We start from the raw sequence: 54,876 nt of genomic DNA on the forward strand, positions 1-54,876 counted from the left end.
GGTCGGCACGCGCGGCAGTTTCGGCGCGGACGGCGACGCCATCGCGCGGGCGATGGCCCACGATCTAGGGCTGGGCGTGGCGGGGGCGGCATGGCACACCGACCGCGCGCCGCTGGCCGAGCTGGGCGGCTGGCTGTCGATGGTCTCGGGCAGCCTTGGCAAGATGGGTCACGATATCGCGCTGATGGCGCAGCAGGGGGTGGGCGCGGCACGCCTGCGGTCTGGGGGCAGCTCCTCGGCGATGGCGCACAAGGTCAACCCCGTCCGGGCGGAGCTGCTGGTCACGCTGGCGCGGTTCAACGCCGTGCAGTTGCCGGGGCTGCACCTCGCCCTCGATCACGAGCAGGAACGCTCGGGCATGTCGTGGACGCTGGAATGGCTGATCCTGCCCCGCATGTGCGAGTCGACGGGCGCGGGGCTGACGCTCGCCGCCGCGCTGGCGGAGGAGATCGAGGCCCTTGGCGACTCGGCCGGTCCCGGCGGCTGATGCAGCGTCGCCGACTCGCCGCCGGCCGGGGGGGCGCGACCGTAAACCGCCGGAAAACCGGTGGTTTCAGGGCCATTTCCGGCTTTTGTCACCGGGGATCACGGCGCGGTGTGTTCATTACGTCACAACTCGGGCAACAACGGTTGGGCGGGGGGGCGCCGCGTTGACACTCCGGCCTCATTTGGAGCATTCCATCCTCAAGCCGCGTCCAACATCTGGTGCGGTGGAAATGGAAATCCTGCTTGACTAGGAGGGACAACCTTGAAAAAGCAACTTCTCTGCACCAGCGCGATCGCTCTCGGCGTCGCAGCTGCGCCCGCAGCAGCCCAGGAGTGGAACCTGGACTGGGGCGGCTTCATGAGCCAGCACGTCGGCTTCGGCGACATCTCCGGCACCGCTATCCCGGCCGGCGTTGACCCCGAGGGCGACGGCGTCGATATCCACTCGACCTCGGAAATCATCTTCTCGCCGAGCGTCACGCTCGACAACGGGATGACCTTCGGCATCAACGTCCAGCTCGAAGGCGAGCAGACCGCCGCCGACATCGACGAAACCTACATGTCGATCAGCTCCGACACGTTCGGCCGCGTTGACATCGGTTCGGAAAACTCGGCCGGTTACAAGTCGATGGTTGGCGCCCCCGGCGTGACCTCGATGTACATCAACTCGCCGTCGACCTCGACCTTCATCCCCTGGACCGGCACCGGCACCGCGATCGGCTTCCGCCAGGCGGCCCTGTCGAGCTACACCGAAGTCGCGGGCAACAACGACGTTCAGCGCATCAGCTACTACACGCCGGACTTCAACGGCCTGACCGTTGGTGTGTCCTACGCGCCGACCGGCGCCGTGAACGCCGCCAACAGCTTCAGCGTCAACAAGAACGCCGTGCTGTCGGACATCTTCGACATCGGCATGAACTACTCCAACTCCTTCGGCGCCACCGACATCACGCTGTCGGCACGCTGGGGCACGGGTGACACGCCGGTTGCCGGTTTCTCCGATCCGGAAACCTGGGGCCTGGGCTTCCAGGTGGGCTTCAACAACATCACCGTTGGCGGCAGCTACACCGAGAACGACAACGGCGCGCCCGCGGGTACCGCCGACCAGGAAGGCTGGAGCTTCGGCGCCACCTACGATGCCGCCGGTCCGTGGTCCTTCGAAGCCCTGACCTACCAGGGTGAGGTTGATCTCGGCGGTGCAGCATCGCTCGACCGCGAAGCCTATCGTATCGGCGCAAGCCGGACGCTTGGCCCGGGCGTTGACTGGGACATCTACCTTCTGCAGGAAGAGCGTGACTTCAACGTCACTGCAGGCACCGATGCCGAAGGTACCGTTCTGGGCACCGCGATCAACCTGAGCTTCTAAGTTCGGGCACAGATCCAGAGAGGCGGGGGGTGACATTTCCCCCCGCCTTTTCTATTGGATGGCCGGACCACCACGCATGGAGCACGGGACGCCCATCCAATGAAGAAAAGCATCGTCTGGCTCTCCTCCTACCCCAAGTCGGGCAATACCTGGGTGCGGATGTTCCTTGCGAACTATCTGGAGAACGGCGATGCGCCGCTACCCATCAACCGCATCAACAAGTATGGCTTCGCCGATCACGTGGCGGACCACTACCGCAAGGCCGCCGGGCCGGCGGCGGATCTTTCCGATCCCCGGCAGGTTGTCGCGCTGCGGCCGCGGGTGTTGAACGCCCTCAACACCAACGGGGCGACGATCAATTTCGTCAAGACCCACAACGCGATCACGCAGGCCTTCGGCGTGCCGCTGATTCCGCCCGAGCTGACGCAGGCGGCCATCTACATCGTCCGCAACCCGCTGGACGTGGCATTGTCCTACGCGCGGCACTTTTCCGTGACGCACGAAGAGGCGGTCGACCGTATGTCCAGCAGCTCCAACGTCACGACCCCGAATGATCGCTACGTGGCGCATTACCTCGGGTCATGGTCCGATCACGTGCAGAGCTGGCGGATGGTCAACGGGTTCGCGGTGCATGTCGTCCGCTACGAGGATTTGCTGGAAACCCCCGAAAGGAGTTTCGGCGGCATCCTCAGGGCGGCAGGGCTGCCGGTGGATCCGCCGCGCGTGGAAAAAGCGGTGCGGTTTTCCACCTTCGACGAGGCGGCGCGGCAGGAAGAGGCGACAGGTTTCGTTGAAAAGACGGACAGGGCAGAGCGTTTCTTTTCGGTCGGCGGCAGCGGCCAGTGGAAAACGGACCTCGCCCCGGAGCTGGCCCGTCGCCTGCGCAAGGCGCACAGGCGTGACATGAAGAAACTCGGCTACCTGGAGTGAGCATGAAGAAAAGCATCGTCTGGCTCGCCTCTTACCCGAAATCCGGCAACACGTGGACGCGGATATTCCTTGCCAACTACCTGATGAACCGCGACGCGCCGGTGCCCATCAACGAGGTGCACAGGTTCGGCATGGGCGACTCGATCGCGCGGACATACCGCATGGTCGCGGGCCGTCCGATCGACGTGAGCGACATAAACCTCACCCTGTCCCTGCGCGACAAGGTGTTGCGCGGCATCGTCGCCAACAACGCGGACGTGAATTTCGTCAAGACCCACAACATCAGGGCGCAGGCATACGGCGTGACGCTCATACCCGACGCCTATTCGCGCTCGGCCGTCTACATCCTGCGCAACCCGCTGGACATGCTGCTGTCCTACGCGCGGCACTACGGGATGAGCCATGCCGATACGGCCACGGCGATCTCGCGCAGCGACAACTCCAACGCGGCGGAGGAAAACACCGTCACCCAGTTCCTTGGAAGCTGGTCGGAACATGTCGAGAGCTGGACGCAGAAGCGCAGCTTTCCCACGCTGGTGCTGCGCTACGAGGACCTGCTGGAAAAACCCGAGCGCAACTTCGCCCTGCTTCTGAACCATATCGGCATGCCCGTGGACGAGCAGCGCCTTGCCAAGGCGATCCGGTTTTCCAGCTTCGACGAGGTTGCCAAGCAGGAAGAGAGCGCCGGCTTCGTCGAGGGCTCGCCCAATGCCGAGCGGTTTTTTTCCAAGGGCCGCAGCGGCTACTGGCAGGACGAGCTGGACCCCGAGATCGCCGAGCGCGTCAAGCACGACCACCGCAAGGTGATGAAGAAATACGGGTATCTCGATGAGTGACCTGCGCCGCATCATCTGGCTCGCCTCCTACCCGAAATCCGGCAACACGTGGATGCGCAGCCTTCTGGCGCATTATTTCATGCCGCCGGGGCAGGCGCCCGATATCAACAACCTGCGCCGCTTCACCACTGCCGACGTGCGGCAGGATTTCTTCGACGCGGCCAATGGCGGGCCGTTCGCGGGGCGGGGGCTGGAGGACTGGCTGCGCGTGCGGCCACAGGCGCTGCGCCTGATTGCCGGGTCCAAGCGGGGAACGCATTTCGTCAAGACGCATTGCCAGGCGGTGCGCTTCATGGGGGTGGACCTGATCCCGCCCGAGGTGACGGCGGGGGCGGTGTATATCCTGCGCAACCCGTTCGACCTGGCCCCGTCCTTCGCCCGGCACCAGAGCGCCGACATCGACACCGCGATCGGGCGCATGATGAACCCCGACACCATCATGGGCACCGAAACCGGCATCTACGACGCCATGGGCCGGTGGGACGATCACCTGCGCGCATGGACCGAGGCGCCGGGACTGCCGCGCCATGTGGTGCGCTACGAGGATCTGCTCGACAAGCCGGCCAAGGCGATGCGCGGCCTGCTGGATTTCCTGAGCGTGAAGCCCGACAGCGCAAAGCTTGCCAAGGCCATCAACGCGACCACCTTCGAGGCGATGAAGAAACAGGAAGAGACGCATGGCTTCCTTGAGCGGCCGGCCGGGATGCAGGCGTTCTTTGCCCGCGGGCAGGCGGGCGTCTGGCGCGAGGATCTGACACCGGCACAAGTGGCCCGCATCCGCGAGGCGTTCATGCCCGCGCTGGAAAAGTGGTATCCCGAGATGCTGGAGGAAACGGCGGCCTTTGCCGGGGCGGGCTGACCCGCGCGCCTGCCGCCGTCACTCTGCCGCGCGCAGCGGCTTGCCCCCCGAACGGTGGCGCAGCACGCGCTCCAGGTCGTCGAGGCTTGGCGCCGTGCCGCCGGACTCGTCGATATAGCCGTCGTCGCCGCGTTCCTCCTCCCACAGGATTTCCGGCGCCTTCAGCCGTTTGGCCTCCACGTTCAGTGCCCAGTCCCGCGCCGCGCGGCTCCCCCGCCCGAGCGACAGCCGCGCCAGGGCCCGTGCCGTCCAGCGCAGGTAGGTGACCGCCCATGCCTGCAGCGCCAGCATCGCCGGGGTGAAGATCAGCGTCAGCACCGTGGCGATCCCGAGGCCGAAGACAACGGCGGTGGCCAGCTGTTTCCACCAAAGGGCCGTGGGGCTGTTGACGCTGTACCCGCCGTCGATGAAATCGAGGCTCACCCCGAACATCATGGGTGCAAGGCCGGCCATGGTGGTGACGGTGGTCAGCAGGACGGGCCGTATGCGCGCCTCGGCGGTGCGGGTGATCGCCTCGATCCGGGGCATGTAGCGGCTGTATTCCTGATAGGTGTCGATCAGCACGATGTTGTTGTTCACAACGATGCCCGCCAGCGCCACGATGCCGGTGCCGGTCATGATGATCGAGAAGGGCTGGTTCATCACCAGCATCCCGATCAGCACGCCTGTCGTCGACAAAACCACCGCCAGCAGAACGAGCGCCGCGTTGTAGAAGCTGTTGAACTGGGCCAGCAGGATGATGAACATCAGCCCGAGGGCCCCGGCAAATGCCTTTTGCAGGAACTGGCCCGATTCCTGCTGGTCCTCCTGGTCGCCGGTCCATTCATACTCGATGCCCGCGGGCACCACCCCGCTCTCCAGCCAATCGGTGAGCACGCCGATCCGTTCATTGGCGGTGATCGGCACCTCGGCCGTGGTCCCGTCCTCGCCCGTGACGGTCTTGGTCAGTCCCTCGACGACGCCGGCCTTCACGTCGAAGAAGCGCGTCTGGTTGATACGGTCGATCTGGGCCAGCTTCTCGACCGGGGTGCGGGTGGTGAAGTTCGACAGCGGCACCAGCCCGTCCTCGGTGCGCACCTTGAGCGTATCGAGCGTGGATAGAACGCGGTCCTCTTCGGGCAGGCGCACGCGGATCTCGATTTCATCGTCCGAGCTTGGCACGCGCATGGTGTCCAGCAGGATGCCGCGCGTCACCAGCTGCACCATCGCGCCGACGGTGGCCACGTCGGCGCCGTAGCGGCCGGCCTTCTCGACATCCACGTTCACCTGCCAGTCGATGCCCGGCAGGGGCAGGGTATCCTCGATCAGCTTCAGCCCGCGCGTCTGTTCGAACCTTTCGCGCGCCGTCTGGGTAAACGACAGCAGCGCCGGCCAGTCGTCGCTCTTGATTCGCAGGTGAACCGGCTTGGCCGAGGACGGGCCGCGCTCCAGCGCGAGGATCTCGAACTTGATGCCCGGAATCTCGCGCAAACGCGCGGTCAGTTCGTTGATCGTGCGGTCCCCGTCATAGGCAGGATCCATCACCTCGCGCGTTACCGGGATGTCGACAATGGGCAGGGTGAACCACGTTTCGATCACCCTCGGGCGGTCCTCCCATTTCAGCATCTCGAACTGGACCTGCCCGATCGTGTCGCGCGGCGGCTGCGCGCCGCCGGTGTTGTTGTTCAGCCCGCCGTCCCCGGCAAAGGCAAACGCGCTGCGGACATTGGGGTGCTCCAGCACGATGTCCTCGGCGCGCTCCACGATCTCGTCCTTCTGGTCGATCGACAGGTTGCCGCGCGCGCGCACGTAGACGATGGCGTTCTCGGGCTCCGACTCGACGAAGAACTCGGTGCCATTGTTGTTGTTCATGTAGAACATGAACACCGACCCCACGAAGACGAAGACCGCGCCGAATGCCAGCAGCGGCGCGACGGGGTTGCCGGCGATGAGGTGGATGACCGCGCCGAACGCAGACCGGCGATAGCCCGCCGAAACCTGTGCCGGCCGCCGGGGCAGGGCAAGGTTGCGCAGCGCGCGCATGCCGTACTTGACCCGCCGTACCAGCGCCATCAGACCCAGCAGCACCGCGACGACACCGGCGATGGCCGCGCCCGCCAGCGCGACCACCCCCAGCAGGAGCACGAAGACGGTGGCCAGCGTCGGCACTACCGATCCCAGGATATCGCCGCCGTCCATGGCCGCGAACCGCGCGGCGACCGTTTCCAGCAGCACCGGGGCGGCCGCCCCCGCGGCCGAGACCGCGCCGAACGCCAGCGGGAACAGCGCCAGATGCCACAGCCAGAATCCGCGTGCGATCTGGCGGATGCGGGTGTTCAGCCACCGCTCGGCCCGCCCTGTCACGCCACCCATCACCGGCAGGTAGACCAGCGCCACCAGTAGCGACGCCGACAGCACGAAGATCAGCGTAACCGGCAGCATCCCCATGAACTGCCCCGGCACGCCGGGCCAGAACAGCATGGGCAGGAAGGCACACAGCGTCGTCGCGGTGGAACTGACCACCGGCCAGAACATCCGCTTGGCCGCGGCGACATAGGCGTGCATCGGGCCTTCGCCCTCGGAGATGCGCTTGTCGGCGTATTCCACCACCACGATGGCACCGTCCACCAGCATCCCCACGGCGAGGATCAGCCCGAACATCACGATGTTGGACACCGCCACGCCCATCACCGCCAGCAACGCGAAGCACAGAAGGAAAGAGGTGGGGATGGCGAAGCCCACCAGCAACGCCGGCCGGATACCAAGCGCGGCCAGCGTGACGATCATGACCAGCGCGATCGCCGTCAGGACCGAGCTTTCCAGCTGCTTGACCATGGATTCCACGTTGCGCGACTGGTCGTTGGACGTGCCGACCGCGACCGCGGTGCGCAATTCCTCCGGCCATGTCTGCTCGGCCTCGTCCACGGTCCGCCGCACGAGGTCCGCCGTCTCGATGATGTTGAAGCCCTTGCGCTTGACCACCTGCAGCGCGACGGTTTTCTCGCCGTTGAACTCGGCGGTGCCCTGCCGGTCCTCGAAGGTGAGGTTGATCGTGGCCAGGTCGCCAAGCGTCACCACCCGGTCGCCGTTGGTCTTGATCGGCAGGTCGTAGATATCCCGCGTTTCGTCGAAGGAGGACGGGATCTTGACCGAGAACGCGCCCTCGGCCGTTTCCACCTCGCCCGCCGGGATGAGCTGGTTGTTGTTCTGCACCACGTTGACGAGCTCGGCGGCGGTGATGTTGTACGACTCCAGCCGCAGCGGGTCGATCACCACCTCCACCATCTCGTCGCGGTTGCCTGCGATACCGGCTTCGAGGATGGGTTCCAGCCCCTCGAGCCGGTCCTGCAGATCCTTGGCGCGCCGCGCCATCGTGCGCTCGGGGACATCGCCGGTCAGGTTCACGATGATGATCGGGAACTCGCTGAAATTGATCTCCTCGATCTTGTATTTCTCGGCGCCCTCGGGGAATTCGGCCTCGGCCGCGTTCATCGCGTCGCGGACATCGGCCATGATCTTGGTCTTGTCCCAGCCGAACTCGAATTCCAGCGCCACGCCGGCGTAGTTCTCGGCGGCGGTGCCGGTCATCTTGTCCAGCCCGTCGAGGTCCGACAGCTCCGTCTCCATCGGCTTGACGAGCAGCTTCTCGCTGTCCTCGGCGGAAATGCCGGGAAACTGGACCGACACGAAGAGCGCCGGGATCTCGATATCCGGCTCGCCCTCCTTGGGCAGGCCGACATAGGACAGCGCCCCGGCAAGGATGGACAGCACGATGAACGCGATCACCATCCGTGCCCGGCGCGAGGCCCAGTCGACGATCCCCGTCATTGGCCGAGCTCCCGGTAGGTCGGCTCGACGCGCACGCCCTCGGCAACGTATTCCTGCCCGATGATGATGACGTCGGACGTCTCCGGCAGGCCGGTCAGCCACACGCCCGTGGGCGTGTCACGCACCAAGGTGACCGCCCGGAATGCCACCCGGCCGTCCGTGTCCACAGTGCGCACGCCCAGCTTGCCCTCGTCGTTGAGGGTCAGCGCCGATTGCGGCAACAGGTGCGCCTGGGTGCCATCGGCCGATACCGATATCTCGACCGTCTGCCCGTCGCGCAGCGCCAGATCCGGGTTGGGCACCTCTATTTCCACGCGGAAGGTTCGCGTGGCCGGATCCGCCGCGCGCGAGATGAAGACGACCTCGCCCTGCACCTCCTCGCCCGAGGCCAGCCTCGCATCGGCCCGGGCGCCGGTCTCGATCCGCGAGACCTGCGTCTCGGGCACGAACCCGACCAGCATCATAGGGTCCAGCCGGATCACCGTGGCACACAGGCTGCCGGGCTGCAGCAGGCTGCCCAGCTCGGCACTGTCGCTTTCCAGCAGCCCGCCGAACGGCGCGGTGATGGTCAGTCGCTCGATCTCTCGGCTGGCGGCGGCCACCGCGGCCTGTGCGCTCTCCACCCCGGCCTTGGCCGATTCGATCCCGGCGGTGACGGATTCGCGGTTGGACTCCGCGGCCTTGAGCGCCGCGCGTGCCGTCTGGATGGCTGCCTCGGCCCCGCGCACGGCCGCCTCCGTTGCCGCGACGCGGGTCTGAGAGGCGAAGCCGTCCTCGCTCAGCCGCTTGGCGGCGTTGGCGTTGATCTTTGCCTCGTTGAGGCGTGATTTCGCCTCCTCCAGTTGTGCCCGGGCCTGCGCGACCCGCGCCTCGGCCTCGGGAACCCGCGCACGCGCCTCGGGCACGCGGGCCCGGGCCTCGTTCAGGCGTGCGCGCGCCTCGGCCAGCGCGGATTGCCGCGTGCCCGGGTCGAGCTCGCACAGCACGTCGCCCGCCTCGACGAAGCTGCCCTTGCGCAGCGGGTCCGATACGATCTGGCCCGATGTCTCGGCGCGCAGGTCCACCTGCCGGTCCGCCTCGGTCCGGCCGCGCAGGATCACCGCCTCGTCGATGCGCCGTGCGACGGATTTCACCGCGACGACGCTGATCGGTGCGTCATCGGGACGGGCTGCGCCAGAATTCCGCGCGTCCTGCGCATCCGCGCCGTCAAGCTGCGCCTGCTGTGCCGTCGGCCCGGGCAGAAGCGCGCGAATCCGCTCACGCTCGAACACGAACGCGTATATGCCCGCGACCACCACGATTGCAGCCAGGATGGGAAACAGTCGCATCGTCCAACTTTCTGCGCAAACTCTGTCGTTGCAGGGTCACATGGGGTGGTGGATGACCATTACAACGGGCGTATACTCTGAACTGACCAGTTTAGATTAGTCTTTTTCTCCCAGGGGCTCAAGGCGGGTCCGACTGGGCCCTTGATGCAACACCCGTGCGCCTCTTGGCAGCGCGTGGCCGAGCCTGTAAGAGGGGGCGAACGGCCAAGGGGACGAGCGGCGTGAGCGAAACCGACAGTTTCATCGAGGAAGTGAGCGAGGAGGTCCGGCGCGACCGCCTGTACCGTTACGTGCGCCGCTATGGCTGGATCGCGGTGCTTGCCGTGGTATTGCTTGTCGCGGCGGCCGGGTGGAACGAGTGGCGCAAGGCGCAGGACCGGGCAGAGGCGCAGGCCTTCGGTGACGCGATCCTCGCCGCGCTCGAGGCGCCGGACCGCGCCGCCCGTGCCGAAGCGCTGGCGGGGGTGGAGCCCCCCACCGATGGCGGGCGCGCTGTGCTGACACTTCTCACGGCCGCAGAGCAAGGGGGCGTCGACCCCCAGGGCGCCGCGCAGCGCCTTTTGTCGCTTGCCGACAGCCCAGACGTGCCGCAGGTCTACCGCCAGCTGGCGACCCTCAAGGCGGTGACGATCCCGGATGGCGGCCTCGACATCCGCGAACGCCGGCAACGGATGGAAAGCCTGACGCGCACCGGCGGTCTTTTGCGGCTTCTTGCCGAGGAACAGCTGGCCCTGATCGAGATCGAGACGGGCGAGACGCAGGCGGCGCTGGATCGCCTGCAGCGCATCGTCGAGGATGCCGAGGCGACGGCGGGGCTGCGTCAGCGCGCGCGGCAGGTGATCGTCGCGCTCGGCGAAGAGCCGGCCGCGTGACCGGCCGGGCATGCAACCTCCGGCCGGGCCTTCCCGGCGGGACACGCACCGTAGTTTGGGGGCGAAAGTGTTGAAACAGTTTGCGATGTCACTCGGTCTGGCGGGCGCTGTCCTGCTGGCGGCCTGCGACAAGAACGAGCGGGTGCTGACCGGCGAGCGCGAGAGCATACGCGCCGCGACCGCGGCCAGCGCCACGGAAATATCGCGCACCGCCCCGGCAGAGGCGCCGCCGCTGTCGCTGCCGGCGGCGCGGGCCAATACCCAGTGGCCCCAGAGCATCGCCACCCCGACGACACGCACGGCGCATCCCGCGCTGGGCCGGTCGCTGAGCCTGGCCTGGTCGGTCGACATCGGCGCGGGCGATGGCAAGCGCAACCGCATCACCGCCGACCCCGTGGTGGCCGGCGGTCGCATCTTCACGCTGGACTCCGAGGCCCGCGTTTCGGCGGTGTCCTCTCAGGGCAGGGTGATCTGGACGCGCGACCTCGTGCCGCCGGGCGAATCCGGCAGCGACGCCAGCGGCGGCGGGCTGGCCTACGGCGATGGCAAGCTGTTCGTATCCTCCGGTTTCGGCGTGCTGACCGCGCTCGATGCAGCGACCGGAGAGGAACTCTGGCAGCAGGACCTGCGCACCACCAGCACCGGCAGCCCCACCGTCTATGGCGATCTTGTCTACCTCGTGTCGGGAGACGAGGTCGGCTGGGCGGTCGACGTGGAGACCGGCCGTATCAAGTGGCAGCTCACGGGCACGCCGAACAAGAACAACGTGCTTGGTGCGCCGGCCCCGGCCCTGTCGTCCAAGTACGCGGTTTTCGCCTTCGGCTCGGGCGAGGTGCAGACGGCCTTTCGCAAGGGCGGGCTCCGCCGCTGGGGCGCGCAGGTGGCCGGCCGGCGCACGGGCTTTTCCACCGCTCGGGTGCTCGACATCACGTCGGACCCGGTGATCGATGGGCGCAGGATCTATGTCGGCACCCATGCCGGCCGTACTGTGGCGCTGGAACTCGATAGCGGCGACCGTCTCTGGACGGCGGCGGACGGGCCGCTCAACCCGGTCTGGCCGGCGGGCGACTCGATCTTTCTCGTGTCCGACCGCAACGAGCTGCTGCGTCTGTCGGCGCGTGACGGTCAGCGCCTGTGGGCGCACAAGCTGCCCTTCTTCACCAAGGACAAGCCCCGCAAACAGAACGAGATATACGCCCATCACGGCCCCGTCATCGCCGGCGGGCGCCTGATCGTGGCGTCCAATGACGGGCGGCTGCGGTTTTTCGACCCGCAGGATGGCAGGCCGCTGGGCAGCACGTCACTGCCGGGCGGGGCCACGACGAACCCCGTGGTCGCCGGCAATACGCTCTACGTGATCTCCACGGCGGGACAATTGCTCGCTTTCCGTTGACCGCGGATTGCTGTAACACGGCGGCTTGATCCGTTCCGGAGCGACAGTACCATGAGTTTCACCCTCGCCATCGTGGGCCGGCCCAACGTGGGCAAGTCCACGCTGTTCAACCGCCTTGTGGGCAAGCGGCTGGCGCTGGTCGATGATCAGCCCGGCGTCACGCGCGACCTGCGCGAGGGCGAGGGGAGGCTGGGCGATTTGCGGTTCACCGTCATCGATACGGCGGGGCTGGAAGAGGCCAGCGACGAGTCTCTTCAGGGCCGCATGCGCAAACTGACCGAGCGCGCCGTCGACATGGCCGATATCTGCCTGTTCCTTGTCGATGCGCGCAGCGGCGTCACGCCAACCGACGAGCTTTTTGCCGACATCCTGCGCAAGCGGGCCGACCACGTGATCCTTGCCGCCAACAAGGCCGAGGGCGCCGCGGCCGATGCCGGGGTCTACGAGTCCTACGGGCTCGGGCTGGGAGAGCCGGTGCGGCTCTCGGCCGAGCATGGCGAGGGGCTGTCGGAACTTCATGCACAGCTCCTGCCGCTGGCCGACACCTTTGCCGCGGGCGAGGCGGACGAGACGCCGGAGACGGATGTCGCGATAGACGAAACCGCCGAGGAGGCCGACGGCCAGCGCCGCCCGACGCCGGACCGGCCGATGCAGGTAGCCGTCGTCGGCCGGCCGAACGCCGGCAAGTCCACCCTCATCAACCGCATCCTTGGCGAGGACCGGCTGCTCACGGGGCCCGAGGCCGGGATCACCCGCGATGCCATTTCGCTAACGCTGGATTGGGACGGCCTGCCTGTGCGCCTGTTCGACACGGCGGGAATGCGCCGCAAGTCGCGCGTGCAGGACAAGGTGGAAAAGCTGTCCGTCGCCGACGGGTTGCGCGCGGTCCGCTTCGCCGAGGTTGTGGTCGTTCTGCTGGACGCGGGCATCCCGTTCGAGAGCCAGGACCTGCGCATCGCCGATCTCGCGGAGCGCGAGGGGCGTGCCGTCGTGGTGGCGGTCAACAAGTGGGATATCGAGCAGCACAAGCAGCATAAACTGCGCGACCTGCGCGAGTCGTTCGAGCGTCTCCTGCCGCAGCTCAAGGGCGCGCCGCTGGTCACCGTCTCGGCCAAAACGGGGCAGGGGCTCGATCGCTTGCGCAAGGCGGTGGAGACCGCGCACGAGGTCTGGAACAGGCGCATCAGCACCGCCCGGCTCAACCGCTGGCTGGAAGGCATGGTCGCGGCGCACCCGCCGCCCGCGCCCGGCGGGCGGCGCATCCGGCTGCGCTACATGACACAGGCCAAGACGCGGCCGCCGGGCTTCGTCGTGATGTGCTCACATCCCCAGAAGCTGCCCGAGAGTTACACGCGCTACCTCGTCAACGGGCTGCGCGAGGATTTCGACATGCCGGGCACACCGATCCGTCTGCACATGCGCTCGCAATCCGACCGCAACCCCTACAAGGACCGCAAGAAGCCGGGGCCGTCCAAGTTGCGCAAGCACCTGTCGGACAAACCGCGCGGGCGCTAGGCGCCGCTCCGGCGCCACGCCCGCGCCACCAGCGCCCCCAGCAGGGCGACCCCGGCAATGCAGAGCGCCAGCACGGGCATGTTCAACGGGTCGAGGTTGTCCACGATCACACCGACGAGCGCCCATGCGAGCGCCAGCGCATATTCCGGCGCGTCGGGCCGGGCTGCCACCACGCAGGCCCCGATCACCAGCGCCACGCCGATCATCACGATCGCGGCGGATTGCCCGGTCATCACGCCATGCCCGGCCAGCACCAGCCCCAGCGCCACGCAGGACGCCGCGGTCAGCCACCCGGCATAGAGAGCCACGGGCGTGCGCAGCCACGCCCGGTCGGCGCGGCCACAGGCCATGAGCGCCCACAGCGCCGTGCCAAGCATCGCCCAGATCATCACGGTCGCCTGCACGGGGGAAAGCTGGGCCACTGGAATCCACGCCGCGCCGAAGACAAGGCTTGCGATCAGCGGCCAGCGCATCGCGTCCCAGCCGGGCGCCTCGGCGCGCTTCAACAGCCCGTAGACCGCCCCGGCCAGCAGCCACAGGTAGATCACCCCCCATATGCCGAACGCATACCCGGCCGGCTGCACCGGCGGGTCGACCTGCGGCACGGGGAACTGGTCGGGCCGGAACCCGTTGAACCCCGCGGTTGTCAACGGCGAAAGCGCAAAGGCAAGGGCCGCGGTCAGGGTGAGGATGGCCTTCATGCGTTCCATGACTCTCCAATTGGCGGCGCGGGCCGCCATGTCAATGGCAGGCGCGCCGTCACGGTGGGGGCGGCATTCCGCGGATGACAAAAATTTCGCGCGGCCCGGCCCTTGCAATTCGCGGTCGGTCCGTCACATCTTTGAAGGGGCGCCGAAATTTTCATCTCGCGGCGCGACCGTGACACCTGCTTGGCTTTGAACGGGAGCGGCAGAATGGATATCCGGGAACACACGCGCGCCTACGCGATCAAGAGCGATGCAATGGGCGCGCTCAGCTTGTTCGCAACCCTCGCGGCCTATTTCGCCGCGCTGGTCATTGGGGCGCTCAACGTGGCGACGCCATGGGTTTCGGTGCCGATGATCGTGGTGCTGGCGTTTGCCTCGGTGCGGCTTTACGTGCTGCAGCACGATTGCGGGCATTACTCGCTCTTCGCGACGAAATGGATGAACGACGTGGCGGGCTACGTCCTGTCGATCTTTTCGCTCACGCCGTTCCGGGTGATGCAGTACAATCACAATCTTCATCATGCCTATCTCGGCAATCTCGAACACCGCGAGACGACCGAGGTTTACACCATGACGTTGCGCGAGTGGCAGGAGGCGCCGTTCTGGACCCGGCTTTGGTATCGCCTGTACCGCAACCCGGCCGTGATGCTGTCGCTTGGCGGCATATTCACCTACTTCATCGCCTATCGCTGGCCGCGCAACACGCGCAAGGTGGGGATCGGGGGCGTGATCGCGCACAACCTGATGCTGGCGGCCTACGTGACGCTCGTTTACCTCGGGCTCGGCGTGCCCGGCCTCGTCGTGCTGGGCCTCAGCGCCGTTCTGGCGGGCATCATCGGCGTGTTCCTGGTCTACCTGCAACACAATTTCGAGGACACCTACTGGGACCGCAAGCCGGATCTCGATTTCCGCAAGGCCACGCTGGAGGGGTCCAGCTCGCTCGACCTCGGCCATTGGTGGGACATCGGCACCGGCAATATCGCCTACCACGACCTGCATCATTTCAATCCCGCGATCCCGTCCTACCGGCTGCGCAAGTGTCAGAAGAACCTGCCGGACGAACTGAAATGCCATGACGAGATCCGCTGGCCGCAGGCCATCGCCAGCTTCCGGCTCAAGCTGTGGGACGAGGATCGCCAACGGCTCGTGCCCTTTCCGGTGCAGCGGTCCGCCGGCCCGGTCCCGGCACAGTAACGGCGCGACGGCGTCTCATGCGGGCGAGGGCAGGGCGTCGCCCGTCTCGGCGATGGCCTCGCGCAGGCGTTCGAGCCCGCGCTCGCGCAACTGCCGCACGCGCTCGCGCGATATGCCATGGTCCTGCGCCAGCTCGTTCAAGGTCTTGGGCGGGTCCAGCAGGACATTTGCGATGACGATCTCGCGCTCGCGCTCAGGCAGGCGCCGGAAATGGCGCACCATCGCTGCCCGGAACGCCGCGCCGTCACGCCGCGCGGCAACCTGCGCCTCGACATCGGCATCCGGGTCGGGCAGCAGGTCCACCGCCTCGGTGTCCTCCTCCTCTCCCGTCATCCGGTTGAGAGAGCTGTCGCGCGCCGCGAATTGCCGCCGCATGTCATCCAGCTCGTGCACCCCGACGCCCAGCTTGTCGGCGATCCTGAGATTGCGTTCGGACGCCGTTTCGCCGGGCACGCTGGGCAGCGAATCCTCGACCGGGCCCAGCTTGAAGAATGCCTTGCGCACCTTGGCCGAGCGCCCTCGCCGAACGATCGACCAGTTGGCCATACGGTAATCCTGCAGCTCGGCGCGCACCCACCACGACGCGTAGGTGGAAAACCGCACGCCACGGTCGGGGTCGAACCCGTCTGCCGCGCGCATGAGCCCGATGAAGGCATGTTGCACGAGGTCGGGATCTTCCTGTGCACGCGTCTTGGTAAAGCGCTGCGTGATCGACAGCACCAACGGCGTGAAGGCCGTCACCAGACGGTTGCGCGCCGCCACGTCCCCCTCGTCGCGCCACGCGCGGGCAAGGCGGCGCTCTTCCTCGGCGTCCAGCATGGCCGGGCCCGACCGGGCCGTGTTGCTGCGGGCGGCTGGGATATAGGGCTTGTTCATGGCGGTCTCAGCACGGGCCGGTTGTGATTTGGTTTCGAGTCGAAATCATATGAGCTGCGCGGCGCTTGTCAAACTGGTTTTGAATCGCTACTAAACGCGCATGAGCCGTCCGGACGCCCCCCCTGCCTCTACCGACCAGCTGGCCGAGTTGCTTGTGCATATTGGCCGGTCGGCCCGCGGCGAGGATACCGGCGGCGCCGCCCCGCTGACGGCGGCTCAATGGACGGCGCTGCGCTTTTTCGCCCGCGCCAACCGCGCCTCGCGCACGCCCTCGGCGTTTGCCAGCTTCCAGGCGACAACCCGCGGCACGGCCTCGCAGACCATCAAGACACTGGAATCGCGCGGCCTGCTGGAACGGCGCCGGGCCGAGCACGACCGCCGCAGCGTGCGCTTCGAGGTGACCGGAGACGGGCACGCGCTGCTGGCGCGCGACCCCTTGCGCCATCTCACCGCGGCGATTGCCCGGCTGGACGAGGCCGGGCGCGCGGCGCTGGCGCGGCTCCTGCCCGAGCTGGCCGCGGATCTGGCGCGGGAGCGCGGCACGAGCGCCATCGGCACCTGCGAGAACTGTCACCATTACGAGGACCGCGGCCAGGGCGGTTACTGCGCCTGCGTGGCGATGAACCTCGCCCCCTTCGAGATCGGTCAACTCTGCGTGCGTTACACGCCGGAGCCCGGCACGCCACCCAAGGCAGCCAACGGCGGCTGACGCGCCTGCCTCAGGCCAGCGCGCCCTCGGCCGTCAGGCGCGTCCGGCCCCTCAGGTAGGGATGCAGCACCTCGGGCAGTTCCACGGATCCGTCGGCCTGCTGTCCGTTCTCCAGGACCGCGATCAGGCAGCGCCCCACCGCCAGCCCCGAGCCGTTCAGCGTGTGCACGAATTGCGGCTTGCCGCCGCCCGCGGGGCGGAACCGCGCGTTCATCCGCCGCGCCTGGAAATCCCCGCAGACCGAGACCGAGCTGATCTCGCGATAAGTGTCCTGCCCGGGCAGCCAAACCTCGATATCGTGCGTGCGCCGCGCGCCGAATCCCATGTCGCCCACGCAAAGCACCACGGTGCGATAGGGCAGGCCGAGCCGCTCGAGGATGTCCTGCGCACAGCCCGTCATCCGGTCGAGCTCCGCGCGGCTCCTGTCGGGGTGGGTCACGCTGACCATCTCGACCTTTTCGAACTGGTGCTGTCGCAGCATGCCGGCGGTGTCCTTGCCTGCGCTGCCCGCCTCCGAGCGGAAGCACTGGGTATGCGCCACGTGGCGGTGCGGCAGGCTGTCCTCCTCGACGACCTCCCCGTTGACGAGGTTGGTCAGCGTCACCTCCGCCGTGGGCACCAGCCACCAGCCGTTGGTCGTCTTGTAGCTGTCCTCGCCGAACTTGGGCAGCTGCCCGGTGCCATACATCATCTCGTCGCGCACCAGCACGGGCGTCCACGTCTCGGTCAGGCCGTTTTCCTCGACATGCACGTCGATCATGAACTGCGCCAGCGCCCTGTGCAGGCGGGCGATGGCCCCCGACATCACCACGAAGCGCGACCCCGACAGCTTGGCGGCCATCTCGAAATCCATCCCCGGCTGCACGCCCGCGATTTCGAAATGCTCCTTCGGCGCGAAATCGAACGCCCGCGGGGTGCCCCAGCGGTGGATTTCCACGTTGTCGCCCTCGTCCTCGCCGTCGGGCACGTCGTCCAGCGGCGCGTTGGGCAGCTCCATCAGCAGGTCGGTCAGCTGGCTGTCCAGTTCCCGCGCCTCCGCCTGCATGGCCGCGACCTCGGCTTTCTTCTCGGACACCAGCGCGCGCAGGCGCCCGAATTCCGCCTCGTCGCCCGCGGCCTTGGCGGCGCCGACCTCCTTGGAGGCACGGTTCTGCTCGGCCTGCGCGGTCTCGGCGGCATGGATGCGCGCGCGCCGCTCTTCGTCGAGCCTGAGAATCCCCGCCGAGGCGTCGGCCACCCCGCGCCGGGCCATGGCGGCGTCGAAGGCTTGCGGGTTCTCTCGGATCGCGCGGATGTCGTGCATGGGCCTGTCCCCCGGTCTGTGATCGACTCGTTTGCAGCCTTATGCCCCAGATTTTTCCGAAGGTGTAGGGCGGGGCGCAAACCGCGCCGCGCCATATCATCGCTCGGCCGCAAGGCCGGGCAGCGCCCGGCCCGTCCCCCCACGGGGCGGACGCTGCCCTTGGTGCACAATCCGTCACGTATCAGCCGCCTTCCGCCTCGGGCAGCTCATAACTCTCTGGACCGGCCTGCCATTTGCACCATTCTTCGAAGAATTCCTGTGGCTCAAGCTCGTGCCGTGGCCAATGCGCCGGCCACTCGCAGCCTTTGGGCAATGTTACCGAGCCTTTCCGGGCGATTGCCCGCAACCCGCCCGCGAAACGCGCATACCCCAAGACCGCCTGGCAAACCGCCGTCACAACCACGTCAAACCGACGCGGGGCCGCCCCGGTTTCCCGCCTTGCAAATGCCCCTTGCGAACACTAGGTTCGCGCCCAATTCCGCGGCCGAGGGCCGCGCCCCAGCCATAAAGGAACGCGTGCATGGAAGCCCTTGGCCAGTTCATTCCCCTGATCCTGATCTTCGCGATCATGTATTTCCTGCTGATCCGGCCCCAGCAGAAAAAGCTCAAGGACCACAAGGCGATGGTCGAGGCGCTGCGCCGCGGCGACCAGGTGGTGACGCAGGGCGGCCTGATCGGCAAGGTGTCCAAGGTCAAGGATGACGACGAGATCGAGGTCGAGATCGCCCAGGGCGTGAAGGTGCGTGTCGTCAAGTCCACCGTCAGCCAGGTGCTGTCCAAGACCGAACCGGCCGAGAGCTGAGCCGGGAGACTCGCCCACCCCTCTGAAAAGGCGTAAAAATGCTCCAGATCGACCTGTGGAAGCGCGTTGTCATCTGGGCCCTTGTGGCCCTCGGGCTTTTCATGGCGCTGCCCAACGCCTTCTACAGCCGGGTGGAGACGCACAACGACGCAGTCCGCGCGATGGAGCGCGGCACCGAGACCGCCGAACTGCGGCAGGAGGCCGCGCGCTGGCCCGACTGGATGCCCTCCAGCCTGGTCAACCTGGGCCTCGACCTGCGCGGCGGCGCGCACCTGCTGGCCGAGGTGCAGGTCGAGGAAGTCTACGAAACCCGGATGGAGGCGATGTGGCCCGACATCCGCGACGTGCTTCGCGAGGAGCGCGGCCGGGTCGGGCCGATCCGTTTGCAGGGGGTGGAGAACGCGACGCTGCGCGTGCGGCTGACCGCCGACGACCCCGACGTGGGCCATGCCGCCACGCTCGTGCGCGGGCTGGCGCGGCCCGTCACCAGCGTGACCGGCGTCAACGCCAGCGATATCGAGGTGAGCACGCAGGGCAACGAGATCCTCGTCGCTCTCAGCGAGGCTGAGCAGCGTGCTACCGACGAGCGCACCGTGCGGCAGGCGCTGGAGATCGTGCGCCGCCGCATCGACGAGGTCGGCACGCGCGAGCCGACCATCCAGCGGCAGGGGCGCGACCGCATCCTCATACAGGTGCCGGGGATCGGCAGCGCGGCCGAGCTCAAGGAGATCATCGGCACAACGGCGCAGCTGACCTTTCACCCCGTCGTCAACCGCACGAGCGACGGTGACGAACGCCCCGGCCCCGGCAACGAGCTGCTGCCGGCGATGGACGAGGAGGGCATCTACTACATCGTCGAAAGCGCCCCGGTCGTGACCGGCGACGAGCTGGTGGATGCGCAGCCCGATTTCGACCAGAACGGGCGGCCGGCGGTCTCGTTCCGCTTCAACCCCTCGGGCGCGCGCAAGTTCGGCGACTACACCGCCGAGAACATCGGCAGCCCGTTTGCCATCGTTCTGGACGACGAGGTGATCAGCGCGCCCGTGATCCAGGCCCATATCGCGGGCGGGTCGGGCATCATCACCGGCCAGTTCACCGTCGAGGAGAGCACGCAACTCGCGGTGCTGCTGAGGGCGGGGGCGCTGCCCGCGGGGCTGGAATTCCTCGAGGAACGCACCATTGGCCCCGAGCTCGGCGCCGACAGCATCGAGGCCGGCAAGGTGGCCTGCATTGCCGCCTTCGCGCTGGTTCTGGTGTTCATGTTCGCCAGTTACGGCCTCTTCGGGTTGTTCGCCAACATCGCGCTTGTCCTCAATGTCGGGCTGATTTTCGGCCTGCTTAGCGCCATCGGCGCGACGCTGACGCTGCCGGGCATCGCCGGGATCGTGCTGACCATCGGCATGGCGGTGGACGCCAACGTGCTGGTGTTCGAGCGGATCCGCGAGGAAGCGAAAACCGCCAAGGGGCCGGCGCGGGCCATCGAGTTGGGTTACGAAAAGGCGCTGAGCGCCATCACCGACGCCAATATCACCACCTTCATCACCGCGCTGATCCTGTTTGCCATGGGCAGCGGGCCGGTGCGGGGTTTTGCCGTCACCCTTGGCCTTGGCATCATCACCTCGGTGTTCACGGCCATTTTCGTCACGCGCCTGCTGGTCGTGATGTGGTTCGAGCGCAAGCGCCCCAAGACGGTGTTGCAGGGGCGGATGCTGCGGCTGGTCCCAAGGGAGACATCCTGGGATTTCTTCAGCCGCTGGAAGCTGTCGCTTGGCATCTCTGCCGTGCTGATCGTCGTGGCGGCCGGGTCCTTCGCGCTTCAGGGGCTGAACTTCGGCATCGATTTCCGCGGTGGCACCACGATCCGGACCGAAAGCACCCAGCCCGTCGATATCGGCGCCTATCGCGACGCGATCCAGCAGCTGGAGCTGGGCGATGTGACGATCACGGAGGTCTTCGATCCCACTTTCGGGCCGGAGCAGAACGTCGCGATGATCCGAATCCAGGCGCAGGAAGGACAGGAGAGCGTTTCCGCCGCGGTGATAGAGGACGTCCGAACCGCGTTGCAACAGGTGGTGCCCGACATCACCTTCACCTCGGTCGAGAGTGTCGGGCCGAAGGTGTCGGGAGAGCTGATACAGGCCGCCGTGGTCGCGGTGCTGCTCGCTATCGGGGCGGTGCTCGTCTACATATGGCTGCGCTTCGAGTGGCAGTTCGCCCTCGGAGCGGTGGCGGCGCTGGTGCATGACGTGGTGCTCACCATCGGGATATTCTCGGAGTTGCAGATACAGTTCGACCTTGCGATCATCGCCGCGCTGCTGACCATCGTCGGCTATTCGCTGAACGATACGGTGGTGGTGTTCGACCGGGTGCGCGAGAACCTGCGCAAGTACAAGAAAAAGCCTCTGGCCGAAGTCCTCAACATCTCGATCAACGAGACGCTGAGCCGCACGGTGATGACCTCTGTCACCACGCTTCTGGCGCTCATGGCGCTTTTCGTCCTGGGCGGCGACGTGATCCGCGGTTTCGTCTTCGCGATGATCTGGGGCGTGATCGTGGGCACCTATTCGTCGGTCTTCGTCGCCAGCGTCATCCTGCTCTGGCTGGGCGTCAAGCGCGACTGGTCCAAGCCGGACAAGGGGGCCGGAACCCAGTTCGCCAACGTGGATGCCTGATGCTCTGGGCGCGGCAATGGCCACGCCGGGGCTGGCGTGGTTGCTGCTTGTCATTTCGGTTGCTGGAATCATCCGCGGTTTCACCGGGTTCGGCACCGCGCTGATATTCGCGCCCGTGGCGAATATCTTCCTTGAGCCCAAGCAGGTCGTCACGGTGATCGCTCTGACGGGGGTTGCCAGCAACGCCGTCGTCCTGCCCCGCGCCTGGGGACAGGCCAGCCGCCGCGAGGTCGGCCTGCTGGTCGCGGCGGCGCTGTTGACGGTGCCGGTGGGGATCGGGTTGCTTGACCTGCTCGACCGGACGGCGGTGCGGTGGGTCGTGACCGGCGTGGCGGGCGGCATGCTGGCCGCCCTGCTTGCGGGGTGGCGTTACGCGCGCCCCGTCCCGGTGCCAATGCTCCTGCCGATCGGCGCGGCGGCAGGCGTCATCGGCGGCATGACGGGACTCACGGGGCCTGTGGTGATCCTGTTCTATCTCGCGGGCCAGGCGCTGGTGCAGGCGGTGCGCGCCAACACGATCCTCTTTCTTGCCGCGCTTGACGCCGTGATCCTTGTCAACCTCGGCATCAAGGGCGACATCACGCCGGGGCTGCTGTTGCTCGCGGGGATCGTGTCGATCCCGTACGCGGTCACGACAACGATCGGCCAGGCGCTGTTCGACCCCCGGCACGAGCGACTATACCGCCGGGCGGCCTACTCGGTGATCGGTCTGGCCGTTGTCAGCGGCCTGCCGGTCTGGGATAATGGAGGATGACATGCGGCTGAACGAAATGACATTCGACGGGGCGACGCCCATAGACGGCTACGGCCCCGGTTTCTTCCGCGTCGGGGGCGAGGCGCTGGAGGGGGCGATCCTGGTGAGCGTGCATGGCGCGCGCGGATGGGGTGGCTATGACGACGAAGAGCCGCTTCTGGCCTTGGCGGACGAGATCGATGTGCTGTTCGTGGGCACTGGCCCGGAAACCCTGCACATGCCGCGCGAGGTGCGCGCGCGGCTGGAGGAGGCCGGGCTTGGCGTGGAGGCCATGAACTCGCCCGCCGCTGCGCGGAGTTACAACGTCCTGCTCGCGGAAGGCCGGCGCGTGGCCGTGGCCCTTCTGCCGGTCTAGCATGGGCGGCCCGTGCGCAGGCCGGCCATGACGCTTTCCCGGCCCCGCGCTTTGCGCTAAGGGGGCGTCATGACTCTGCAGGTTCACGATCTGACGATTGCGCGCGGCGGCGTGCGTGTGCTGGAGGGGGTGTCTTTCGCCCTGCCTGCCGGCGCGGCGCTGGTGCTGCGCGGGCCCAACGGCATCGGCAAGACAACCCTGCTGCGCACCGTGGCGGGGCTGCAACCGCCGCTCGCCGGCCGGGTCGAGGCGCCATCCGACTCGCTTGTCTATGCCGGCCACGCCGACGGGATAAAGGCGACGCTTACGGTGACCGAGAACCTGCGCTTCTGGGCCCAAGTCTTCGGGCGACAGGACATCGAGCCGGCGCTGGCGGCGTTCGAGCTGCGGGCACTGGCGGACCGGCCGGCCGGGATGCTGTCTGCCGGGCAGAAAAGACGGCTGGGCCTTGCGCGCCTGTTGGTCACGGGACGCCCGATCTGGGTTCTGGACGAGCCCACGGTCTCGCTCGACCGCGATGCCGTGGCGATGTTCGCCCGCGCCGTGGGCCAGCACCTGTCAGGCGGCGGTTCGGCCCTGCTGGCCACCCATATCGAGCTGGGCCTTGACGGGGCGGAGGTGCTCGACCTGTCCCCGTTCCGGGCCCGGGCGGCGGAGATGGATGATTTCGACGAGGCGTTCCTGTGATCGCGCTTTTGTCCCGTGACATGCGGCTGGCGGTCCGTGCCGGTGGCGGCTTCGGGCTCGGTTTGGCCTTTTTCCTGATCGTGGTGGTGCTGGTGCCGTTCGGCGTGGGGCCGGAAACGGCGCTGCTGGCGGCCATCGCGCCGGGCATCCTGTGGCTGGGCGCGTTGCTGGCCTGCCTGTTGTCGCTCGACCGCATCTTCGCGCTCGACTGGGAGGATGGCAGCCTCGACCTGCTTGCCACCGCGCCGCTGCCGATGGAGGCAGCGGTGAGCGTCAAGGCGCTTGCGCACTGGCTGACGACGGGGCTGCCGCTCGTGCTGGCGTCGCCGGTCTTTGCGCTGCTGCTCAGCCTGCCGGCGGCCGGTTACGGGCCGCTGATCCTGTCGCTTCTGCTGGGCACGCCGGCGCTCAGCGTGATCGGGACCTTCGGCGCGGCGCTGACCGTCGGGCTCAGGCGGGGAGGGCTGTTGCTGAGCCTGCTGGTCCTGCCGCTTTACGTGCCGACGCTGATCTTCGGGGCCGAGATGGCCCGGCGCGGCGCCGAGGGGCTGGATTACGCCACGCCGCTGCTGATGCTGGCAGGGATCACCTGCGGCACCATCGCGCTTTTGCCTTTCGCGTCGGCTGCGGTATTGAAGGTCAATCTGAGATAAGGCTGGGAATCGGGCATGGACCTCAACAGGCTCTGGGCATACGCCAACCCGAAGAAATTCATCGAGACCACCGACAAGGTGTTGCCGACGGTGTCCGTGCTTGCCGTGATATGTCTTGTAACCGGCCTGGTATGGGGATTTTTCTTCACGCCCGACGATTACCGGCAGGGCTCGACCGTCAAGATAATCTACCTGCACGTGCCATCGGCCCTGATGGCCATCAACACGTGGCTGATGATGCTGGTGACGTCGCTGATCTGGATCGTGCGGCGCCACCATGTCAGTGCGCTCGCCGCGCGCGCTGCAGCGCCCGTGGGCGCGGTGATGACGGTGATCGCGCTGCTGACCGGGGCGATCTGGGGCCAGCCGATGTGGGGAACCTGGTGGGCCTGGGACCCGCGGCTGACCTCGTTCCTGATCCTGTTCCTGTTCTACCTTGGCTATATCGCCCTGTGGGGGGCGATCGAGAATGACGATACCGCCGCCGACCTGACCTCGATCCTCTGCCTGGTGGGGTCGGTCTTTGCCCTGCTCAGCCGCTATGCGGTGAACTTCTGGAACCAGGGGCTGCACCAGGGGGCGTCGTTGAGCCTCGACAAGGAAGAGAACGTGGCCGATGTTTTCTATCACCCGCTTCTGGTGTCGATCGCGGGGTTCGTGCTGCTGTTCATCGCGCTGGTGCTGTTGCGCACGCGCACGGAAATCCGCGCGCGCCGGATGCGCGCGCTGCTGGCGAGGGAGCGGATGCGATGATGCCGGATCTTGGGAAATACGCCGAGGCGGTTCTGTCCTCCTATGCCGTTTCGATCGCGCTGATCGTGGCGCTGGTGGGCATGAGCCTGCTTCGCTCGCGGCGGGTCAAGGCGCAGCTGGACGAGGTGGAAAGGAAGGCACAGCGCGATGGCTAGGCTGTCCCCGCTCATGATCGCGCCGCCCGTCATCTTTGCCGGGCTGGCGGCCCTTTTCTATTTCGGGATGCAGCGCGAGAACCCCGATGAACTGCCCTCCACGCTCACCGGCAAGCCGGCCCCGGCCGTCGAGGTGTCCGCGCTCGGGGACAAGCCGCTGTTCTCCGACGCGGACATCCGCTCCGGCGGGGTGAAGCTGGTCAATTACTGGGCCAGCTGGTGTGCGCCCTGTCGGGTGGAGCATCCCCACCTCGAACGGCTGGCCGACGAGGGGATCACCATTTACGGCGTCAACTACAAGGACAAGCCGGCAAACGCTCTGGGGTTTCTGAAAGAGCTGGGAGATCCGTACACGGCGATCGGCGCCGACCCTGCCGGGCGGATGGCGCTGGAATGGGGGGTCTACGGCGTGCCGGAGACTTACGTGATCGATGGCGAGGGGCGCATCGTCCTGCGTTTCGCCGGACCGATCACCGAACGCGTGCTGCAGTCCAAGATCCGGCCCGCGATCGAGAAAGCGCGCTGAGCCGCGGCCTTGCGCTGGCGGCGGCGGGTTGTTATCTCCGCTGCACTTAACCCGATAAAATTGATCGGATAGACGAGAGGCGCTCGTGGACGCAGCCCACCCCCGACTGGAAATCGTCGATCTCGTCCGCCGCTATGACGGCAGGCGCGTGGTCGATCATGTGTCGCTCAAGGTTCAACCCGGGCAGGTGACGTGCCTGCTGGGGCCGTCGGGCTGCGGCAAGTCCACGACGCTGCGCATCATCGCCGGGGTCGAGATGCAGGACGCCGGCCAGATCTACGTCGATGGCAGGCTGGTGTGCGACACCGTTTTCCGCGTGCCGCCCGAGCGGCGGAACATCGGCCTGATGTTCCAGGATTTCGCCCTTTTCCCGCATCTGCGCGTGGGCGATAACGTGGCCTTCGGCCTGACGGGCGACAAGGCGGCGATCTCGCGGCGCGTCGGCGAACTGCTGGAACGGGTGGGGCTGGAGGGATACCTCAACGCCTATCCGCACGAATTGTCGGGCGGGGAACAGCAACGTGTCGCGCTGGCGCGCGCACTGGCCCCGCGGCCGTCGATCATGCTGATGGACGAGCCGTTTTCCGGGCTCGACAACCGGCTGCGCGACGGTATCCGCGACGAGACGCTCGACATCCTGCGCGAACAGGACACCGCGGTGCTGCTGGTCACGCACGAACCGGAGGAGGCGATGCGCATGGCCGACACGATCGCGCTGATGCGCGGCGGCCAGATCGTGCAGGAGGGGGCACCCTACAACATCTACAACGCGCCCGTCGATCGCGATGCAGTGGCCTTCTTCAGCGACATTAACGTGATCCGCGGGCGCGTGGAGGGGTCGCTTGTCCAGACGCCCTTCGGCCAGTTCCTCGCACCCGGCGTGCACGAGGGCAACGAGGTGGATATCGTCATCCGCCCGCAGCACGTGAAGATAGATTTCGACCGGAACGGCCGCGGACCGGACCCGACGATCGAAATGGGCACGGCGGCGCGCGGCATTGTCGAGCGGGCGCGCTTCATGGGCAAGGAAAGCCTGGTGGAATTCCGCATGGACCATGACGGGTCGCTGTTCAAGGTGACGGTGCCCAACGTGTTCCTGCCTGCACGCGGCAAGCCGATGTGGCTTATGCTGCGGCGCGACAAGTCGTTCCTTTTCCCGGTCGAGGACGACGCCGAACAGGAACTGGCCGCCGAGTGAGCGTGCCGCCGCCGGAAATCCGCGCCTTGCCGGCATACCAATGCCTGCCCCTGCCCGCACCGGGGGCAGGGTAGGGGGTCATCAAGTGCCGTAGGCGCGTGTCTCGCCCATCACGTCCGTGGCCGCCATGACGAGCGCCTCGGCGATCGCGTCGAGTTCGGGCTTGGTCAGGCGCGCGGGCAGGCGGGCATCGCAGGCCCGCATCAGCATCGCGCGGGTCATGGGCAGCTCGGGCGGGCGCTCCGGCAGGAACTCCCAGTTCCAGAAGGCGCGAGCATTGTCGCTGGACAGACCGAAAACCTGCACCTTGATACCCCGCTCCGCCGCGGCCTGCGCGAAGGCGCGGGTTTCGGCCTCGTCCATGCCCACGAGGTTGAACTGGATGGAGTCCGGCGCGCGCTCCTCCGGCGCGAGCTTCGCGGGGACACGCAGCCACGGGCAGGCGTTGAGCCGTGCCGCGACATGGTCGTGGTTGGCCCGGCCGTCGCGCACGCGGCGGGGAATCTCGGCGATCTGGGGCCGGATGATCGCCGCCGACAGGTTGGCCATGCGCAGGTTGTAGAGCGGCAGCCTGTTCTGCCAGCGGGCAAAGGCGGCCTCCAGAACGGGGTCGTCGCCCGTCATGTGCTTGGCCCAGTTGTGCTCGTAAGCGCCGGACATGATGACGGCCCGGGCGATCAGCTCGGGGTCGTCGGTCACCATGATCCCGCCTTCGCCGGCATTGACCAGCTTGTAGGACTGGAAGCTGAAGCAGCCCACGCGCCCGATCGTGCCGATGTTGCGCCCGCCCCAGGTGGTGCCCAGGCTGTGGGCGGCATCCTCTATCACGGGGATGCCGCGGGCCTCGCACAGGGACATGATCGCATCCATGTCCGAGGTGTGGCCACGCATGTGGCTGATGATGACCGCGGATATATCCTCGTCCAGCCGCTGCGTGAAGTCGTCGATATCGACACGGTAATTGTCGCCGACCTCGCAAAGCACCGGGATGCAGTCTGCGTGAACGACCGATGAGGGCACCGCGGCAAAGGTAAAAGCCGGGATCAGGACGCGTGCGTCGCGTGGCAGCCCGAGGCCCTTGAGCGACAAGAACAGCGCCGCCGAACAGCTGCTGACCGCGAGCGCGTATTTCGTGCCCATGGCGGCGGCGAACTCCCGCTCCAGCAGGGTGACGGGGGCGTTCTCGGGCGCCGTGTAGCGGAACAGGTCGCCCGAGCGCAGCATCCTGTCGATTTCCGCGCGGGCGCTGTCGGGGATCGGCTCGGCATCGTAGACATTCGGGACGGCGGTCATGCTTTCGGTTTTCCTGAAAATAGCCTTCGGATTTCCCGAATACGGATACACCGACTCGCCGCGTTTCCAAAGCGAATTTTTTGCAACGGCGGCGGCAGGCGGCGGCATGCCGCGCCCGTTCATGTCCGGTCTTGGAAGGAGGGGAGGGGTGTCAGAGCCCCAGCCGGTCGCGCAGCGAGAACCACGTCATCGCCAGCACCAGCAGGGGGGAGCGCAGCGCGGCGCCGCCGGGGAAGGGGCGGGTCGGTATCCGGGCCATCGTGTCGAAGCCCTCGGCCTGACCGGCGATCGCGTCTGCCATCAGCTTGCCCGCATGGGTCGCCGTGCCGACGCCATGGCCGGAATAGCCCGAGGCGCTGAGGATGTTGGGCGCGACCCGGGCGAGGTAGGGCAGCCGCCGCATCGTGATCGCGAGCGTCCCGCCCCAGGCATAATCGATCCGGACGTCGCGCAGATGCGGGAATATCTCGGTCATGGGCTTGCGCACCAGCGCGGCGATATCGGCGGGAAAGCGGTAGCCGTAGGTCTCACCTCCCCCGAACAGCAGGCGCTTGTCGTGGCTGAGGCGGAAGTAGTTGACGACGAACTTGGTGTCGGCCACGGCAACATCCCGCGCCAGCACGTCGTGCGCGGCATCGCCGAGCGGTTCGGTGGCCACCACGAAATTGTTGATCGGCATCACCCGCGCGGCAACCCGGCCGTTCAGGCCGCCCAGATAGCCGTTGCAGGCAAGGATGACGTGGTCTGCCGTGACGCGCCCGCCGGCGGTTTGAACGGAGGCCGGCATGCCCTCGTCCACCCCGTGCACCTCGGTGCGCTCGAAGATGCGCACGCCGGCATCGCGCGCCGCCCGCGCCAGCCCGAGCGCATAGGCCAGCGGATGCAGGTGCGCCGCGGTCATGTCCAGCGTGCCGCCCTTGTAACGCGGCGAGGGGCAGATCGCCTGCGCCGCCGCGTGGTCCAGTTTCTGCAGGTGCGGATAGCCGTAGGTCTCGGCGAGGTGGTCGGCATAGGCGTGTTCCTCGGCCGTCTCCCGGTCCGAGAAGCCAAGATGCGCGATGCCGGGCTTGAGATGGCAGTCAATGCCGTGGCGTTCCACCAGATGCTTGACCAGCGCCTTGGCGTCCTCGGCCAGCGACCAGAGCCGGGCCGCGTCCTCCCGCCCGACCAGCCTTTCCACGGTATGCTGGTCCATGCGCTGCCCGCTGCCGAGCTGCCCGCCATTGCGCCCCGACGCCCCGAAGCCCACGCGATGCGCCTCCAGCAGCACCACGTCGTGGCCGCGTTCGGCAAGGTGGAGCGCGGCTGACAGGCCCGTGTAACCCGCGCCCACCACGCACACATCCGCCCGCGTGTCGCCCTCCAGCTGCGGGAAAGGGTCCAGCGGCTCGGCCGTGGCGGCATACCAGCTTCGGGGGTATTCCCCGGCCCGGTCGTTCGAATAGAGCAGGTTCATCGCTTCATCTTGCCAAAAATACTCCCGCCGGAGGCGTCCGCCGCCTGCCGCGCGCGCTAGACGTTGAGCAGCAGATGCTCGCGCTCCCACGGGCTGATCACCTGCAGGAACTCCTCGTATTCGGTCCGTTTCACGATCGAGTAGACGCGCGCGAACTCGGGCCCCAGCAGGTCGTGCAGCGCGTCGGCCTCGTCGAAGATATCCAGCGCGCTGCCGAGAACGCGGGGGATGTCGGCCTCACCGGCATAGGCATCGCCCTTGAATTGCGGATCGGGGCGGTCCTCGTCGATCAGGCCGCGCAGTCCGCAGGCCAGGCTGGCGGCGATGCCCAGATAAGGGTTGCAGTCCATGCCGGCGATCCTGTTCTCCACGCGCCGCGCTTCCGGCGGGGACAGCGGGATGCGCAGCCCCGTGGTGCGGTTGTCCCGCGCCCAGGCAAGGTTGATGGGCGCCGCGTTGTCGCGGACGTAGCGGCGATAGGAATTGACGTAAGGCGCGAGGATGGCGATGGCCGAGGGCAGGTGTTTCTGCATGCCGCCGAGGAAATGGTAGAAGGCGTCGGTCTCGCCCCCTTGCGGACCGGCAAAGATGTTGCGGCCGGTTTCCGTTTCCATGACGGAATGGTGAATGTGCATGGCGCTGCCCGGCTCTTCGGCAATGGGCTTGGCCATGAATGTCGCGAAACATTCGTGGCGCAGCGCCGCCTCCCGGATCAGCCGCTTGAAATAGAACACCTCGTCGGCCAGCTTCACCGGATGGCCGTGGCGCAGGTTGATCTCGAGCTGCCCGGCGCCGCCCTCCTGCGTGATGCCGTCGATCTCGAATCCCTGCGCCTCGGCAAAGTCGTAGATGTCGTCGATGACGGGGCCGAACTCGTCCACCGCCGTCAGCGAATAGGCCTGCCGTGCGGCGGCCGGGCGGCCGGACCGGCCCATCATCGGCTCCACCGGCTTGGCGGGGTCGAGGTTGCGCGCCACGAGGAAGAATTCCATCTCCGGCGCCACGACGGGTGTCAGGCCCCGTTCCTCGTAGAGCGCGACCACCCGCTTGAGCACGTTGCGCGGGCAACACTCGATCGGGTTGCCGTCCCGGTCCGCGGCGTCGTGGATCACCTGCAGGGTCCAGTCACCCGTCCAGGGCGCCGCCGAGGCGGTGGACATGTCCGGTGTCAGGATCATGTCGCGCTCGATGAAGCCTTCCTCTCCCGCGGCCTCGCCCCAGTCGCCGGTGATGGTCTGGTAGAATATCGAATCCGGCAGGTGGAAATGCTTTTGCCGGGCGAACTTGCTGGCCGGGACGGCCTTGCCCCGGGCGATCCCGGGAAGGTCCGCGATGACGCATTCGACCTCGTCCAGCCGCCGGCCCTCCAGGTAGGCCTGTGCCGCCTCGGGGAGTTTCAGGATCCAGTCGTCCATTTTACCGCTCCGTCTTGAAGAACCGGGCCATCCGGTCGGCGAACCGGGTGGCGTCCGTCGGCGTGTCCAGCTCCGCCCCTGCGGCCTCCAGCAGTGCATCGGGGACCACCCCGCGCCCGCGATAGCGGATCAGGTCGGCCACGATGCCGGCGTCGAACTCCGGGTGCGGTTGGATCGTCAGGATGCGATCGCCGATGCGCATCGCCGCGTTGGCGCAGAAATCCGACGCGCCGATCACCTGAGCGCCCTCGGGCGGCTCCACCACCTGGTCCTGGTGCCAGGCGTTGAGCGACAGCGACTCGCCGTCGATCTCGTAGGTCCTGCGCCCCACGGACCAGCCGCCGGGAAACTTGATCACGCGCCCGCCGAGCGCCTGCGCGATGATCTGGTGACCAAAGCACACGCCGATCATCGGCCGGCCCGCGGCATGGACCTTTCGGATGAAGGCCTCCAGCGGCGGAATCCACGCGTGATCCTCGTAGGCGCCGTGCTTGGAGCCGGTTATCAGCCATCCCTCGCAGTCCTCGGCCGCCTCGGGATACGCCCCGTCCACCACGTTATAGGTCGCGAAGTCGAAGCCGTGCCCGGCCAGCAGGCGTGCGAACATCGTGTCGTAATCGCCGTGGCGCTCCGCGATCTCGGGGGCCGCGTGGCCGGTCATCAGGATGCCGATTCTCATCTCTCACCCGCAATTTGATCAAATTTAAGCCTAGCGTAGCACCCCGCCCGCCGGCAAGTCCTCTCTACACGGTGCCGAGATAGGTCTTCCAGTGCTCTGCCGGTGGAATGCCGGACATGAGACGCAGTTCCTGCCGCTTGGTCATGCAGAGGTTGCGCACGAGTTCAGCGGGAAAGATCCGCGCGATCATCGAGTCGGACTCGAACAGGCCGATCGCGGTTTCCCAGTCGGATGCAAGCCCGGAAAGGTCCTGGTCGTAGGCGTTGCCCGTGACCGGGGCAGGCGGTGTCATCTCGTCCTCGATCCCGATCAAGGCGGCGCCCAGCACGGCGGCGAACATCAGGTAGGGCGTGATATCACCGCCCGCGGCCCGGTGCTCGATCCGCCGTGCCGCCGGCGCCCCGCCCGGAATGCGCAGCGCGGTGGTGCGGTTGTCGTGGCCCCAGCACACGGCGGTGGGGGCATGCGCCCCGGGCACCAGCCGGTCGTAGCTGCCGGCATGCGGTGCGAACACAAGCGTCGAGGCGGTCATCGCCGCAAGGCATCCGGCCACGGCGGCGCGCAGCGTATCATTGCCCTCCGGGCCGCCATCGTCGAACACGTTGCGCCCATCCCCGTCGAGAACCGAGAAATGCATGTGCAGACCGTTGCCTGCATCTTCGGCGAAGGGCTTGGCCATGAAGGTCGCGGCCATTCCGTGCCGCCGCGCCAGCCCCCGGATCAATGCCTTGAACAGCCACGTGTCGTCAGCGGCCCGCATGGCGTCCTGGTGGTGCAGGGTCACCTCGAACTGGCCCACGCCGGATTCGCTCGTTGTCGCCTGCGCGGGAATCCCCATCGCCGCGCACCCCTCATAGAGCGCGGTGAGAAAGCTATCGAAGGCATCGAGGTGATTCATCGACAGGATGCCGGGCGCGGCGCTGCGCCGACCGTTGAGCGGGTTGCGGACCGGGGCCAGTGTCGCGCCGGTGTCGTCGACAAGGGTGAATTCCAGCTCGGTCGCCGCGATCACGCGCCAGCCGCGGGCCGCGTAGCGGTCGAGCACCGCGGACAGCGCATGACGCGGATCGCCGTCGAAGACCCGGCCGTCATCGTGATACATCGCCATCGGGATCAGCGGTTGCGCGGTTTCCAGCCATGGCAGGGGAACCGGCCCGCGGCCCGTGGGGTGCAGCATCCCGTCGGCATCGCCCGTCTCGAAAACCAGCGGCGAGTCTTCGATATCGGCGCCCGTGACGTCGAGGTTGAGCGCCGACATCGGCATCCGCACAACGCCTTGGTCAAGCTTCGGGGCGTAAGAGCCCGGTACCCGTTTGCCCCGCATCTGGCCGTTCAGGTCGCAGGCCGCCACGCGGATCGTCGGATAGTCTGCTAGCTCCATCTGGCCCCCGTTCGAGATCCCGCGCACGCGTTCTAGCGCTTTTCACGTGGCACTGCCAAGGAAATTTGATCAAATATGTGCGCAACGGGTCCGCCACGCCCCGGCGGCCGGGGCGGCGGCATCCCGGCCGGTGGCGCGCGCAGCGCCTGCGTCGTGCAATCAGCCGGAGACCGAGGCCGCGTGGATGCTCTCGATCGCTTCCTTCAGCGCGCGGTCGAACTCCTCGTCGTTCTGCCGGGCCGACAGCCCCTCGGTCAGCGCGCGGCTGAAGCTGGCCACCATGCCGGTGTTCCGCGCAAGCCGTGCGTTCGCCTCGTCGCGGGCGTATCCGCCCGACAGCGCGACGACGCGCATCACCCGCGGGTGATCGACCAGTGTCTTGTAGTGATTGTCAGTCTCGGGAAGGGTCAGTTTCAGCATCACCTCCCGGTCGGCAGGCAGCGCGTCGAGGTGGCGGGTGATTTCCGCCAGAAGCAGGTCCTCGGCCTCGTGCTTGTCGGCGATGGAGATCGTCACCTCCGGCTCGATGATCGGCACGAGGCCGGCATCGAGGATCTCGCCCGCGATCTCGAACTGCTGGCCGACCACCGAGGCGATACCCGAGGGCGATGCCGCGTCGATGACCGAGCGCATCTTGGTGCCGAATATGCCGGCGGCGTTGGCGCGCACCAGCAGGTCCGCAAGCCCGGGATTTGGCTTCATCAGCCGCACGCCGTCGTGGTCCTCCGCAAGGCCCTTGTCGACCTTGAGGAAGGGGACCACGCCGCGCTCTTCCCAAAGGTAACGGGCCGAGGGCTTGCCGCCGATCTCGCGATCCATGGTCTGTTCGAACAGGATGGCGCCGAGAATATGGTCGCCGGTGAAGGCGGGCGACTGCACGATCCGGCTGCGCATCTCGTGGATGAGGTCGAACATCTGTGCTTCGCCGGAATACTGGTCCTCGTCTATCCCGTACAGCCGCAGCGCCTTGGGCGTGGAGCCGCCGGACTGGTCGAGCGCCGCGATGAAGCCATTGCCGGTGCGTATCTTGGTGACCTGGTCTTGTTTCGTCATGGAAATGCTCTGCCCTTTTCGCTGTCCTCGGCGGCGTGGCGACCGCCGTCGCGACGTGTCTAGGGGAGGGGGCATGGCGTTGCAATTGTGATGGCGCTAACAACCCCTTCGGTCCGGCCCGCGCGTCACCCCCGGCGCCGGTCGTGGCGGTTCAGCCCCGCAGGGCCGCGACTCCCGGCAGGGTCTTGCCTTCCATCCATTCGAGGAAAGCGCCCCCGGCGGTGGAGATGTAGCTGAAGCACTCGGCCGCGTCCGCCTGGTTGAGAGCGGCGACCGTATCGCCGCCGCCGGCGACGGCGACCAGCTTGCCAGAGCGGCACAGCCCGGCCGCGTGGGCCGCCGCGGCATTCGTCGCGGCGTCGAAGGGCGGGGTCTCGAACGCCCCGAGGGGACCGTTCCAGATCAGCGTTGCCGCCCGGTCCATCGCCTGCGTGATATGGAAAACACTGTCGGGGCCGGCATCGAGAATCATTTTCGTCTCCGGGCAGTCCTCGACCCGCACCACATCGTGCGGGGCGCCGCGGCTGAGTTCCTCGGCAACGACAACGTCGCGCGGCAGCAGCAGTTCACAGCCCGTTCCGGCGGCCCTGTCCGCGATGTCGCGGGCGGTGTCGGCCATGTCGCACTCGCACAGCGAGCGGCCCACCTCCACCCCCTGCGCCGAGAGGAAGGTGTTGGCCATTGCGCCGCCGATCACGAGGATGTCAACCTTCTCGATCAGGTTGGACAGAAGGTCGAGCTTGGTCGAGACCTTGGCGCCGCCGACCACCGCCATCAGCGGCCGCGCCGGGTCGCCGAGAGCGGTTTCAAGGGCTTGCAGCTCGGCCTGCATCAGCCGCCCGGCACAGGCCGGCAGCAGCCGTGCAAGCGCCTCGGTCGAGGCGTGCGCGCGGTGCGCCGCCGAGAAGGCGTCGTTGCAATATACGTCGCCCAGCCCGGCAAGCCGCCTTGCAAAGGCGTCGTCATTGGCTTCCTCGCCGGGGTGGAAGCGGATGTTTTCCAGCAGCAACACCTCGGCCGCGCGGGCCTCCTCGGTGGGTTGCTCGGCCCCTTCCAGCGTTTCGATGAACTGCACCCGGCGGTTCAGCGCGGCCTCCAGCGCCGGGACGAGCTGACGCAGCGACATCCCGTCGACGACCTTGCCCTTTGGGCGGCCGAAATGCGCGATCAGCATCGGCTTTCCGCCCTTCTCGATGATGTCCTGCACGGTGGGCACGATCCGGTCGATCCGCGTGGTGTCGGTCACGCGGCCGTCCTCGACGGGCACGTTGATATCGACGCGGCACAGCACCGTCTTGCCGTCGAGATCCATTTCGTCGAGAGATTTCCAGCTCATCGCCCGAATGCCTCCTGCTGCGTGGGTCTTGGGCCCCTCTTGGCGCGGTGGGGCAGGGGCGTCAACCTCCCGTCTTGGCAATCCCGCACGAAGGGCCTAGTTTCCGCGGTCACAAGGGCGTCACGCGTACAGGAGGGCCGCATGGCCGAGATCAAGGATCCGGAAAACACCATTCTCATCGAGTTGAAGGGCGGCACCGTCACGGTCGAGCTTTTGCCCGACGTGGCGCCCGGGCACTGCACCCGGATGAAGGAGCTGGCCCGCGCCGGGCAGTACGACAACGTCGCCTTCCACCGGGTGATCGACGGCTTCATGGCCCAGACCGGCGACGTGCGCCACGGCAACATGGAAAGCGATTTCAACCCGCGGATGGCGGGAACCGGCGGCAGCGACATGCCAAACCTCAAGGCCGAGTTCAGCCGCATCCCCCATGACCGCGGCACCATCGGCGCCGCGCGCAGCCAGAACCCTGACAGCGCCAACAGCCAGTTCTTCATCAACTTCAAGGACAACCATTTCCTGAATGGCCAGTACACCGTCTACGGCCGCGTGATCGAGGGCATGGAGCATGTCGACAACATCACCCGCGGCGAGCCGCCGCAGAGCCCCGACAGGATGATCAGCGTCAAGGTGGCCGCCGATGCGTAAGATTGCACTTCTCTTCAGCCTTCTGGCCGCCTCGCCCGCGCTGGCGACGGGCCTTCAGATCGAGGTCGAGGGCGAGGCCAACGGCACCGTCACCATCGACCTGCTGGAGGACGTGGCCCCGCAGCATGTGGCGCGGATCACCACGCTGGCCGGGCAGGGCGCGTATGACGGGGTGGTGTTTCACCGCGTGATCGACGGTTTCATGGCCCAGACGGGCGACGTGGAACACGGGCGGATCGAGGGCGGCGACATGCGCCGGGCCGGCACCGGGGGCAGCGACCTGCCCGATCTTGAGGCCGAGTTCAGCGACGTGCCCTTCGCGCGCGGCGTGGTCGGCATGGCCCGCAGTTCGGACCCCGACAGCGCCAACAGCCAGTTCTTCATCATGTTCGCCCCCGCGCCGCACCTGAACGGGAAATACACTGTCGTGGGCCGGGTGAGCGACGGCATGGAGGTGGTCGACGCCATCAAGCGCGGGCAGGGCCGCAACGGCACCGTGATCGGTCGCCCGGATGTCATGGCGGACGTCACCGTGATCGAGTAGGGCATGGCCGCGACGGGATACGAGCCGCTCAACACGCTCAAGCCCACCGGCGACGGGCTGTGGCTGATCGACGGTCCAGCCATCCAGCACGGCCGCGTGCCGTATTCGACCCGTGCCACCGTGATCCGCCTGGACAACGGCGCGCTTTGGGTCCATTCGCCCACGGCCCTGACCGGCGGGTTGCGGGACGAGCTCGCGGCGCTTGGCCCGGTGCGTCACCTGGTCGTGCCCAACCACGCCCATGTCACGCACATCGCTCGGTGGCGCGAGGCCTATCCGCAGGCAACGGTCTGGGCCGCGCCGGGCGCGGTGGTGGACGGCGCGCGCGAGTTGCAGCCGGACAAGGCAGAGGCGCCGTGGGCGGGCCAGATCGACCAGCTCGTCGTGCGCGCTGCGCCACGGCTGCGAGAGGCGGCCTTCTTTCACCGCGCCTCGCGCTCTCTCATCCTGACCGACCTGATCGAGGCGCACGAGACCAAGAACCTCGCGCCATGGGTGCGGCCCATCATCTGGCTGTCGGGCACCGATGACAGCGCCGGGCACATGCGGCCGCGCTATCGCTGGTCGCTGCGCTCCAGCGACAAGGAGCATCTGGCCGACGATGTCGAGGTGCTGATCGGCTGGGGGCCGACGCGCGTGATCATCTCGCATGGCCGCTGGTACCGCGAGGACGGGCGCGCCGTGCTGGAATACGCGTTCCGCAAGGTGCTGCGTCCCCGCCGGTGGGAACGCGCCTATGCCGAGTACCGCACGCAGGCCGGGCACGGCCCGGAGGAGTAACCCGGGCTCACAATCGCGTGCGGCGGGCTGGCCCGGCGCCGTGCGGCCGGCCATGATAGGCGGATCGGTACCAGCTAACGGGGCACCCATGACCCGCCTTTTTCCGCTTGCCGCCGTGCTCGCCCTCGCCGCGGGGCTTGCCCATGCCACGCCGGATCGCTGGAAACCCGAGTGGCCGGACACGGATTTCGACACGGCGGCCATCGGCGACTGGTCCGAGATACGCCCGGGCGGCCCGCCAAGGGACGGCATCCCGGCCATCTCCGGCCCCCGCTTCAGGCCCGTCGCGCAGGCCGGCGAAATCCCGGGCACCGAGCCGGTGATCAGCGTCGAGATCGGCGACGCCGCCCCGCGCGCCTACCCGGTGCGCTACCTCACATGGCACGAGATCGTGAACGACACGGTGGCGGGCGTGCCGGTGGCCGTCACCTACTGCCCGCTCTGCAATTCGGCCATGGCGTTCGACCGTCGCACTGCGCACGGTACGCTCAGCTTCGGCGTCACGGGCAAGCTGCGCAAGTCCGACATGATCATGTACGACCGCCAGACCGAGAGCTGGTGGCAGCAGGCCACGGCCCGCGCCATAGTGGGCGAGCTGACCGGCACGCGGCTCAGGCAGCTGCCGAGCGTGATGGAAAGCTGGGACCAGTTCCGCGCCCGCCACCCCGGCGGGCTGGTGATGGCGCAGCCCGACCATCCCCGCCGTTATGGAGCGAACCCCTACCGCGGCTACGACACCGCCGCGCGGCCCTTCCTCTACGACGGTGAAAACCCGCCGCACGGCATTTCGCCGCTCGCGCGCGTGGTGCGGGTGGGTGACCGCGCCTGGCCGCTCACCCGCGTGCGCGCCGCGGGCGGCGTGTCAGAGGCCGGCGTGACGATCTCGTGGGAGTCCGGGCAGTCCTCCGCGCTGGACGCGGGCACGATCGCGGGCGGGCGCGACGTGGGCACGGTGCGCGTGCGCGACGTGCAGGGGCGCCCCCTGCCGCACGATGTGCTGTTCGCCTTCGCCTTCCATGCCTTCTGGCCCGACGGCGAATGGATGCTGGGGCGCTGACACGCCGCCCCGGGGTTTCTTCTTGGTCCAAGTACCCCCGCCGGAGGCATCCCCGCGGCGCGGTCAGAGCAGGTGGCCGGATTTCTTCGCCTTGGTGGCCAGGTAGGCGCGGTTGTGCGCGCCCTCGCCGACTCGCAGCGGAACGCGTTCGGTCACCTCGATCCCGCTGGCGCGCATCATCTCGATCTTGGCGGGATTGTTCGTCAGCAGGCGCACCGCGGAAAACCCCATCCGCTCCAGTATGCGCGCGCCGATGCGGAAATCACGCTCGTCATCCTCGAACCCCAGCCGGTGGTTGGCCTCGACCGTGTCGAATCCCTGGTCCTGCAGGGAATAGGCGCGCATCTTGTTGGCCAGCCCGATGCCGCGCCCCTCCTGGTTGAGATAGAGCAGCACGCCTTCGCCCGCGGCCCCCATCTGGGCCAGAGCGGCGCGCAGTTGCGGGCCGCAATCGCATTTCAGGCTGCCGAGCAGGTCGCCGGTGAAACAGGCCGAGTGGAGCCGCGCCAGCACGGGGGCGTCGCGCGAGGGCTGGCCGATCTCCACGGCGTAATGTTCCTCGCCGCCGTCCTCGGGGCGGAACACGTGCAGCCGTCCGGCCTCGGAAACCTCCAGCGGCAGGCGCGCGCTGACCACGGGGTGCAGGGGGCTCACCCGTTCCAGGTGCGGCGCCGCCGCCGCGGCGGGAATGGCGGTAAGGCCATGCGTCCCGGCGAATGCCGCGCCGTCGGTCAGCGGCAGTACCACGGCGGCTGGCAACAACCGCGCCGTCTTGGCCAGTTGCAGCGCCAGCCTGTGCAGGTCGGCATCCCCCTCGCGCTGCGACACCAGCGGCCCCTTCATCGGCATGCGCAGGTCGTCGGCGGGGTCTGCCACCCCCTGCACCCAGTCCAGCCCGGCATCGCCCGGCAGCACGATCCGGGCGAGGTCGCCGTCGTAGGGCCGCGCGTTGAGCGTCGCCGCACGCCGCGCGCTGATCACGATCACCGGACGCCCGCCGAGCGCGCGCGTATCGGCCAGCCTCTCGTGGGTCAGCGTTTCGGCCGCCAGCACCAGCGCCGAATTTCCGCTCCCTGTCAGGACCACCGGCAGGCCCGTGCGCAGATCGCTGCGCGCGCGGGCGAGAAGTTCGGTCAGGTCGGGCGCAAGGCTCATCGGGGCTCCGTTCCAAGATGCGATGCCGTGGCTTAGCCCCTTTCGCGGCGGAATGAAACATTTGCTGTCGTCGCAACACGTGGCCGTGAGGGCGCTGACACACCCCTTGGCATGGCTGCCACGGCACAACACATAATCGGGAAAGGAAACGAGGACAGCGATCATGGCACAGTTGAAGAAGATCCTGCTCGTCGATGACGACGCGGACCTGCGCGAGGCGCTTGGCGAGCAGTTGGTGATGACCGAGGAATTCGACGTCTTCGAGGCCGGCAACGCCGCCGAGGCAATGGCGCGCGTCAAGGACATGATCCATGATCTTGTCATCCTCGATGTCGGGTTGCCCGACACCGACGGGCGCGAGCTCTGCCGCCTCATGCGCAAGCAGGGTGTCAAGGCGCCGATCCTGATGCTGACCGGCCATGACGGGGATGCCGACACCATCCTCGGTCTTGATGCCGGCGCCAACGACTACGTGACCAAGCCGTTCAAGTTTCCCGTTCTTCTGGCGCGCATCCGCGCGCAGCTGCGCCAGCACGAACAGTCCGAGGATGCCGTGTTCCAGCTTGGGCCGTATACCTTCAAGCCGTCGATGAAGATGCTCGTCACCGAGGACGACAGGAAGGTTCGGCTGACCGAGAAGGAAACCAATATCCTGAAGTTCCTCTACCGATCGACCGAGGGCGTCGTGCCCCGTGACGTGCTGCTGCACGAGGTCTGGGGCTACAACGCCGGGGTCACGACCCATACGCTCGAAACGCACATCTACCGGCTCAGGCAGAAGATCGAGCCGGACCCGTCCAACGCGCGCCTCCTCGTGACGGAATCGGGCGGCTACCGCCTGCTGGCCTGAAAAGCTTGACCGAGATCAAGGCGTGGGCCGTGCCCGCGCTGTAGCAATACCGTGTTCCCGTTGCATATGCGGGCTATCATGTGCACCTCCCTGTTGGACTGGCCCCGGCGCTGCCGGGGTCTTTTTTGGTCACGGCGGTCGGCCATTACCCGCGGCCGACGCGCATCGGCCACTGGACCTTCGCGCGCGCTCGTCATAGGTGTCGGACGCCAACAAGACGGAGCCCGTGCCGATGCCCTTCACCCTCGCGACCTGGAACATCAACTCCGTGCGGCTGCGCGCGGGGCTGGTCAGCCGCCTGATGAAGGAAGAGGCGCCGGACATCCTGTGCCTGCAGGAATGCAAGAGCCCGGTGGAGAAGATCCCCGCCGACATCTTCGCCAATCTGGGCTACCGCCACATGCTGGCGCGGGGCGAGAAGGGATACAACGGCGTAGCGATCCTGTCCAAGCTGCCGATCGAAGAGGTGGGCAGCCACGATTTCGCCCGCATGGGCCAAGCGCGCCACGTCGCCGGACAACTGGATAACGGGGTGGTGATCCACAACTTTTACGTGCCCGCCGGCGGCGATGTGCCCGACCGGGAGGTGAACGCCAAGTTCGGGCAGAAGCTCGACTACCTCGCGGACATGCGCGACTGGTGCCGCGGCGAGACACCGCGCAGGTCGATCCTCGTCGGCGATCTCAACATCGCCCCGCGCGAGGATGATGTCTGGTCGCACAAGCAGCTGCTCAAGGTGGTCAGCCACACCCCCGAGGAGGTCGACCGTCTCGGCCAGGTCATGGAAGAGGGCGCCTGGACCGACATCACCCGTGCCGACATTCCCGAGGGACGGCTCTACAGCTGGTGGAGCTACCGGGCGCGGGACTGGGCCGCCTCGGACCGCGGCCGCCGGCTCGACCATGTCTGGGCAACGCCGGACATCGCGGGGGCGGCGCATTCCAGCCGCATCCTCAGGGCGGCGCGGGGTTGGGACAAACCCAGTGACCACGCGCCGGTTTTTGCGACCTTCGACCTTTGACTCCCCCCGCCGGGCGCACATATAGGGGCCATCAAACCAAGGAGACGACAATGCTGGAACTGGGCCAAGGCCAAAACACCCCCGCCGCCGGCGATCTTGTGAAGGATGTCTCCGAGGCCGATTTCATGGCCGAGGTGATCGAGACGTCCAACCAGGTGCCGGTGATCGTCGATTTCTGGGCGCCGTGGTGCGGCCCGTGCAAGACGCTCGGCCCGGCGCTGGAAGAGGCCGTGAAGAAGGCCAACGGCGCCGTCAGGATGGCCAAGGTCAACGTGGACGAGAACCAGATGATCGCCGGCCAGTTGCGGATCCAGTCGATTCCCACCGTCTATGCCTTCTGGAAAGGCCAGCCCATCGACGGCTTCCAGGGCGCGGTGCCGGCCTCGGAACTCGATGCCTTCGTCAACCGCGTGATCCAGCAATCCGGCGGAGAGGCCGCCGGCGGCGGTCTCGACGATGCGCTGGCCGCGGCCGAGGAAATGCTGGACCAGGGGGCCGCCGCGGACGCGGCCCAGACCTTTGCCGCCATCCTGCAGGAGGACGACAAGAGCGCCAGGGCCTATGCCGGGATGGTGCGCGCCTACATCGCCCTCGATGATCTGGATCAGGCCGAGGCGATCCTGAACGGTGCGCCGGCCGAGATTTCCACCGCCTCGGAGCTGGAGGCGGCACATTCGGCGCTCGAACTGGCCCGTCAGGCTGCCGGGGCAGGGCCCGTGGGCGAGCTCCAGGCCGCCGTCGATGCCGATCCCGACAACCACCAGGCGCGGTTCGACCTCGCGCAGGCGCTTCATGCCAACGGCCGGACCGAGGAGGCGGTGGACCAGCTGCTGGAACTGTTCCGCCGCGACCGCAACTGGAACGACGAGGCGGCCAAGACGCAGCTTTTCACCATTTTCGACGCGCTCAAGCCGAACGATCCGGTCGTCCAGCGCGGCCGTCGAAAGCTCAGTTCGATGATATTTGCCTGATGCCGGCGGCAGGCTAGGTACCAAGGCATGTTCAACCAGGCTGACCTGCCCGACGTGATCCCCGTCTTTCCGCTGCCGGGGGCGCTTCTCCTGCCGCGTTCGCGGCTGCCGCTGCACCTGTTCGAGCCGCGCTACCTTGCCATGCTCGACGATGCGCTCAAAACGCCCGGCCGGCTGATCGGAATGGTGCAGCCCAACAGGGTTCCGGGCCGGCAGGACTGTCCGCGACTGCACCAGATCGGCTGCGTGGGCCGGGTGACGCAGATGTCCGAGACCGAGGACGGTCGCTACATGATCACGCTGACCGGGATATCGCGCTACCGCGTCATCGAGGAGGTCGACGGGTTCACCCCCTACCGCCGCGCGCGCGTCTCCTGGGACGGGTTCGAGCGCGATCTCGGCCCCGCGGACACTGACCCGGGCTTTGACCGTGCCGGCTTCATGGCGCTTCTGCAGCGGTATTTCGAGTCGCGGGAACTCCAGACCGACTGGGAGTCGCTGGAACAGGCCGATGACGAGCTGTTGGTGAATTCGCTGTCCATGCTCCTCGGGTTCGAGCCGGAGGACAAGCAGGCCCTGCTCGAGGCGCCGTCGCTGAGCACGCGGCGCGAGACGTTGGTAACGCTGCTGGAATACGACATGCGCGGCGGCGACGACCGGGAGGCGCTGCAATGAACGACCTGCCTGCCGCCCCGGCCGTCGACCGGCGCATGCTGGAATCCCTTGTCTGCCCGCAGACCCATACCACGCTGACCTACGACGCCGAGAAACAGGAGCTCGTCAGCAAGGCGGCGGGTCTTGCCTTCCCCATCCGCGGCGGGATCCCGGTCATGCTGATCGACGAGGCGCGCAGGATCGGCTAGCGCCGGGCAGCGGTTTCATCTTGCCGCAAATACTCCGGGGGTGAGCCCGCAGGGCGAGGGGGCAGCGCCCCCTTCAGGGCGGTGACGCGCGGGACCACGCCGGATGGCGGCGCCGCCGCCGGACGCGAATTTGACGCGGCAATCCCCTTGTCGGCGACGCGGCGGCGCATGACGGCATCATCGCGCGATCTTTTGCGTCACGCGGCGGTGCGAGCATGCGCCGCGCCGGTGCGCCGCAGTGCGGGGTCAGCCGTCCTTGCCGGCGTCCGGGTCCTCGCGGCCCACGCCGATGAAGACGAACTTGAAGGGCAGCATCCACAAGAATCCCAGCACCACGTAGACCAGCACCTCCAGCGCCAGCGGCGGGCGGTCGAACAGGTTGACCACGGTGACGGCGGCGACGATGTAGACGGGCAGTCCGATCAGCAGGATCACCAGCGACCAGCGGCGACGGGCCTTGTAGCTGAGCTGCATGTCACCTCCATCAGTCGGCGAAGGGATCGGTCACGAGGATCGTGTCGTCCCTCTGCGGTGAGGTGGACAATAGCGCGACGGGGCAGTCGATCAACTCCTCCACGCGGCGGACGTACTTGATGGCGTTCGCGGGCAGGTCGGCCCAGCTTCGCGCGCCCTCGGTCGAGGCGCTCCAGCCGGGCATTTCCTCGTAGACGGGTACGCAGCGCGCCTGTTCGTCGGCTGCAATCGGCAAGTGATCGAGCCGCTTGCCGTCCAGCTCGTAGCCCACGCAGATCCTGAGGGTTTCGAACCCGTCGAGCACGTCGAGCTTGGTCAGCGCTATGCCGCGCACGCCCGACGTGGCGCAGGTCTGCCGCACGAGAACGGCATCGAACCAGCCGCAGCGCCGCTTGCGGCCCGTGGTGGTGCCGAATTCATGGCCCCGTTCCCCCAGGCGCTGGCCGTCCCCGTCCTCGAGCTCCGTGGGAAACGGCCCTTCGCCGACGCGGGTGGTATAGGCCTTGACGATGCCCAGCACGAAGTCGATCGCGCCCGGGCCGATGCCGGTGCCCGTTGCCGCCTGCCCGGCGATGACGTTCGAGGAGGTGACAAAGGGATAGGTGCCGAAATCGATGTCCAGAAGCGCCCCCTGCGCGCCCTCGAACAGGATCCGGCGGCCCGCCTTGCGTTTCTCGTTGAGCACCTTCCAGACCGGGCCGGCATAGGGCAGGAGCTGCCGGCCGATCTCGTTGAGCCCGTCGATGAGCGCCGCGCGGTCCACGGGGTCAAGCCCGAGGCCGCGGCGCAGCGCGTCGTGATGCACCAGCGCACGGTCCACCCGGCGTTCCAGCGTCGCCGCATCGCCGAGGTCTGCCACCCGGATCGCGCGGCGTCCGACCTTGTCCTCGTAGGCCGGGCCGATGCCGCGGCCCGTCGTCCCGATCCGCGTCACGGCGGTCTGGTTTTCGCGGGCGCGGTCCAGTTCGCCGTGCAATGGCAGGATCAGCGGGGTGTTCTCCGCGATCATCAGCGTTTCTGGCGTTATCTCGACGCCCTGCGCGCGGATGGTCTCGATCTCCTCGACCAGGTGCCACGGGTCGAGCACCACGCCGTTTCCTATGACGCTGAGCTTGTGCGGGCGCACCACGCCGGAGGGCAGGGCGTGCAGCTTGTACACCGTTTCACCGATGACGAGGGTGTGGCCCGCGTTGTGGCCTCCCTGGAACCGCGCGATGACATCGGCCCGCTCGCTCAGCCAGTCGACGATCTTGCCCTTGCCCTCGTCGCCCCACTGGGCGCCGACTACGACGACGTTTGCCATTTCGATCCCTTCGGCCTGATACAAAGCGCGCACCCGTCTTAGCGGTGCCGGCGCGGCGTTGAAACCGCAAATTCGCCGCGGGGGCTGGACAGGCCGGCCGGCCCTGGGGCAAAGGATCGGCATGAAACTTCCCGTGGGGCAGGCATGACCGGTTTCTTCTGGCGCCTGGCGGCGGCCTTCACGCTGCTGGTGGCGACCTTCAACCCGACCGACTGGAACTACGTGACCTGGGTCCGGGGCAACTTCTCCGAACAGATGCCGCTGGCGGTCCTGCTGGGGCTTTTGCTGTTCGTGGGGTATATCATCTATCTGCGCGCTACCCTGCGCTCGATCGGGGCATTCGGCATGTTCATGGTGCTGGCGATCGTCGCCGCGACGGTGTGGGTGTTCTACGACTACGGGCTGCTGTCGCTGCGCGACACGTCGCAGGTCGTGTGGCTGGCGATCGCGGCGCTGGCACTGGTTCTGGGCATCGGGCTGAGCTGGAGCCATGTGCGCCGGCGCCTCTCGGGGCAGGCCGACATGGACGACGTGGACGAGTGAACCGCGCGCGGGCGCGGCAGCCACCGTGCTCGGTGCCTGAGAATGGCGGGTTGCAGGGGACAATGGAATTGCATAGATACGCCCCTGATCCGAAACCGCAGGGCGGCACATGCAAAACGTCATCCTACTGATCCATCTTTTGTTGACGCTCACGCTGATCGTGGTCGTGCTGCTCCAGCGGTCCGAGGGTGGCGGCCTTGGCATGGGCGGGGGCGGCGGCAACGTGACGGCCGGTCGCGCGGCGGCCACCGCGCTTGGCAAGCTGACATGGATACTCGGGTTCGGGCTTTTCGCGACGTCGATGGCGCTGACGATCATCGCGGCGCAGAACGCGTCGGGGTCATCGGTGCTGGACCGGATCACCGACCGGCCCGCTGCCGAGGAGGCCCCCGCGCCGGAGTTGCCGGCCACCGGTGACGACTTGTTGCCGCCGGAGCCGGGCGACGACGCCCCGCTGATACCGCAGGCGGATTGACCACAACCGGTTGAGAATAGCGGAAAAACCATAACAGCATCTTGCGGTCAGCTTGCGCGACAGGCCTTTGTCCTGTATGTATTAAGCCCCGTGGTGCTGCGGTCGAATCGGCCGTTCAGGCCCAAACAAACGAGCAGATCACGGGGGTGCCGGCGAATGGCACGGTATGTATTCATAACTGGCGGCGTGGTTTCCTCGCTTGGCAAGGGGCTGGCATCCGCGGCACTCGGGGCCCTGTTGCAGGCGCGCGGCTTTTCCGTCCGGTTGCGCAAGCTCGACCCCTACTTGAACGTCGATCCCGGCACCATGTCACCTTTCGAGCACGGCGAGGTTTTCGTGACCGATGACGGGGCCGAGACGGACCTCGACCTCGGCCATTACGAACGTTTCACCGGCGTGCCCGCGCGGATGACCGACTCGGTCAGTTCGGGCAGGATCTACTCCGACGTGCTGGAGAAGGAGCGACGCGGCGATTACCTTGGCAAGACGATCCAGGTGGTCCCCCACGTCACCAATCAGATCAAGGATTTCATCGCCATCGGCGATGACGAGGTCGATTTCATGCTGTGCGAGATCGGCGGCACCGTGGGGGATATCGAGGGGCTGCCGTTTTTCGAGGCGATCCGGCAGTTCAGCCATGACTGGCCGCGCGGCCAGTGCATCTTCATGCACCTGACGCTGCTGCCCTACCTCGCCGCGAGCGGTGAACTCAAGACCAAGCCGACGCAGCATTCGGTCAAGGAATTGCAGTCGATCGGGATCGCGCCGGACATCCTCGTGTGCCGGTCCGAGCAACCGATTCCGCAGAAGGAGCGGGAAAAGATCGCGCTGTTCTGCAATGTCCGGAAAGAGCACGTCGTCGCGGCCTACGACCTGAAGTCGATCTACGAGGCGCCGATGAGCTACCATCGCGAGGGGCTGGACCAGGCCGTGCTCGACGCGTTCCAGATCAGCCCCGCGCCCAAGCCGGACATGACCAAGTGGCAGGACGTCGAGGACCGTATCCACAATACCGACGGCGACGTGACGGTTGCCATTGTCGGCAAGTACACGCAGCTGGAGGATGCCTACAAGTCCATCAAGGAGGCGCTGACCCATGGCGGCATGGCCAACCGGGTCAAGGTCAACGTCGAATGGGTCGATGCCGAGATCTTCGATACCGAGGACCCGGCGGCGCATCTTGAAGGATTCCACGCCATCCTCGTGCCGGGCGGCTTCGGCGAGCGCGGGACCGAGGGCAAGATCAAGGCGGCGCAATTCGCCCGCGAGCGCAAGATCCCCTATCTGGGCATCTGTCTGGGCATGCAGATGGCGGTGATCGAGGCCGCGCGCAACCTTGCCGGGCTGGAGGACGCGGGCTCGGAGGAGTTCGATCACGAAGCAGGGCAAAAGCGCTTCACGCCGGTTGTCTACCACCTCAAGGAATGGGTGCAGGGCAACCGCAAGGTCAAGCGCAGGATATCCGACGACAAGGGCGGCACGATGCGTCTTGGCGCCTATGACGCCGTTCTCGCGGAAGGGTCGCGCGTGGCGCGGATCTACGGGACGACCACCATCGACGAACGCCACCGCCATCGCTACGAGGTGGACACGAAATACCGCGAGAAGCTGGAGGATGTCGGGCTGAGGTTCTCGGGCATGTCGCCGGATGGCCGCCTGCCCGAAATCGTGGAATGGTCGGACCACCCGTGGTTCATCGGCGTGCAGTTCCATCCCGAGCTGAAATCCAAGCCCTTCGCGCCGCACCCGCTCTTTGCAGATTTCATCCGCGCCGCGGTGGAGACGTCGCGGCTGGTTTGATGTGATCGCCATGCCTGCACGGTAGGCCACGGGGCCGTCCGAACCGTTGCGTTCCAAGCGGGGATCCGCGTGACCGTCGATCATCCGGCGGCGCCCGTTTACAACGCTCAACTGGTCCTGAACTGTCGTGCCATTGTGTCGCGGGCCGGCGGTCGCATGGCTTGCAGGTCGGGGGGATGGGCCTTGCCGTTCGCGTAACGCGGCCACGAAACCGGGAGAGTGCATGGGGACGGGAGACGAGACCACGAAGCCCGGACGCCCCGGCATTTCCGGCGATACCGGTGCCGGCGCGACAAGCGTCTGGAACATCGCCTCGTACCCGCGCAGCGGCAATCACCTCGTGCGCACCTTGGTGGAGTACGCGGCACGGCAACCGACGCTGGGCTGTCCCGGCGCCCCGCGTGATATCCCCATCCATCAACGTGACGCCAATGCGCGCAGCGGGCTGATCCAGATCGCCACGGACGAGCCCAAGGCCGTCAAGGCGCACTGGGCCAACCAGATCAAACGAAACGAAGCCGGCCGCGATGCGGATCACCTCTTGCTGATCACGCGCGATCCGGCCGACGCGATCGCGTCCCACCTTGCGCGGGTCTTCGCACGAAAGGCTTTCTTGACCGAACGGCGTGTGAGACGGGCCATCGAGGCCGAGCTCGACGCGTATATCGGCGTGCTCTACGCGTTCATGGCAAAGCCGCGTGACATGCGGCTGCACGTGCGTTTCGAGGCCCTGACCGACAGTGACAACGGCCATTACGAGGCGCAGCGCATCCTCGACGCGCTGTTGCCGGACCGGCTGGACCTTTCGCAAGACGCGTGGCGCAAGATCCGCCAGACGGCCGGGGCCAGCCAGGGGTCGCTCGACCGCCGTAGCTATGCCCTGAAAAACCGCATCCGCGCGCGCGTGCTGTCCTACATCACCTATGCAGAGGTCGACGCCTTCATCCAGACGGGAAGCTGGTCGGCGTTACCGCAGCGCCGTGCAGCCCACTGACGGGCTGGCGACAGCCGGTGTTCGCGCGGTCGTGGTCAGTGGTCGATGCGGGTACGCGTAGTGGGGCGGCCGTTCAACCACGCCGCGGCAGGATACCGTGCAGCTGCCGGCCCAGTTCGCCGGGGCTCAGCCATGACAGCACCCCGCGACCCGCGGCGCGGGCGCGCAGCGGTTGTAGCGTCGCGGCATCGCCCTCCACCCATTGGTGCGAACGGCCCTTGAGCGCCTCTTCGACGATGCCTTCGTCAAGGATCCAGCGGCCCCGGCGCCCCTCTTCCCGGTCGGCCTGCTGATAGGCGATCCATCTGTCGATTCGCGCCCGCCTGTCGACTTTCTGTCCCGCGCGTACGCGGTAGAACCCGCAATTTACCCGCAGGCAGATGTTGTCGAGAACCCGCGCCGCGCCCCGGTGCGCCTGCGGCACCTCGCGCTTGGACATGTAGTTGAACCGCTCCGGCCCGCCGTTGAAGAACACCGTCAGGGCGGTGCCGATATCCACGACTTTCTGCGCCATGATCCACCCCAGCACGGTCTCCGGGTGGGTGGACCAGTCGTAACAGCGTGCCAGCCGGCGCAATTCCTCGGGTGTTGCCGCACGCGCGATACTGAGTTGCTCGTCCATGTCACTCGTTGACCAGTGAAACTTGTCACAAGACCTCATGCAGGGCTCCGTTTTGCGGTGTCGGCAACACGTTCAACCTCGCCCGGCAACACGCAAATTCTTGGGAGCAAATGTGGCCCTGCTGCGACCTTTGGCACACGGTTCGGAAACGATGCGGTTCCATCGCCCGCACGTCATTGCCCGAAAGGCGCATCGCGATAGGATCGGGCGCGGATCGACGCCGCGCCGTCCCGGCGCCGGCAAGCAAACCCGCCGCGGAGCCGCTCATGGACGCCAAAGCCCTGCTCACACGTCTTGCGCATGCCTTCTCGGCCCGCCAGCCGGTGCCCCTGCCCGAACCGGACGAGAGGCTGGCCCTCGGGGCGCTGATGGTACGCGTCGCCCTGTCGGACCACGCGTACGACCTTGCCGAGATCCGCCGGATCGACCGGTTGCTGTCACGGCTCTACGGGCTTGGACCCGTTGATGCCGCTAAGATGCGCGCAACGGCCGAGAAACTGGAAAGGCAAGCGCCCGAGACCGAACGTTTCGCGCATCTGATCCGTGAAACCGTGCGATTCGAGGCGCGTCTGGAGGCGCTGGAGGCGCTTTGGGAGGTAGTGCTGGCGGATGGCATGGCCTCTGCGTCCGAGCTTCGGGTGATCGAAGAGGCGCGCGAGTCGCTCGGCCTGTCGGAAACCGACAGCCTGGCGGCGCGAGAGACCGCCGAACGGAGTTAGCGATTGGCCCGTGCGCCGGTCTCGCCTATATCTGGGCCATGTTTGCAGAATTTCTATCGAAGCTGATCCGGCCCGAACCCGAACAGCTGGACGACGCGGATGCCCGGCTCGCGCTGACGGCACTGCTGGTGCGGCTGGCGAAATCCGATGGCTACTATGCCGCGCAGGAGATCATCCGCATCGAGACGATCGCGGCCACGCGGTTCGGTCTGGACCACGACCAGGCGCGTGCCCTGCGCGAGGATGCCGAGCGACTGGAGCAGGAGGCGCCCGACACCGTGCGGTTCACCCGCGCGATCAAGGATGCCGTGCCTTACGATGACCGTATCGCCGTGATCGAGGCGCTTTGGCAGGTTGCTCTGGCCGATGGTGAACGCGATGCGGACGAGGATTCGCTCATCCGCCTCGCTGCCAACCTGCTGGGCATCAATGACCGCGACAGCGCGATGGCCCGGCAGAAAGTGGTCCGCGACGCATGATTGCCAGCTTGCCGATGTATGACCGCCCCGAGCTGAACCAAGCCAATGACAGGCTCTGGGCGGCGGTGCGGGAGCATCTGGGCGCGGGCCCCGAGAGGCTTTGCCGGGGTGGCGACCCGTGGGAGCAGTGGCAGGATCCCGCGCTGGTTCTGTCGCAGACATGCGGCTATCCCTTCCGCGCCCGGCTGCACGGGCGGGTTGCGCTGGTCGGCACGCCGGACCATGGGCTGGACGGCTGCCCGCCGGGGTACTATCGCAGCGTGTACGTCGCGCGCGCCGACGATGGGCGCGGGGCGTTGGACGAGTTCGCGGGGGCGCGTCTTGCGTACAACGAGCCTCTTTCGCAAAGCGGGTGGGCCGCCCCCCAGAACCACGCGCGGGCGCTGGGGATGTCGTTTGCCGCCGCGTCTGCGACAGGTTCGCACGCCGCTTCGGCCCGGGCCGTTGCCGATGGCCTTGCCGATATCGCCGCACTCGATGCCGTGAGCTGGAAGATGATGCAAACGCACGATGCCGTTGCGGCCGCGCTGAAGGAGGTGGGCCAAACCCCGCCCACCCCGGCGCTGCCCTACATCACGGCAACCGGGCGCGACGCGAACGCCGCCTTCGCCGCGCTGGAGGTGGCAATCGCCGAGCTGTCGCCGGCCGACCGGCAGGCGCTGTCGTTGCATGGGATCGTTCGTATCCCCGCCGAGGCCTACCTGGCAATTCCCAACCCGCCGCCGCCCCGCGGCTTTGCCGGGGCCAATTCGGGATGACGCGCCGTCAAAACGTCGCCAAGCGCCGAAATTGTTCCGTTTTGGACGTTGCATTGCGCCAGATTTTCCGACCTACTGCGCAGCGTCCGATGGCAAAATCGACGAGGAAATGCGCCCGTGACCGAATCCGCCCCCGTGATCGAAATCCGAAACCTGCACAAGGCGTACGGTTCGCTGGAGGTGATCAAGGGTGTGGACATCACGGCGCAGCGCGGTGATGTCGTTTCGCTCATCGGGTCCTCGGGGTCGGGCAAGTCCACGATCCTGCGCTGCGCCAATCTGCTGGAGGACAGCCAGCAGGGCGACATCATCTTCAAGGGCGAGCCCGTGCGCTGGCGCGGCGAGGGGCTGAACCGCCATCCCGCCGACGCCCAGCAGGTGCTGCGCATCCGCACAAACCTTTCCATGGTGTTCCAGCAGTTCAACCTGTGGGCCCACATGACCATCCTGCAGAACGTGATGGAGGCTCCCGTCACCGTTCTGGGCCGCGACCGGACCGAGGTCGAGCAGGCCGCGCGCGCCTATCTCGACAAGGTCGGCATCGGCGACAAGGCCGATGCCTATCCCGCGCAGCTTTCCGGCGGCCAGCAACAGCGCGCTGCCATTGCCCGTGCGCTGTGCATGGAGCCCGAGGCGCTGCTTTTCGACGAACCCACCTCGGCGCTGGACCCCGAACTGGAGCAGGAGGTGGTGCGCGTCATCAAGGATCTCGCAGGTGAAGGGCGGACCATGATGATCGTCACCCACGACATGAAGATGGCCGGGGATGTCTCCGACCATGTCATTTTCCTGCACCAGGGCCTCATCGAGGAGCAGGGCGCGCCAGACGTGCTCTTCGGCCAGCCCGAGTCCGAGCGGCTGCGGCAATTTCTCAGCTCGACCATGGCCGCCTGACCACGACCACCAACCAAGAGGGAGACAATCATGAAGAATCTGGTTACCACCGCCGCCGTCCTGACCTTCAGCGCCGGCATGGCCTGGGCGCAGGACACGGTGCGCCTCGGCACCGAGGGGGCCTATCCGCCGTGGAACTTCATCAACGATGCCGGCGAGATCGACGGCTTCGAGCGCGAGCTGGGCGACGAGCTTTGCGAGCGTGCCGATCTGACCTGCGAGTGGGTGACGAATGACTGGGATTCCATCATTCCCAACCTCGTCTCGGGCAACTACGACGTGATCATTGCCGGCATGTCCATCACCGAGGAGCGTGACGAGGTCATCGACTTCACCCAGAACTATACCCCGCCCGATCCCTCGGCCTACATCGCCATGAACGATGTCGAGCTCGACGAGGCCGTGGTCGCGGCGCAGACGGGCACGATCCAGGCGGCGTTCATCGCGGACAAGGGGTGGACGCTGGTGGAATACGCCACGCCCGAGGAAACCATCGCCGCGGTGCGCAACGGCGAGGCGGACGCGGTGCTGGCCGACAAGTCCTATCTCAAGCCGATCGCCGAGGAGGAAGCCGACCTGATGCTGCTCGATCGCGAAGAGTCGATCGGCGGCGGCGTCGGCCTCGGTGTGCGCGAAAGCGACGAGGAGCTGCAGGCCACGCTCGACGAGGCGATCCAGTCGATGAAGGACGATGGCAGCCTCAACGAGATGATCAAGAAATGGGACGTCGCCTCGACCTTCTGATCGGCGCGACGGGGCGGGCCCGCTAACCGGCCCGCCCTTTCCACCAACGGGCAGCAAGACCCGCACCGGGGGAGCATCGCCATCTTTTCGTTCTGCACGAATCCCGAGACGCTCGAAGGTGTGCGCTGGCTGGCCTGCTACCTCACCACGGGCAAGCACATGTCGCTCTACACCTCGGTGCTCGTGGTGCTGGCGCTGCTGGGGATCACGGCGCCCACGGCGCTCGTCTTCGGCTTCGGGGGGGCCGTGCTGGCGCGGTCGCGGATACTGCCGCTGCGCTGGTTGGGAAAGGCATACATCTCGGTCGTGCGGGGTGTGCCCGACATCGCGTTCTTCCTGTTCTTCGTGATCGCCCTCGACCAGTTCTTTGAATGGATCCGGCACGAGATAAAGTGCCCCGGCTGGGACCAGCCGATCCGGCAGGGCAACGATTTCATCGTCTGCGACGCCGCCAAGCTGCCCCTGGGCAATGCGCCGCAATGGATTCATGAAACCTATGGCTTCTTCCTCGCGGTGCTGACCTTCGCCATCGTTTTCGGCGCTTTCGCCGCCAACGTGCTCTTCGGCGCCATGCGCTCCGTGCCGCGTGCGCAGCTGGAAACGGCCGAGGCCTATGGCATGTCGCGCCGCCAGACGTTCTGGCGAATCCTCGTGCCGCAGATGTGGATGTACGCGCTGCCGGGGTTGTCCAATCTCTGGATGGTTCTGATCAAGGCAACGCCGCTGCTGTTCCTTCTGGGGGTGGAGGATATCGTCTACTGGGCGCGGGAACTTGGCGGGACCGCCAACCCGCGATTCACCGATTACCCGCATGGCGATTGGCGGGTCTGGTATTTCCTCGCGCTTCTGGTTTTCTATCTCGTCTTCACCCGCATCTCCGAAATCTTCCTGGAGCGGCTCATGGTGAAATTCAGCCACGGGCAGGCCATCACCGGCGGCCATGCGCAGGGGAAAGCGGCATGAGCTGCTGGCAGACCGTCCAGGACTATGCGCTGCGATCCCTCGGCATCGGCGAGCGCCTGTTGCCGCGGGAGGATTTCACGCTGTGCGAGCAGGTCACGCTGATCGGATCGGGGCTCATCTGGAACGTTTACTTCGGCACGCTGGCGCTCTTGGCCGGGTTCTTCCTCGCCACCGCCGTGGCCGTGGGCAAGGGGGCGCGCAACCGGCTGGTGCGCAAGGCCTCGGAGTGGTTCATCTTCGTTTTCCGGGGCTCGCCGCTCTTCATCCAGTTCTTCTTTGCCTATTTCCTTTTCTTGTCCCTCAAATCGGTGCATCCGGTCTTCGATCCATTCACGTCGGCCTGGCTGGGGGCGCTGATCGTGCTGTTCCTCAACACCGCGGCCTATTCCGGTGAAATCTTCTACGGCGCGCTCCGGGCAATCCCGCGCGGCGATATCGAGGCCGCCGACGCCTACGGCTTTGCGGGCTGGCCGCGCTTTCGGCGGATCGTCTGGCCCACGATGCTGCGGCTCGCCTGGCCCGCCTACACCAACGAGGCGATCTTTCTCTTTCACGCCACGACGCTGGTTTTCTTCTCGGGCTTTCCCGCGTGGCGCCAAAAGGGGGATGCGCTCTATTACGCCAACTATTTCGCGGACAAGACCTTCAACCCCTTCGTGCCGTACCCGATCCTCGCGGGGTACTTCATCCTGCTGACGCTGGTGATCATCGCGATCTTCGGTCTGATCAACGCGCGGCTCAACCGTCACATGCCGCAGGAATCACGCCGGGGCCTGCGGCTGCGCATCAACGTGCTACGCTGACCGGCCGGGCAGGTGGACCTGCCTTGCTGCCAGAGCGGCCGCGCGCCGCTCAGCGCGCAGCGCGTTG

General features: G+C 67.1%; 57 protein-coding genes (1 of these 57 only partly in view). 40 read left to right on the forward strand and 17 right to left on the reverse strand.

Annotation, left to right across the window (positions count from 1 at the left end; all coding sequences use genetic code 11):
• The 5 genes from ACH13J_RS04955 to ACH13J_RS04975 form a co-directional block, all read left to right on the forward strand.
• On the forward strand, nucleotides 1-487 hold a 487-nt coding region (locus ACH13J_RS04955; protein ID WP_397542202.1), incomplete at its 5' end, for a lyase family protein.
• A 261-nt stretch (nucleotides 488-748) separates the two neighbouring features.
• On the forward strand, nucleotides 749-1,852 hold the full coding sequence (locus tag ACH13J_RS04960; protein WP_397542203.1) for a porin: 1,104 nt from the start codon (nucleotides 749-751) through the stop codon (nucleotides 1,850-1,852).
• A gap of 99 nt (nucleotides 1,853-1,951) precedes the next feature.
• On the forward strand, nucleotides 1,952-2,782 hold the full coding sequence (locus tag ACH13J_RS04965; protein WP_397542204.1) for a sulfotransferase domain-containing protein: 831 nt from the start codon (nucleotides 1,952-1,954) through the stop codon (nucleotides 2,780-2,782).
• A gap of 2 nt (nucleotides 2,783-2,784) precedes the next feature.
• The gene (locus ACH13J_RS04970) at nucleotides 2,785-3,618 is read left to right on the forward strand and encodes a sulfotransferase domain-containing protein (RefSeq protein ID WP_397542205.1); all 834 of its coding nucleotides are present in this window, start codon (nucleotides 2,785-2,787) and stop codon (nucleotides 3,616-3,618) included.
• Entirely contained in the window at nucleotides 3,611-4,477 is an 867-nt protein-coding gene (locus ACH13J_RS04975) for a sulfotransferase domain-containing protein (RefSeq protein WP_397542206.1), read from the forward strand. The genes ACH13J_RS04970 and ACH13J_RS04975 overlap by 8 nt, the downstream gene beginning before the upstream one ends.
• Before the next feature lie 18 nt (nucleotides 4,478-4,495).
• On the opposite strand, the gene ACH13J_RS04980 is transcribed toward ACH13J_RS04975, so the two are convergent.
• A complete protein-coding gene (locus ACH13J_RS04980) occupies nucleotides 4,496-8,284 on the reverse strand; it encodes an efflux RND transporter permease subunit (protein WP_397542207.1) in 3,789 nt (1,262 codons plus the stop codon).
• Nucleotides 8,281-9,612, reverse strand: a complete 1,332-nt coding sequence (locus tag ACH13J_RS04985) for an efflux RND transporter periplasmic adaptor subunit (RefSeq protein WP_397542208.1) — start codon at nucleotides 9,610-9,612, stop codon at nucleotides 8,281-8,283. Before ACH13J_RS04985 ends, ACH13J_RS04980 begins: the two co-directional genes overlap by 4 nt.
• Before the next feature lie 221 nt (nucleotides 9,613-9,833).
• On the opposite strand from ACH13J_RS04985, the gene ACH13J_RS04990 reads away from it, so the two are divergent.
• From ACH13J_RS04990 to der, 3 genes are all read left to right on the forward strand, one after another.
• Nucleotides 9,834-10,484: a hypothetical protein gene (locus ACH13J_RS04990; protein WP_397542209.1), complete on the forward strand. Its 651-nt coding sequence runs from the start codon at nucleotides 9,834-9,836 to the stop codon at nucleotides 10,482-10,484.
• Between the two features lie 67 nt (nucleotides 10,485-10,551).
• The gene (locus tag ACH13J_RS04995) at nucleotides 10,552-11,877 is read left to right on the forward strand and encodes a PQQ-like beta-propeller repeat protein (protein ID WP_397542210.1); all 1,326 of its coding nucleotides are present in this window, start codon (nucleotides 10,552-10,554) and stop codon (nucleotides 11,875-11,877) included.
• A 51-nt stretch (nucleotides 11,878-11,928) separates the two neighbouring features.
• Nucleotides 11,929-13,392 (forward strand): ribosome biogenesis GTPase Der, encoded by a 1,464-nt coding sequence (gene der / locus ACH13J_RS05000; protein WP_397542211.1) that lies wholly within the window; start codon nucleotides 11,929-11,931, stop codon nucleotides 13,390-13,392.
• On the opposite strand, the gene ACH13J_RS05005 is transcribed toward der, so the two are convergent.
• Nucleotides 13,389-14,102 (reverse strand): hypothetical protein, encoded by a 714-nt coding sequence (locus tag ACH13J_RS05005; RefSeq protein WP_397542212.1) that lies wholly within the window; start codon nucleotides 14,100-14,102, stop codon nucleotides 13,389-13,391. The two genes, der and ACH13J_RS05005, sit on opposite strands and share 4 nt — an antisense overlap.
• A 204-nt stretch (nucleotides 14,103-14,306) precedes the next feature.
• On the opposite strand from ACH13J_RS05005, the gene ACH13J_RS05010 reads away from it, so the two are divergent.
• Complete coding sequence (locus ACH13J_RS05010; RefSeq protein ID WP_397542213.1) at nucleotides 14,307-15,293, forward strand: fatty acid desaturase; 987 nt, start codon at nucleotides 14,307-14,309, stop codon at nucleotides 15,291-15,293.
• A gap of 15 nt (nucleotides 15,294-15,308) precedes the next feature.
• On the opposite strand, the gene ACH13J_RS05015 is transcribed toward ACH13J_RS05010, so the two are convergent.
• On the reverse strand, nucleotides 15,309-16,169 hold the full coding sequence (locus ACH13J_RS05015; RefSeq protein WP_397542214.1) for a sigma-70 family RNA polymerase sigma factor: 861 nt from the start codon (nucleotides 16,167-16,169) through the stop codon (nucleotides 15,309-15,311).
• Nucleotides 16,170-16,269: 100 nt separating this feature from the next.
• Here ACH13J_RS05015 and ACH13J_RS05020 point away from each other — a divergent pair, with 100 nt between their 5' ends.
• Nucleotides 16,270-16,878: a MarR family transcriptional regulator gene (locus ACH13J_RS05020; RefSeq protein ID WP_397542215.1), complete on the forward strand. Its 609-nt coding sequence runs from the start codon at nucleotides 16,270-16,272 to the stop codon at nucleotides 16,876-16,878.
• A 10-nt stretch (nucleotides 16,879-16,888) separates the two neighbouring features.
• Here ACH13J_RS05020 and serS read toward each other — a convergent pair whose 3' ends face one another.
• Nucleotides 16,889-18,181 (reverse strand): serine--tRNA ligase, encoded by a 1,293-nt coding sequence (serS, locus tag ACH13J_RS05025; RefSeq protein WP_397542216.1) that lies wholly within the window; start codon nucleotides 18,179-18,181, stop codon nucleotides 16,889-16,891.
• A 520-nt stretch (nucleotides 18,182-18,701) separates the two neighbouring features.
• Between serS and yajC the strand changes: the two genes are divergently transcribed.
• The 10 genes from yajC (at nucleotide 18,702) to ACH13J_RS05075 (ending at nucleotide 26,736) form a co-directional block, all read left to right on the forward strand.
• A complete protein-coding gene (gene yajC, locus ACH13J_RS05030; protein ID WP_397542217.1) occupies nucleotides 18,702-18,983 on the forward strand; it encodes a preprotein translocase subunit YajC in 282 nt (93 codons plus the stop codon).
• 38 nt (nucleotides 18,984-19,021) lie between these two features.
• On the forward strand, nucleotides 19,022-21,655 hold the full coding sequence (gene secD, locus ACH13J_RS05035; RefSeq protein ID WP_397542218.1) for a protein translocase subunit SecD: 2,634 nt from the start codon (nucleotides 19,022-19,024) through the stop codon (nucleotides 21,653-21,655).
• On the forward strand, nucleotides 21,648-22,409 hold the full coding sequence (locus ACH13J_RS05040) for a TSUP family transporter (protein WP_397542219.1): 762 nt from the start codon (nucleotides 21,648-21,650) through the stop codon (nucleotides 22,407-22,409). Before secD ends, ACH13J_RS05040 begins: the two co-directional genes overlap by 8 nt.
• Nucleotide 22,410: 1 nt before the next feature.
• Complete coding sequence (locus ACH13J_RS05045) at nucleotides 22,411-22,764, forward strand: Mth938-like domain-containing protein (RefSeq protein ID WP_397542220.1); 354 nt, start codon at nucleotides 22,411-22,413, stop codon at nucleotides 22,762-22,764.
• A 69-nt stretch (nucleotides 22,765-22,833) separates the two neighbouring features.
• A complete protein-coding gene (ccmA, locus tag ACH13J_RS05050) occupies nucleotides 22,834-23,451 on the forward strand; it encodes a heme ABC exporter ATP-binding protein CcmA (protein ID WP_397542221.1) in 618 nt (205 codons plus the stop codon).
• A complete protein-coding gene (gene ccmB, locus ACH13J_RS05055) occupies nucleotides 23,448-24,104 on the forward strand; it encodes a heme exporter protein CcmB (RefSeq protein ID WP_397542222.1) in 657 nt (218 codons plus the stop codon). Before ccmA ends, ccmB begins: the two co-directional genes overlap by 4 nt.
• 15 nt (nucleotides 24,105-24,119) lie before the next feature.
• Nucleotides 24,120-24,857, forward strand: coding sequence for a heme ABC transporter permease CcmC (locus tag ACH13J_RS05060; protein ID WP_397542223.1), 738 nt, complete (start codon nucleotides 24,120-24,122; stop codon nucleotides 24,855-24,857).
• The gene (gene ccmD / locus ACH13J_RS05065; protein ID WP_397542224.1) at nucleotides 24,854-25,012 is read left to right on the forward strand and encodes a heme exporter protein CcmD; all 159 of its coding nucleotides are present in this window, start codon (nucleotides 24,854-24,856) and stop codon (nucleotides 25,010-25,012) included. The genes ACH13J_RS05060 and ccmD overlap by 4 nt, the downstream gene beginning before the upstream one ends.
• 13 nt (nucleotides 25,013-25,025) lie before the next feature.
• Nucleotides 25,026-25,538, forward strand: coding sequence for a DsbE family thiol:disulfide interchange protein (locus ACH13J_RS05070; RefSeq protein WP_397542299.1), 513 nt, complete (start codon nucleotides 25,026-25,028; stop codon nucleotides 25,536-25,538).
• A gap of 85 nt (nucleotides 25,539-25,623) precedes the next feature.
• Entirely contained in the window at nucleotides 25,624-26,736 is a 1,113-nt protein-coding gene (locus ACH13J_RS05075) for an ATP-binding cassette domain-containing protein (RefSeq protein ID WP_397542225.1), read from the forward strand.
• A gap of 81 nt (nucleotides 26,737-26,817) precedes the next feature.
• Here ACH13J_RS05075 and ACH13J_RS05080 read toward each other — a convergent pair whose 3' ends face one another.
• The 7 genes from ACH13J_RS05080 to ACH13J_RS05110 form a co-directional block, all read right to left on the reverse strand.
• A complete protein-coding gene (locus ACH13J_RS05080; protein ID WP_397542226.1) occupies nucleotides 26,818-28,029 on the reverse strand; it encodes an aminotransferase class I/II-fold pyridoxal phosphate-dependent enzyme in 1,212 nt (403 codons plus the stop codon).
• A 151-nt stretch (nucleotides 28,030-28,180) separates the two neighbouring features.
• Nucleotides 28,181-29,485 (reverse strand): FAD-dependent oxidoreductase, encoded by a 1,305-nt coding sequence (locus ACH13J_RS05085; RefSeq protein ID WP_397542227.1) that lies wholly within the window; start codon nucleotides 29,483-29,485, stop codon nucleotides 28,181-28,183.
• A gap of 56 nt (nucleotides 29,486-29,541) precedes the next feature.
• Entirely contained in the window at nucleotides 29,542-30,900 is a 1,359-nt protein-coding gene (locus tag ACH13J_RS05090) for a glutamine synthetase family protein (RefSeq protein ID WP_397542228.1), read from the reverse strand.
• A gap of 1 nt (nucleotide 30,901) precedes the next feature.
• On the reverse strand, nucleotides 30,902-31,579 hold the full coding sequence (locus ACH13J_RS05095) for a glutamine amidotransferase-related protein (protein ID WP_397542229.1): 678 nt from the start codon (nucleotides 31,577-31,579) through the stop codon (nucleotides 30,902-30,904).
• Between the two features lie 64 nt (nucleotides 31,580-31,643).
• Nucleotides 31,644-32,960, reverse strand: coding sequence for a glutamine synthetase family protein (locus ACH13J_RS05100; RefSeq protein WP_397542230.1), 1,317 nt, complete (start codon nucleotides 32,958-32,960; stop codon nucleotides 31,644-31,646).
• Between the two features lie 159 nt (nucleotides 32,961-33,119).
• Entirely contained in the window at nucleotides 33,120-34,013 is an 894-nt protein-coding gene (locus ACH13J_RS05105) for a fructose bisphosphate aldolase (RefSeq protein WP_397542231.1), read from the reverse strand.
• Between the two features lie 151 nt (nucleotides 34,014-34,164).
• Complete coding sequence (locus ACH13J_RS05110) at nucleotides 34,165-35,349, reverse strand: phosphoglycerate kinase (RefSeq protein ID WP_397542232.1); 1,185 nt, start codon at nucleotides 35,347-35,349, stop codon at nucleotides 34,165-34,167.
• A gap of 141 nt (nucleotides 35,350-35,490) precedes the next feature.
• Between ACH13J_RS05110 and ACH13J_RS05115 the strand changes: the two genes are divergently transcribed.
• The 4 genes from ACH13J_RS05115 to ACH13J_RS05130 all read left to right on the forward strand — a co-directional run bounded on the left by ACH13J_RS05115 (nucleotide 35,491) and on the right by ACH13J_RS05130 (nucleotide 38,378).
• The gene (locus ACH13J_RS05115) at nucleotides 35,491-35,997 is read left to right on the forward strand and encodes a peptidylprolyl isomerase (protein WP_397542233.1); all 507 of its coding nucleotides are present in this window, start codon (nucleotides 35,491-35,493) and stop codon (nucleotides 35,995-35,997) included.
• On the forward strand, nucleotides 35,990-36,541 hold the full coding sequence (locus ACH13J_RS05120) for a peptidylprolyl isomerase (protein WP_397542234.1): 552 nt from the start codon (nucleotides 35,990-35,992) through the stop codon (nucleotides 36,539-36,541). Before ACH13J_RS05115 ends, ACH13J_RS05120 begins: the two co-directional genes overlap by 8 nt.
• Nucleotides 36,542-36,544: 3 nt before the next feature.
• Nucleotides 36,545-37,321: a DUF4336 domain-containing protein gene (locus ACH13J_RS05125; protein ID WP_397542235.1), complete on the forward strand. Its 777-nt coding sequence runs from the start codon at nucleotides 36,545-36,547 to the stop codon at nucleotides 37,319-37,321.
• A gap of 88 nt (nucleotides 37,322-37,409) precedes the next feature.
• Nucleotides 37,410-38,378, forward strand: coding sequence for a DUF3179 domain-containing protein (locus ACH13J_RS05130; RefSeq protein WP_397542236.1), 969 nt, complete (start codon nucleotides 37,410-37,412; stop codon nucleotides 38,376-38,378).
• A gap of 63 nt (nucleotides 38,379-38,441) precedes the next feature.
• On the opposite strand, the gene ribA is transcribed toward ACH13J_RS05130, so the two are convergent.
• The gene (gene ribA / locus ACH13J_RS05135; protein WP_397542237.1) at nucleotides 38,442-39,533 is read right to left on the reverse strand and encodes a GTP cyclohydrolase II; all 1,092 of its coding nucleotides are present in this window, start codon (nucleotides 39,531-39,533) and stop codon (nucleotides 38,442-38,444) included.
• Nucleotides 39,534-39,696: 163 nt separating this feature from the next.
• Between ribA and ACH13J_RS05140 the strand changes: the two genes are divergently transcribed.
• From ACH13J_RS05140 to ACH13J_RS05160, 5 genes are all read left to right on the forward strand, one after another.
• A complete protein-coding gene (locus ACH13J_RS05140) occupies nucleotides 39,697-40,383 on the forward strand; it encodes a response regulator (RefSeq protein WP_397542238.1) in 687 nt (228 codons plus the stop codon).
• Between the two features lie 232 nt (nucleotides 40,384-40,615).
• Nucleotides 40,616-41,404 carry an exodeoxyribonuclease III gene (locus ACH13J_RS05145; RefSeq protein ID WP_397542239.1) on the forward strand — a complete coding sequence of 263 codons (789 nt, stop codon included), beginning with the start codon at nucleotides 40,616-40,618 and terminating at the stop codon, nucleotides 41,402-41,404.
• 50 nt (nucleotides 41,405-41,454) lie between these two features.
• Nucleotides 41,455-42,375 (forward strand): thioredoxin, encoded by a 921-nt coding sequence (gene trxA, locus ACH13J_RS05150; protein ID WP_397542240.1) that lies wholly within the window; start codon nucleotides 41,455-41,457, stop codon nucleotides 42,373-42,375.
• Between the two features lie 27 nt (nucleotides 42,376-42,402).
• Complete coding sequence (locus ACH13J_RS05155; RefSeq protein WP_397542241.1) at nucleotides 42,403-43,050, forward strand: LON peptidase substrate-binding domain-containing protein; 648 nt, start codon at nucleotides 42,403-42,405, stop codon at nucleotides 43,048-43,050.
• A complete protein-coding gene (locus ACH13J_RS05160) occupies nucleotides 43,047-43,238 on the forward strand; it encodes a Trm112 family protein (protein WP_397542242.1) in 192 nt (63 codons plus the stop codon). Before ACH13J_RS05155 ends, ACH13J_RS05160 begins: the two co-directional genes overlap by 4 nt.
• 246 nt (nucleotides 43,239-43,484) lie before the next feature.
• Here ACH13J_RS05160 and ACH13J_RS05165 read toward each other — a convergent pair whose 3' ends face one another.
• Both ACH13J_RS05165 and ACH13J_RS05170 read right to left on the reverse strand, forming a co-directional pair.
• Nucleotides 43,485-43,712: a DUF2842 domain-containing protein gene (locus ACH13J_RS05165; RefSeq protein WP_397542243.1), complete on the reverse strand. Its 228-nt coding sequence runs from the start codon at nucleotides 43,710-43,712 to the stop codon at nucleotides 43,485-43,487.
• Between the two features lie 10 nt (nucleotides 43,713-43,722).
• A complete protein-coding gene (locus tag ACH13J_RS05170) occupies nucleotides 43,723-45,015 on the reverse strand; it encodes an adenylosuccinate synthase (RefSeq protein ID WP_397542244.1) in 1,293 nt (430 codons plus the stop codon).
• Nucleotides 45,016-45,159: 144 nt separating this feature from the next.
• Between ACH13J_RS05170 and ACH13J_RS05175 the strand changes: the two genes are divergently transcribed.
• The 4 genes from ACH13J_RS05175 to ACH13J_RS05190 all read left to right on the forward strand — a co-directional run bounded on the left by ACH13J_RS05175 (nucleotide 45,160) and on the right by ACH13J_RS05190 (nucleotide 48,827).
• Nucleotides 45,160-45,558, forward strand: coding sequence for a DUF6524 family protein (locus ACH13J_RS05175; RefSeq protein ID WP_397542245.1), 399 nt, complete (start codon nucleotides 45,160-45,162; stop codon nucleotides 45,556-45,558).
• Nucleotides 45,559-45,667: 109 nt separating this feature from the next.
• A complete protein-coding gene (gene secG / locus ACH13J_RS05180) occupies nucleotides 45,668-46,033 on the forward strand; it encodes a preprotein translocase subunit SecG (RefSeq protein ID WP_397542246.1) in 366 nt (121 codons plus the stop codon).
• A 156-nt stretch (nucleotides 46,034-46,189) separates the two neighbouring features.
• Nucleotides 46,190-47,833, forward strand: a complete 1,644-nt coding sequence (locus ACH13J_RS05185) for a CTP synthase (protein ID WP_397542247.1) — start codon at nucleotides 46,190-46,192, stop codon at nucleotides 47,831-47,833.
• 223 nt (nucleotides 47,834-48,056) lie between these two features.
• Nucleotides 48,057-48,827, forward strand: coding sequence for a hypothetical protein (locus ACH13J_RS05190; RefSeq protein ID WP_397542248.1), 771 nt, complete (start codon nucleotides 48,057-48,059; stop codon nucleotides 48,825-48,827).
• A 73-nt stretch (nucleotides 48,828-48,900) separates the two neighbouring features.
• On the opposite strand, the gene ACH13J_RS05195 is transcribed toward ACH13J_RS05190, so the two are convergent.
• On the reverse strand, nucleotides 48,901-49,449 hold the full coding sequence (locus ACH13J_RS05195) for a hypothetical protein (RefSeq protein ID WP_397542249.1): 549 nt from the start codon (nucleotides 49,447-49,449) through the stop codon (nucleotides 48,901-48,903).
• A 266-nt stretch (nucleotides 49,450-49,715) separates the two neighbouring features.
• On the opposite strand from ACH13J_RS05195, the gene ACH13J_RS05200 reads away from it, so the two are divergent.
• The 7 genes from ACH13J_RS05200 to ACH13J_RS05230 all read left to right on the forward strand — a co-directional run bounded on the left by ACH13J_RS05200 (nucleotide 49,716) and on the right by ACH13J_RS05230 (nucleotide 54,809).
• Nucleotides 49,716-50,168, forward strand: coding sequence for a tellurite resistance TerB family protein (locus ACH13J_RS05200; RefSeq protein WP_397542250.1), 453 nt, complete (start codon nucleotides 49,716-49,718; stop codon nucleotides 50,166-50,168).
• Between the two features lie 38 nt (nucleotides 50,169-50,206).
• Nucleotides 50,207-50,647 carry a tellurite resistance TerB family protein gene (locus ACH13J_RS05205; protein ID WP_397542251.1) on the forward strand — a complete coding sequence of 147 codons (441 nt, stop codon included), beginning with the start codon at nucleotides 50,207-50,209 and terminating at the stop codon, nucleotides 50,645-50,647.
• Nucleotides 50,644-51,405, forward strand: a complete 762-nt coding sequence (locus tag ACH13J_RS05210) for a PhnD/SsuA/transferrin family substrate-binding protein (protein WP_397542252.1) — start codon at nucleotides 50,644-50,646, stop codon at nucleotides 51,403-51,405. Before ACH13J_RS05205 ends, ACH13J_RS05210 begins: the two co-directional genes overlap by 4 nt.
• Nucleotides 51,406-51,522: 117 nt before the next feature.
• The gene (locus tag ACH13J_RS05215; RefSeq protein WP_397542253.1) at nucleotides 51,523-52,299 is read left to right on the forward strand and encodes an ATP-binding cassette domain-containing protein; all 777 of its coding nucleotides are present in this window, start codon (nucleotides 51,523-51,525) and stop codon (nucleotides 52,297-52,299) included.
• 30 nt (nucleotides 52,300-52,329) lie between these two features.
• A complete protein-coding gene (locus ACH13J_RS05220) occupies nucleotides 52,330-53,043 on the forward strand; it encodes a transporter substrate-binding domain-containing protein (RefSeq protein ID WP_397542254.1) in 714 nt (237 codons plus the stop codon).
• Between the two features lie 81 nt (nucleotides 53,044-53,124).
• Entirely contained in the window at nucleotides 53,125-54,006 is an 882-nt protein-coding gene (locus ACH13J_RS05225) for an ABC transporter permease subunit (RefSeq protein WP_397542300.1), read from the forward strand.
• Entirely contained in the window at nucleotides 54,003-54,809 is an 807-nt protein-coding gene (locus ACH13J_RS05230; protein ID WP_397542255.1) for an ABC transporter permease subunit, read from the forward strand. The genes ACH13J_RS05225 and ACH13J_RS05230 overlap by 4 nt, the downstream gene beginning before the upstream one ends.
• Nucleotides 54,810-54,858: 49 nt before the next feature.
• Here ACH13J_RS05230 and ACH13J_RS05235 read toward each other — a convergent pair whose 3' ends face one another.
• Nucleotides 54,859-54,876, reverse strand: the 3' end of a protein-coding gene (locus tag ACH13J_RS05235; protein WP_397542256.1) for an FCD domain-containing protein. Its footprint extends 729 nt past the window's final position; the window shows 18 of its 747 coding nt (coding positions 730-747); its start codon lies beyond the right edge, outside the window; its stop codon occupies nucleotides 54,859-54,861.

Source organism: Roseovarius salis (assembly GCF_044472985.1).
Taxonomy (GTDB): Bacteria; Pseudomonadota; Alphaproteobacteria; order Rhodobacterales; family Rhodobacteraceae; genus Roseovarius; species Roseovarius salis.

What these genes read in the sequence shown, in the direction of transcription:
- trxA (WP_397542240.1), top strand. Translation starts at nt 41,455, where the DNA reads ATGCTGGAACTGGGCCAAGGCCAAAACACCCCCGCCGCCGGCGATCTT.
- ACH13J_RS04970 (WP_397542205.1), top strand. Translation starts at nt 2,785, where the DNA reads ATGAAGAAAAGCATCGTCTGGCTCGCCTCTTACCCGAAATCCGGCAAC.
- ACH13J_RS05155 (WP_397542241.1), top strand. Translation starts at nt 42,403, where the DNA reads ATGTTCAACCAGGCTGACCTGCCCGACGTGATCCCCGTCTTTCCGCTG.
- ACH13J_RS05110 (WP_397542232.1), bottom strand. Translation starts at nt 35,349, where the DNA reads ATGAGCTGGAAATCTCTCGACGAAATGGATCTCGACGGCAAGACGGTG.
- ACH13J_RS05015 (WP_397542214.1), bottom strand. Translation starts at nt 16,169, where the DNA reads ATGAACAAGCCCTATATCCCAGCCGCCCGCAGCAACACGGCCCGGTCG.
- ribA (WP_397542237.1), bottom strand. Translation starts at nt 39,533, where the DNA reads ATGAGCCTTGCGCCCGACCTGACCGAACTTCTCGCCCGCGCGCGCAGC.
- ACH13J_RS05040 (WP_397542219.1), top strand. Translation starts at nt 21,648, where the DNA reads ATGCCTGATGCTCTGGGCGCGGCAATGGCCACGCCGGGGCTGGCGTGG.
- ACH13J_RS04985 (WP_397542208.1), bottom strand. Translation starts at nt 9,612, where the DNA reads ATGCGACTGTTTCCCATCCTGGCTGCAATCGTGGTGGTCGCGGGCATA.
- ACH13J_RS05170 (WP_397542244.1), bottom strand. Translation starts at nt 45,015, where the DNA reads ATGGCAAACGTCGTCGTAGTCGGCGCCCAGTGGGGCGACGAGGGCAAG.
- ACH13J_RS05165 (WP_397542243.1), bottom strand. Translation starts at nt 43,712, where the DNA reads ATGCAGCTCAGCTACAAGGCCCGTCGCCGCTGGTCGCTGGTGATCCTG.
- yajC (WP_397542217.1), top strand. Translation starts at nt 18,702, where the DNA reads ATGGAAGCCCTTGGCCAGTTCATTCCCCTGATCCTGATCTTCGCGATC.
- ACH13J_RS05085 (WP_397542227.1), bottom strand. Translation starts at nt 29,485, where the DNA reads ATGAACCTGCTCTATTCGAACGACCGGGCCGGGGAATACCCCCGAAGC.
- ACH13J_RS05220 (WP_397542254.1), top strand. Translation starts at nt 52,330, where the DNA reads ATGAAGAATCTGGTTACCACCGCCGCCGTCCTGACCTTCAGCGCCGGC.
- ACH13J_RS05120 (WP_397542234.1), top strand. Translation starts at nt 35,990, where the DNA reads ATGCGTAAGATTGCACTTCTCTTCAGCCTTCTGGCCGCCTCGCCCGCG.
- ACH13J_RS05200 (WP_397542250.1), top strand. Translation starts at nt 49,716, where the DNA reads ATGGACGCCAAAGCCCTGCTCACACGTCTTGCGCATGCCTTCTCGGCC.
- ACH13J_RS05195 (WP_397542249.1), bottom strand. Translation starts at nt 49,449, where the DNA reads ATGGACGAGCAACTCAGTATCGCGCGTGCGGCAACACCCGAGGAATTG.
- ACH13J_RS05090 (WP_397542228.1), bottom strand. Translation starts at nt 30,900, where the DNA reads ATGGACGACTGGATCCTGAAACTCCCCGAGGCGGCACAGGCCTACCTG.
- ACH13J_RS05060 (WP_397542223.1), top strand. Translation starts at nt 24,120, where the DNA reads ATGGACCTCAACAGGCTCTGGGCATACGCCAACCCGAAGAAATTCATC.
- ACH13J_RS05145 (WP_397542239.1), top strand. Translation starts at nt 40,616, where the DNA reads ATGCCCTTCACCCTCGCGACCTGGAACATCAACTCCGTGCGGCTGCGC.
- ACH13J_RS05115 (WP_397542233.1), top strand. Translation starts at nt 35,491, where the DNA reads ATGGCCGAGATCAAGGATCCGGAAAACACCATTCTCATCGAGTTGAAG.
- serS (WP_397542216.1), bottom strand. Translation starts at nt 18,181, where the DNA reads ATGCACGACATCCGCGCGATCCGAGAGAACCCGCAAGCCTTCGACGCC.
- ACH13J_RS05080 (WP_397542226.1), bottom strand. Translation starts at nt 28,029, where the DNA reads ATGACCGCCGTCCCGAATGTCTACGATGCCGAGCCGATCCCCGACAGC.
- ACH13J_RS05140 (WP_397542238.1), top strand. Translation starts at nt 39,697, where the DNA reads ATGGCACAGTTGAAGAAGATCCTGCTCGTCGATGACGACGCGGACCTG.
- secD (WP_397542218.1), top strand. Translation starts at nt 19,022, where the DNA reads ATGCTCCAGATCGACCTGTGGAAGCGCGTTGTCATCTGGGCCCTTGTG.
- ACH13J_RS05010 (WP_397542213.1), top strand. Translation starts at nt 14,307, where the DNA reads ATGGATATCCGGGAACACACGCGCGCCTACGCGATCAAGAGCGATGCA.
- secG (WP_397542246.1), top strand. Translation starts at nt 45,668, where the DNA reads ATGCAAAACGTCATCCTACTGATCCATCTTTTGTTGACGCTCACGCTG.
- ACH13J_RS05185 (WP_397542247.1), top strand. Translation starts at nt 46,190, where the DNA reads ATGGCACGGTATGTATTCATAACTGGCGGCGTGGTTTCCTCGCTTGGC.
- ACH13J_RS05230 (WP_397542255.1), top strand. Translation starts at nt 54,003, where the DNA reads ATGAGCTGCTGGCAGACCGTCCAGGACTATGCGCTGCGATCCCTCGGC.
- ACH13J_RS05125 (WP_397542235.1), top strand. Translation starts at nt 36,545, where the DNA reads ATGGCCGCGACGGGATACGAGCCGCTCAACACGCTCAAGCCCACCGGC.
- der (WP_397542211.1), top strand. Translation starts at nt 11,929, where the DNA reads ATGAGTTTCACCCTCGCCATCGTGGGCCGGCCCAACGTGGGCAAGTCC.
- ACH13J_RS05105 (WP_397542231.1), bottom strand. Translation starts at nt 34,013, where the DNA reads ATGACGAAACAAGACCAGGTCACCAAGATACGCACCGGCAATGGCTTC.
- ccmA (WP_397542221.1), top strand. Translation starts at nt 22,834, where the DNA reads ATGACTCTGCAGGTTCACGATCTGACGATTGCGCGCGGCGGCGTGCGT.
- ACH13J_RS05045 (WP_397542220.1), top strand. Translation starts at nt 22,411, where the DNA reads ATGCGGCTGAACGAAATGACATTCGACGGGGCGACGCCCATAGACGGC.
- ACH13J_RS05210 (WP_397542252.1), top strand. Translation starts at nt 50,644, where the DNA reads ATGATTGCCAGCTTGCCGATGTATGACCGCCCCGAGCTGAACCAAGCC.
- ccmD (WP_397542224.1), top strand. Translation starts at nt 24,854, where the DNA reads ATGATGCCGGATCTTGGGAAATACGCCGAGGCGGTTCTGTCCTCCTAT.
- ACH13J_RS05100 (WP_397542230.1), bottom strand. Translation starts at nt 32,960, where the DNA reads ATGGAGCTAGCAGACTATCCGACGATCCGCGTGGCGGCCTGCGACCTG.
- ACH13J_RS04980 (WP_397542207.1), bottom strand. Translation starts at nt 8,284, where the DNA reads ATGACGGGGATCGTCGACTGGGCCTCGCGCCGGGCACGGATGGTGATC.
- ACH13J_RS05020 (WP_397542215.1), top strand. Translation starts at nt 16,270, where the DNA reads ATGAGCCGTCCGGACGCCCCCCCTGCCTCTACCGACCAGCTGGCCGAG.
- ACH13J_RS05130 (WP_397542236.1), top strand. Translation starts at nt 37,410, where the DNA reads ATGACCCGCCTTTTTCCGCTTGCCGCCGTGCTCGCCCTCGCCGCGGGG.
- ACH13J_RS05160 (WP_397542242.1), top strand. Translation starts at nt 43,047, where the DNA reads ATGAACGACCTGCCTGCCGCCCCGGCCGTCGACCGGCGCATGCTGGAA.
- ACH13J_RS04975 (WP_397542206.1), top strand. Translation starts at nt 3,611, where the DNA reads ATGAGTGACCTGCGCCGCATCATCTGGCTCGCCTCCTACCCGAAATCC.
- ACH13J_RS05175 (WP_397542245.1), top strand. Translation starts at nt 45,160, where the DNA reads ATGACCGGTTTCTTCTGGCGCCTGGCGGCGGCCTTCACGCTGCTGGTG.
- ACH13J_RS05205 (WP_397542251.1), top strand. Translation starts at nt 50,207, where the DNA reads ATGTTTGCAGAATTTCTATCGAAGCTGATCCGGCCCGAACCCGAACAG.
- ACH13J_RS05190 (WP_397542248.1), top strand. Translation starts at nt 48,057, where the DNA reads ATGGGGACGGGAGACGAGACCACGAAGCCCGGACGCCCCGGCATTTCC.
- ACH13J_RS05070 (WP_397542299.1), top strand. Translation starts at nt 25,026, where the DNA reads ATGATCGCGCCGCCCGTCATCTTTGCCGGGCTGGCGGCCCTTTTCTAT.
- ACH13J_RS05005 (WP_397542212.1), bottom strand. Translation starts at nt 14,102, where the DNA reads ATGGAACGCATGAAGGCCATCCTCACCCTGACCGCGGCCCTTGCCTTT.
- ACH13J_RS04965 (WP_397542204.1), top strand. Translation starts at nt 1,952, where the DNA reads ATGAAGAAAAGCATCGTCTGGCTCTCCTCCTACCCCAAGTCGGGCAAT.
- ACH13J_RS05095 (WP_397542229.1), bottom strand. Translation starts at nt 31,579, where the DNA reads ATGAGAATCGGCATCCTGATGACCGGCCACGCGGCCCCCGAGATCGCG.